The 56,147-nt window shown below is 57.2% G+C and carries 57 protein-coding genes (2 of these 57 running past the window's edge); 16 read left to right on the top strand and 41 right to left on the bottom strand.

Translation table 11 applies throughout. The features are described from left to right. The 7 genes from ABFX35_RS23560 to gmk form a co-directional block, all read right to left on the bottom strand. A protein-coding gene (locus tag ABFX35_RS23560) for an AsmA family protein (RefSeq protein WP_346083172.1) crosses the window boundary here: on the bottom strand, positions 1-871 show its 5' portion. The gene continues 791 nt to the left of window position 1, outside the view; only the first 871 of its 1,662 coding nucleotides appear in the window; the start codon lies at positions 869-871; its stop codon lies beyond the left edge, outside the window. Between the two features lie 153 nt (positions 872-1,024). Further along, complete coding sequence (locus tag ABFX35_RS23555; RefSeq protein ID WP_346083170.1) at positions 1,025-2,419, bottom strand: nucleobase:cation symporter-2 family protein; 1,395 nt, start codon at positions 2,417-2,419, stop codon at positions 1,025-1,027. 106 nt (positions 2,420-2,525) lie between these two features. Continuing rightward, positions 2,526-4,607, bottom strand: coding sequence for an ATP-dependent DNA helicase RecG (recG, locus tag ABFX35_RS23550; protein WP_346083180.1), 2,082 nt, complete (start codon positions 4,605-4,607; stop codon positions 2,526-2,528). After that, a complete protein-coding gene (gene trmH, locus ABFX35_RS23545) occupies positions 4,604-5,302 on the bottom strand; it encodes a tRNA (guanosine(18)-2'-O)-methyltransferase TrmH (protein WP_279024647.1) in 699 nt (232 codons plus the stop codon). Before trmH ends, recG begins: the two co-directional genes overlap by 4 nt. 5 nt (positions 5,303-5,307) lie before the next feature. Continuing rightward, a complete protein-coding gene (gene spoT / locus ABFX35_RS23540) occupies positions 5,308-7,413 on the bottom strand; it encodes a bifunctional GTP diphosphokinase/guanosine-3',5'-bis pyrophosphate 3'-pyrophosphohydrolase (protein ID WP_279024645.1) in 2,106 nt (701 codons plus the stop codon). Between the two features lie 21 nt (positions 7,414-7,434). After that, positions 7,435-7,710 (bottom strand): DNA-directed RNA polymerase subunit omega, encoded by a 276-nt coding sequence (gene rpoZ, locus ABFX35_RS23535; RefSeq protein WP_095846553.1) that lies wholly within the window; start codon positions 7,708-7,710, stop codon positions 7,435-7,437. Positions 7,711-7,764: 54 nt separating this feature from the next. Then, entirely contained in the window at positions 7,765-8,388 is a 624-nt protein-coding gene (gene gmk, locus ABFX35_RS23530; RefSeq protein ID WP_346083167.1) for a guanylate kinase, read from the bottom strand. A 282-nt stretch (positions 8,389-8,670) separates the two neighbouring features. Here gmk and ligB point away from each other — a divergent pair, with 282 nt between their 5' ends. Further along, positions 8,671-10,428 carry an NAD-dependent DNA ligase LigB gene (gene ligB, locus ABFX35_RS23525; protein WP_346083166.1) on the top strand — a complete coding sequence of 586 codons (1,758 nt, stop codon included), beginning with the start codon at positions 8,671-8,673 and terminating at the stop codon, positions 10,426-10,428. Here the strand turns inward: ligB and ABFX35_RS23520 are convergent. Continuing rightward, positions 10,403-11,020, bottom strand: a complete 618-nt coding sequence (locus ABFX35_RS23520; RefSeq protein WP_095846556.1) for a trimeric intracellular cation channel family protein — start codon at positions 11,018-11,020, stop codon at positions 10,403-10,405. The genes ligB and ABFX35_RS23520 overlap by 26 nt on opposite strands. Before the next feature lie 257 nt (positions 11,021-11,277). Here ABFX35_RS23520 and ABFX35_RS23515 point away from each other — a divergent pair, with 257 nt between their 5' ends. Further along, the gene (locus ABFX35_RS23515; protein ID WP_095846557.1) at positions 11,278-11,715 is read left to right on the top strand and encodes a DUF3574 domain-containing protein; all 438 of its coding nucleotides are present in this window, start codon (positions 11,278-11,280) and stop codon (positions 11,713-11,715) included. A gap of 35 nt (positions 11,716-11,750) precedes the next feature. Here the strand turns inward: ABFX35_RS23515 and ABFX35_RS23510 are convergent, their stop codons facing one another. The 9 genes from ABFX35_RS23510 to ABFX35_RS23470 all read right to left on the bottom strand — a co-directional run bounded on the left by ABFX35_RS23510 (position 11,751) and on the right by ABFX35_RS23470 (position 20,164). After that, complete coding sequence (locus ABFX35_RS23510; RefSeq protein ID WP_279024636.1) at positions 11,751-12,935, bottom strand: NupC/NupG family nucleoside CNT transporter; 1,185 nt, start codon at positions 12,933-12,935, stop codon at positions 11,751-11,753. A 304-nt stretch (positions 12,936-13,239) separates the two neighbouring features. Further along, a complete protein-coding gene (locus ABFX35_RS23505) occupies positions 13,240-13,833 on the bottom strand; it encodes a cupin domain-containing protein (protein WP_095846559.1) in 594 nt (197 codons plus the stop codon). A 62-nt stretch (positions 13,834-13,895) separates the two neighbouring features. After that, a complete protein-coding gene (locus ABFX35_RS23500) occupies positions 13,896-14,597 on the bottom strand; it encodes a DUF1989 domain-containing protein (protein ID WP_346083164.1) in 702 nt (233 codons plus the stop codon). Then, entirely contained in the window at positions 14,594-15,850 is a 1,257-nt protein-coding gene (locus tag ABFX35_RS23495) for a M20 family metallo-hydrolase (RefSeq protein ID WP_346083163.1), read from the bottom strand. The genes ABFX35_RS23500 and ABFX35_RS23495 overlap by 4 nt, the downstream gene beginning before the upstream one ends. Continuing rightward, positions 15,847-16,659 carry an amino acid ABC transporter ATP-binding protein gene (locus ABFX35_RS23490; protein ID WP_346083162.1) on the bottom strand — a complete coding sequence of 271 codons (813 nt, stop codon included), beginning with the start codon at positions 16,657-16,659 and terminating at the stop codon, positions 15,847-15,849. The genes ABFX35_RS23495 and ABFX35_RS23490 overlap by 4 nt, the downstream gene beginning before the upstream one ends. Then, a complete protein-coding gene (locus tag ABFX35_RS23485) occupies positions 16,631-17,302 on the bottom strand; it encodes an amino acid ABC transporter permease (protein ID WP_346083160.1) in 672 nt (223 codons plus the stop codon). The genes ABFX35_RS23490 and ABFX35_RS23485 overlap by 29 nt, the downstream gene beginning before the upstream one ends. Then, positions 17,299-17,958, bottom strand: coding sequence for an amino acid ABC transporter permease (locus ABFX35_RS23480; protein ID WP_346083159.1), 660 nt, complete (start codon positions 17,956-17,958; stop codon positions 17,299-17,301). Before ABFX35_RS23480 ends, ABFX35_RS23485 begins: the two co-directional genes overlap by 4 nt. An 11-nt stretch (positions 17,959-17,969) precedes the next feature. Next, on the bottom strand, positions 17,970-18,827 hold the full coding sequence (locus ABFX35_RS23475) for a transporter substrate-binding domain-containing protein (protein WP_279022980.1): 858 nt from the start codon (positions 18,825-18,827) through the stop codon (positions 17,970-17,972). Positions 18,828-19,132: 305 nt separating this feature from the next. Continuing rightward, the gene (locus ABFX35_RS23470; protein ID WP_346083157.1) at positions 19,133-20,164 is read right to left on the bottom strand and encodes a zinc-dependent alcohol dehydrogenase family protein; all 1,032 of its coding nucleotides are present in this window, start codon (positions 20,162-20,164) and stop codon (positions 19,133-19,135) included. A gap of 104 nt (positions 20,165-20,268) precedes the next feature. Here ABFX35_RS23470 and ABFX35_RS23465 point away from each other — a divergent pair, with 104 nt between their 5' ends. Continuing rightward, the gene (locus tag ABFX35_RS23465) at positions 20,269-21,219 is read left to right on the top strand and encodes a LysR family transcriptional regulator (RefSeq protein WP_346083156.1); all 951 of its coding nucleotides are present in this window, start codon (positions 20,269-20,271) and stop codon (positions 21,217-21,219) included. A gap of 70 nt (positions 21,220-21,289) precedes the next feature. Here the strand turns inward: ABFX35_RS23465 and ABFX35_RS23460 are convergent, their stop codons facing one another. From ABFX35_RS23460 to fabG, 4 genes are read right to left on the bottom strand one after another with little or no spacing between them, the layout of a single operon-like run. Then, the gene (locus tag ABFX35_RS23460; RefSeq protein ID WP_183096501.1) at positions 21,290-22,558 is read right to left on the bottom strand and encodes an MFS transporter; all 1,269 of its coding nucleotides are present in this window, start codon (positions 22,556-22,558) and stop codon (positions 21,290-21,292) included. 24 nt (positions 22,559-22,582) lie between these two features. Next, positions 22,583-24,055: an amidase gene (locus ABFX35_RS23455; protein WP_346083154.1), complete on the bottom strand. Its 1,473-nt coding sequence runs from the start codon at positions 24,053-24,055 to the stop codon at positions 22,583-22,585. Between the two features lie 11 nt (positions 24,056-24,066). Further along, the gene (locus ABFX35_RS23450) at positions 24,067-25,599 is read right to left on the bottom strand and encodes an APC family permease (protein WP_346083153.1); all 1,533 of its coding nucleotides are present in this window, start codon (positions 25,597-25,599) and stop codon (positions 24,067-24,069) included. A gap of 15 nt (positions 25,600-25,614) precedes the next feature. Then, positions 25,615-26,388: a 3-oxoacyl-ACP reductase FabG gene (gene fabG, locus ABFX35_RS23445; RefSeq protein ID WP_346083151.1), complete on the bottom strand. Its 774-nt coding sequence runs from the start codon at positions 26,386-26,388 to the stop codon at positions 25,615-25,617. Positions 26,389-26,561: 173 nt separating this feature from the next. Between fabG and ABFX35_RS23440 the strand changes: the two genes are divergently transcribed. The 4 genes from ABFX35_RS23440 to ABFX35_RS23425 all read left to right on the top strand — a co-directional run bounded on the left by ABFX35_RS23440 (position 26,562) and on the right by ABFX35_RS23425 (position 30,073). Next, a complete protein-coding gene (locus ABFX35_RS23440; RefSeq protein WP_346083150.1) occupies positions 26,562-26,717 on the top strand; it encodes a hypothetical protein in 156 nt (51 codons plus the stop codon). A gap of 119 nt (positions 26,718-26,836) precedes the next feature. Continuing rightward, positions 26,837-27,865 (top strand): phosphotransferase enzyme family protein, encoded by a 1,029-nt coding sequence (locus ABFX35_RS23435; protein WP_346083149.1) that lies wholly within the window; start codon positions 26,837-26,839, stop codon positions 27,863-27,865. After that, entirely contained in the window at positions 27,862-29,205 is a 1,344-nt protein-coding gene (locus tag ABFX35_RS23430) for an aspartate aminotransferase family protein (RefSeq protein ID WP_346083147.1), read from the top strand. Before ABFX35_RS23435 ends, ABFX35_RS23430 begins: the two co-directional genes overlap by 4 nt. A 103-nt stretch (positions 29,206-29,308) precedes the next feature. Further along, positions 29,309-30,073 carry a DeoR/GlpR family DNA-binding transcription regulator gene (locus ABFX35_RS23425; protein ID WP_279022964.1) on the top strand — a complete coding sequence of 255 codons (765 nt, stop codon included), beginning with the start codon at positions 29,309-29,311 and terminating at the stop codon, positions 30,071-30,073. A 61-nt stretch (positions 30,074-30,134) separates the two neighbouring features. On the opposite strand, the gene ABFX35_RS23420 is transcribed toward ABFX35_RS23425, so the two are convergent. The 4 genes from ABFX35_RS23420 to ABFX35_RS23405 form a co-directional block, all read right to left on the bottom strand. Further along, positions 30,135-31,787 carry a glucan biosynthesis protein D gene (locus ABFX35_RS23420; protein ID WP_279022962.1) on the bottom strand — a complete coding sequence of 551 codons (1,653 nt, stop codon included), beginning with the start codon at positions 31,785-31,787 and terminating at the stop codon, positions 30,135-30,137. Between the two features lie 250 nt (positions 31,788-32,037). Next, the gene (locus ABFX35_RS23415) at positions 32,038-32,259 is read right to left on the bottom strand and encodes a hypothetical protein (protein WP_346083145.1); all 222 of its coding nucleotides are present in this window, start codon (positions 32,257-32,259) and stop codon (positions 32,038-32,040) included. Positions 32,260-32,285: 26 nt separating this feature from the next. Then, positions 32,286-32,603 (bottom strand): peptidoglycan-binding domain-containing protein, encoded by a 318-nt coding sequence (locus ABFX35_RS23410; protein ID WP_346083143.1) that lies wholly within the window; start codon positions 32,601-32,603, stop codon positions 32,286-32,288. A gap of 209 nt (positions 32,604-32,812) precedes the next feature. Continuing rightward, positions 32,813-33,676, bottom strand: coding sequence for a YicC/YloC family endoribonuclease (locus ABFX35_RS23405; RefSeq protein WP_279022957.1), 864 nt, complete (start codon positions 33,674-33,676; stop codon positions 32,813-32,815). A gap of 131 nt (positions 33,677-33,807) precedes the next feature. On the opposite strand from ABFX35_RS23405, the gene rph reads away from it, so the two are divergent. Continuing rightward, complete coding sequence (gene rph, locus ABFX35_RS23400; protein ID WP_095846586.1) at positions 33,808-34,524, top strand: ribonuclease PH; 717 nt, start codon at positions 33,808-33,810, stop codon at positions 34,522-34,524. Positions 34,525-34,608: 84 nt separating this feature from the next. Next, on the top strand, positions 34,609-35,250 hold the full coding sequence (gene pyrE, locus ABFX35_RS23395) for an orotate phosphoribosyltransferase (RefSeq protein WP_095846587.1): 642 nt from the start codon (positions 34,609-34,611) through the stop codon (positions 35,248-35,250). Positions 35,251-35,282: 32 nt separating this feature from the next. Here the strand turns inward: pyrE and slmA are convergent, their stop codons facing one another. The 3 genes from slmA to coaBC all read right to left on the bottom strand — a co-directional run bounded on the left by slmA (position 35,283) and on the right by coaBC (position 37,781). Further along, entirely contained in the window at positions 35,283-35,879 is a 597-nt protein-coding gene (gene slmA / locus ABFX35_RS23390) for a nucleoid occlusion factor SlmA (RefSeq protein WP_095846588.1), read from the bottom strand. Positions 35,880-36,127: 248 nt separating this feature from the next. Further along, complete coding sequence (gene dut / locus ABFX35_RS23385; RefSeq protein ID WP_095846589.1) at positions 36,128-36,586, bottom strand: dUTP diphosphatase; 459 nt, start codon at positions 36,584-36,586, stop codon at positions 36,128-36,130. Then, positions 36,564-37,781, bottom strand: a complete 1,218-nt coding sequence (gene coaBC, locus ABFX35_RS23380) for a bifunctional phosphopantothenoylcysteine decarboxylase/phosphopantothenate--cysteine ligase CoaBC (RefSeq protein ID WP_346083179.1) — start codon at positions 37,779-37,781, stop codon at positions 36,564-36,566. Before coaBC ends, dut begins: the two co-directional genes overlap by 23 nt. Positions 37,782-37,950: 169 nt before the next feature. Between coaBC and radC the strand changes: the two genes are divergently transcribed. From radC to mutM, 4 genes are all read left to right on the top strand, one after another. Then, complete coding sequence (gene radC / locus ABFX35_RS23375) at positions 37,951-38,634, top strand: RadC family protein (RefSeq protein ID WP_346083178.1); 684 nt, start codon at positions 37,951-37,953, stop codon at positions 38,632-38,634. 263 nt (positions 38,635-38,897) lie between these two features. Continuing rightward, positions 38,898-39,134, top strand: coding sequence for a 50S ribosomal protein L28 (rpmB, locus tag ABFX35_RS23370; RefSeq protein WP_095846592.1), 237 nt, complete (start codon positions 38,898-38,900; stop codon positions 39,132-39,134). A gap of 11 nt (positions 39,135-39,145) precedes the next feature. Next, a complete protein-coding gene (gene rpmG / locus ABFX35_RS23365) occupies positions 39,146-39,313 on the top strand; it encodes a 50S ribosomal protein L33 (protein WP_004392084.1) in 168 nt (55 codons plus the stop codon). 114 nt (positions 39,314-39,427) lie between these two features. Further along, a complete protein-coding gene (gene mutM, locus ABFX35_RS23360; RefSeq protein WP_346083136.1) occupies positions 39,428-40,237 on the top strand; it encodes a bifunctional DNA-formamidopyrimidine glycosylase/DNA-(apurinic or apyrimidinic site) lyase in 810 nt (269 codons plus the stop codon). Here mutM and coaD read toward each other — a convergent pair whose 3' ends face one another. Genes coaD through waaA form a run of 3 tightly spaced genes read right to left on the bottom strand, consistent with a single transcriptional unit; the run spans position 40,238 to position 42,778 of the window. Continuing rightward, entirely contained in the window at positions 40,238-40,723 is a 486-nt protein-coding gene (gene coaD / locus ABFX35_RS23355) for a pantetheine-phosphate adenylyltransferase (RefSeq protein WP_121553445.1), read from the bottom strand. It abuts the gene before it with no gap. A gap of 3 nt (positions 40,724-40,726) precedes the next feature. Then, complete coding sequence (locus ABFX35_RS23350; RefSeq protein ID WP_346083133.1) at positions 40,727-41,500, bottom strand: glycosyltransferase family 2 protein; 774 nt, start codon at positions 41,498-41,500, stop codon at positions 40,727-40,729. After that, positions 41,501-42,778, bottom strand: coding sequence for a lipid IV(A) 3-deoxy-D-manno-octulosonic acid transferase (gene waaA, locus ABFX35_RS23345; protein WP_346083131.1), 1,278 nt, complete (start codon positions 42,776-42,778; stop codon positions 41,501-41,503). Between the two features lie 124 nt (positions 42,779-42,902). Between waaA and ABFX35_RS23340 the strand changes: the two genes are divergently transcribed. After that, entirely contained in the window at positions 42,903-43,913 is a 1,011-nt protein-coding gene (locus ABFX35_RS23340) for a glycosyltransferase family 9 protein (protein ID WP_279022947.1), read from the top strand. Between the two features lie 31 nt (positions 43,914-43,944). Here ABFX35_RS23340 and ABFX35_RS23335 read toward each other — a convergent pair whose 3' ends face one another. Genes ABFX35_RS23335 through rfaQ form a run of 3 tightly spaced genes read right to left on the bottom strand, consistent with a single transcriptional unit; the run spans position 43,945 to position 47,254 of the window. After that, the gene (locus ABFX35_RS23335; protein ID WP_346083129.1) at positions 43,945-45,045 is read right to left on the bottom strand and encodes a glycosyltransferase; all 1,101 of its coding nucleotides are present in this window, start codon (positions 45,043-45,045) and stop codon (positions 43,945-43,947) included. Between the two features lie 2 nt (positions 45,046-45,047). Further along, positions 45,048-46,175: a glycosyltransferase family 4 protein gene (locus ABFX35_RS23330; protein ID WP_279022943.1), complete on the bottom strand. Its 1,128-nt coding sequence runs from the start codon at positions 46,173-46,175 to the stop codon at positions 45,048-45,050. Next, complete coding sequence (gene rfaQ / locus ABFX35_RS23325; RefSeq protein WP_121553487.1) at positions 46,172-47,254, bottom strand: putative lipopolysaccharide heptosyltransferase III; 1,083 nt, start codon at positions 47,252-47,254, stop codon at positions 46,172-46,174. The genes ABFX35_RS23330 and rfaQ overlap by 4 nt, the downstream gene beginning before the upstream one ends. Positions 47,255-47,464: 210 nt before the next feature. Here rfaQ and ABFX35_RS23320 point away from each other — a divergent pair, with 210 nt between their 5' ends. After that, positions 47,465-48,421, top strand: coding sequence for a polysaccharide deacetylase family protein (locus tag ABFX35_RS23320; RefSeq protein ID WP_346083127.1), 957 nt, complete (start codon positions 47,465-47,467; stop codon positions 48,419-48,421). 6 nt (positions 48,422-48,427) lie between these two features. Next, positions 48,428-49,513, top strand: coding sequence for a glycosyltransferase family 9 protein (locus tag ABFX35_RS23315; RefSeq protein WP_279022939.1), 1,086 nt, complete (start codon positions 48,428-48,430; stop codon positions 49,511-49,513). 68 nt (positions 49,514-49,581) lie between these two features. Here the strand turns inward: ABFX35_RS23315 and ABFX35_RS23310 are convergent, their stop codons facing one another. The 7 genes from ABFX35_RS23310 to ABFX35_RS23280 form a co-directional block, all read right to left on the bottom strand. Further along, positions 49,582-50,823 carry an O-antigen ligase family protein gene (locus tag ABFX35_RS23310; protein ID WP_346083125.1) on the bottom strand — a complete coding sequence of 414 codons (1,242 nt, stop codon included), beginning with the start codon at positions 50,821-50,823 and terminating at the stop codon, positions 49,582-49,584. Between the two features lie 9 nt (positions 50,824-50,832). Beyond that, complete coding sequence (locus ABFX35_RS23305) at positions 50,833-51,852, bottom strand: glycosyltransferase family 8 protein (RefSeq protein ID WP_346083123.1); 1,020 nt, start codon at positions 51,850-51,852, stop codon at positions 50,833-50,835. Then, positions 51,842-52,762, bottom strand: a complete 921-nt coding sequence (locus tag ABFX35_RS23300) for a glycosyltransferase family 2 protein (protein ID WP_346083121.1) — start codon at positions 52,760-52,762, stop codon at positions 51,842-51,844. The genes ABFX35_RS23305 and ABFX35_RS23300 overlap by 11 nt, the downstream gene beginning before the upstream one ends. A 28-nt stretch (positions 52,763-52,790) precedes the next feature. Then, positions 52,791-53,762 carry a lipopolysaccharide heptosyltransferase RfaC gene (rfaC, locus tag ABFX35_RS23295; protein WP_121553436.1) on the bottom strand — a complete coding sequence of 324 codons (972 nt, stop codon included), beginning with the start codon at positions 53,760-53,762 and terminating at the stop codon, positions 52,791-52,793. 2 nt (positions 53,763-53,764) lie between these two features. Next, complete coding sequence (rfaF, locus tag ABFX35_RS23290; protein ID WP_346083120.1) at positions 53,765-54,811, bottom strand: ADP-heptose--LPS heptosyltransferase RfaF; 1,047 nt, start codon at positions 54,809-54,811, stop codon at positions 53,765-53,767. 17 nt (positions 54,812-54,828) lie between these two features. Continuing rightward, positions 54,829-55,767: an ADP-glyceromanno-heptose 6-epimerase gene (gene rfaD / locus ABFX35_RS23285; protein WP_346083119.1), complete on the bottom strand. Its 939-nt coding sequence runs from the start codon at positions 55,765-55,767 to the stop codon at positions 54,829-54,831. Positions 55,768-56,040: 273 nt separating this feature from the next. Then, on the bottom strand, positions 56,041-56,147 hold the 3' end of the coding sequence (locus ABFX35_RS23280) for a divergent polysaccharide deacetylase family protein (RefSeq protein WP_346083118.1). Its footprint extends 838 nt past the window's final position; only the last 107 of its 945 coding nucleotides appear in the window; its start codon lies off the right edge, out of view; it ends in the stop codon at positions 56,041-56,043.

Raw genomic sequence — 56,147 nt, 5'->3', positions numbered from 1 at the left:
CTTCACTGTGCCAGTCACCCTGTGTGAAAGTGACGTTTTGCAGCGACAGATCCAGATCGTTGAACGCCCAGGCGTTGCCTTCCAGGCGCGCGTCGATCAGATCAAAGCGTTTGATTGCCACCGGCGGCAGGGCGGTAAAGCGCTGCCAGAACTGGGCCAGCGTCAGTGGCGTTTGCAGGCGCACGTTGCTCAGCCGCAGGCGCTCTACCTGCCAGCTGCCGTCGGCGGCGCGGGTGGCCATGCCGGTCAGATCGCCCTGGGCCAGATCGGCGCCGAAATCATTCAGGAATAGCTGATTTTGTTTGAGTTCGCCCTGCACCAGCACCTGCGAGGCCGGGATACCGTTGAGCGTCATGGTGCCGGCACTGAACTGGAACTGGTTGTTTTCACCAAGAATATGGCCGGGCTTGGGCTGCCACGGCGTGATGCCGGCATTGACCTTCTGTGCGCTGAGCTGCCAGGTGGCATCGTTGGACTGGAGCGCCATGTTGCTCAACTGCAATACATCGGCTTGCACCGGCAGCGCCGCCGCCTGTGATTGCACGTTGAGCGTGCCGTCACGCAGCGTCACGCTGTGAAAATAACGCGGTGCGGTAATCTGGCGCAGGCTCAGGCCAAGATCGATCTGTTCCGCCGCCAGCAGTTGCGCCTGGCCGGTTTTCGCCAGCGTCACGCCTTCGAGGCTGATTTGCCCCGGTTGGCTCCAGCTATGGGTTATTTTGGCGACCGACAGGCGATACTCGCTGTTTTCGCTGATCCAGCCGCTGAGCCGGGCTGCGGCCCAACGGGTTTGGCCGACGGTGTACAGCAGCACGACGGCCAGCACCATCAGCAGCAGCAAGGTCAGCAACAGTTTCCCGATAAATTTCATCGCCCACATCCGCGAGGTTAAAAAAGATACCCTGTTTATGCCGCAATTGGGCGGTTATCTCAAGGGCAATGGGTTGATCGGCAATAAAAAAACGGCGCAGGCGGCCGTTTTTTCGAAGTGATAAAGCCGGCGGCTATTTTTAGCCTGGCTGGATTATTCTTTTTCCGGTGGGAACAGCAAATTCAGCACGATCGCGGTGATACCGCCGGCGGCAATACCGGAAGAAAGCAGGGTTTTCAGCCAGTCAGGGGCAAACTGCAAAATCAGCGGCTGTTGGGAAACCCCTATTCCGACCGCCAGCGACAGCGCCATGATCATGATCGCGCGGCGATTAAGCTTTTCACGCGAAACAATGCGCACGCCCGAGGCGGCGATGGTGCCGAACATCACGATGGTCGCGCCGCCGAGCACTGGCTCGGGGATATGCTGCACAAAGCCGGCTACCGCCGGGAACAGGCCGAGCACGATTAACATCAGCGCCACCACAAAGCCGACGTAGCGGCTGGCAACCCCGGTCAACTGGATCACGCCATTGTTCTGGCCGAAGCAGGAGTTGGGGAAGGTATTGAATACGGCGGACAGCATGGAGTTCAGGCCGTTGGCCAGCACCCCGCCTTTCAGGCGCTTCATGTACAGCGGGCCAGTGACCGGTTGTTCCGACACGTCCGAGGTGGCGGTGATATCGCCGATGGTTTCCAGCGAGGTGACCATAAAGATCAGCATCAGCGGCAGCAGCAGGTTCCAGTCAAACCCCAGGCCGTAGTAAAGCGGGGTGGGGATGGTAATCGGCGCACTGTTGGCCACCGGTTGGCTTTCCGGCAGCATATCCAACGCCCAGGCCAGCAGGTAGCCCACGGCCATGGCGATCACCAGCGAAGCCACGCGCAGGTACGGGTTGCGCTGGCGGTTGAGCAGGATAATCACCAGCAGCACGGCGCCGGCCAGCAACAGGTTTTTGGGGGCGCCGAAGCTGTGATCGTTCATCGCGGCATAGCCGCCGCCGACGGAAGTCAGGCCAACCTGAATCAGCGACAGGCCGATGATCATCACCACAATGCCGGAAACCAGCGGCGTAATGATGCGGCGCGCCAGGTGCAGCACCCGCGAGAGCACGATCTCGGTGCAGGAGGCCACCATCAGCGTACCAAACAGCGCCGCCATCATGGTCGGCACATCCGCGCCGCCGTTTTTCAGCGCCAGGCCGCCCATGATCAGCGGCGACACGAAGTTAAAGCTGGTGCCCTGAATGGAAAGCAGGCCGGAACCCACCGGCCCCCAGGTTTTGATCTGCAGAATAGAAGCCAACCCGGAAGCAAAGAGCGACATGCTGATAATATGCTGGGTATCCTGCGCCGGCAGGCCGAGCGCCTGGCAAATCAACAGGGCTGGCGTAATCACGGCGACAAACATCGCCAGCAGGTGCTGGCCGGCGGCAAACAGCGTTTGCGGCAGCGGCGGCCGGTCTTTCAGGCGGTAAATCAGTTCACTTTTGCGGGGCTGGGCTGCTGTGGCTACGGCCACATCCTGTTCGGCAGATTGCATCGTCATGGTGTTGTGCTTTCCAGAAAATGGAAAAGAGGGCATTTTAATCCGCCGCCGCGCAAAAGCAAACGGTTGCGTTCAAAGGACCGCATTTCCTGGGGTTTTTTATCGATCAGGCGTTTGAATAGCGGGCTTTTTCTGGCAGCCAGCGCTCGATCAGCGCCCTGGCATGTTCGGGGTAATGTTGGTGGATATGGCGCGCCACGCGCTGCACTTCCGGGATCAGTGCTTGATCGCGCAGCAAATCGGCCACCTTGAATTCAGCGCTGCCGGTCTGGCGGGTGCCGAGCAGTTCGCCGGGGCCGCGGATTTCCAGATCGCGTTGGGCGATGATAAAGCCATCGTTGCTGTCGCGCAGCACCTGCAGGCGCTTTTGCGCTGTTTTGCTCAGCGGGGTTTTGTACAGCAACACGCAGTGGGATGCCACTGCGCCGCGGCCGACGCGGCCGCGCAGCTGATGCAACTGCGCCAACCCCAGCCGCTCCGGGTTTTCAATAATCATCAGGCTAGCGTTCGGCACGTCGACGCCCACTTCGATCACTGTGGTGGCCACCAGCAACTGCAATTCGCCCTGCTTGAATGCCTGCATCACTGCCTGTTTTTCCTGCGGCTTCATGCGCCCGTGCACCAGCGCCACGTTAAGCTCCGGCAGGGCGGCCTTCAGTTCTTCCCAGGTGGCTTCCGCCGCCTGGGCCTCAAGCAGTTCGGATTCTTCTATCAGGGTACAGACCCAGTAGGCCTGCCGGCTTTCCTCCAGGCAGGCGCTACGCACCCGCTGGATAATGTCGGCGCGCCGCGTATCGGGGATAGCGACGGTGGTCACCGGCGTACGGCCCGGCGGCAGCTCGTCGATCACCGAGGTGTCCAGATCGGCATAGGCGGTCATGGCCAGCGTGCGTGGGATGGGCGTGGCGGTCATGATCAACTGGTGGGCATGGTAGCCTTGCTCTTCGCCTTTCTCCCACAGGGCAAGGCGCTGGTGCACGCCAAAGCGGTGCTGTTCATCAATAATCACCAATGCCAGCCCGTTAAACTGCACCTGCTCCTGGAAGATGGCATGGGTGCCGACAACCATCGAGACTTCGCCGCTGGCGATGGCGTCCTGTTGCGCAATACGCGCTTTGCCTTTTTGCTTGCCGGCCAGCCAGCCCACCTTGATCCCCAGCGGTTCGAACCATTGGCGGAAGTTATTGGCATGCTGTTCGGCCAACAGCTCGGTGGGCGCCATCAGCGCCACCTGTTTGCCGTGGGCGATGGCGCGCAGCGCCGCCAACGCGGCGACCAACGTTTTACCGGAGCCGACGTCGCCCTGCACCAGGCGCATCATCGGGAAAGGGTTTTGCATATCGGCTTCGATCTCGGCAACCACCCGTTGCTGCGCCCCGGTGGGCGAGAACGGCAACTGGGCCAGGAAGCGCGTTTTCAACTGGTCGTCCGGCAGCAGCGGCTGCGCCTGGTAGCGCTGCGCGCCGGCACGCACCGCCAGCATGCTCAGGTTGTGCGCCAGCAGTTCTTCCAGAATCAGGCGCCGTTGCGCCGGGTGTTTACCCTGTTCCAGATCGGCCAGCTGGATATCCGGCGGCGGGCGGTGCAGGGTATGCAGCGCCTGCGGCAGGCTTATCAGGCCGGCGCTCAGTTCCGGCGGCAACAGTTCAGCGATCGGGCAGGTATCAAGCAGCGCCAGCGCCTGGTCGGTCAGTTTGCGCAAGGTGGCCTGGCGCACGCCTTCGGTGGTTGGGTAAACCGGCGTCAGTGATTCCTGCAGCTCGACGTCGCTGTGATCCCCCTGAATGCGGTATTCCGGGTGGATGATTTCAGCGCCGTGGTTGCCGCGTTTGATTTCACCGTAGGCGGTAACGTGTCGGCCGGCCGCCAGGCTGTTTTTCATCGCCGCGTTGAAATTGAAAAAGCGCATGGTAAGAATGCCGGTGCCGTCGCTGATTTGGCAGGTCAGCATGCGGCGGCGGCCAAAGCTGATGTCGCTGCGTAGCACTTCACCTTCAACGGTGGCGAAAATACCGGGCAGCAGATCGTTGATGGGGTATAAGCGGGTGCGGTCTTCGTAGCGCAACGGCAGGTGCAACAGCAGATCCTGGATGGTTTCCAGCCCGATTTTGGCCAGTTTGCCTGCCTGGCTGGCTCCTACCCCGGAAAGCGAGGTGAGCGGAACGGCGTCCAGCAGGCGGCCTTTCATCTGCGCACCGCCGTTGCCTGCATGGTTGCCCACCATGCGTCGTCGGCAATCACCTGGCCCTGTTCGTCAATGTGCGGGCGCGGCAGCCCTTTGCGTTTGGCCACGTTGGCCAGCACCGGGTAACCACCTTCAAACAGCAGGCGCTGCTGCTCTTCCTTATCCAACATACAGTGATCGCGTCGATACATGCCGGCGTTCTGCCGCTGGCGCTGCGCTTCGTAGAGGATCAGGGCCGCGGCGACGGAAACGTTAAGCGATTGCACCATACCGATCATCGGAATAATGATATCGCGATCGGCCAGGGCTAACGCTTCTGGCGTGATGCCGGTTTTTTCTTGCCCCAGCAGGATGCAGGTTGGCCGGGTGTAGTCGATTTCCCGGAAGTCCACGGCGCGCGGGGAGAGGTGAGTGGCCAGGATTTGCATGTCCTGGCCCTTCAGATGCGCGACGGCATCACCAATTGACGGGTGTGTTTTGACACTGACCCAGCTATTGCTGCCTGCGGCGGAAGACACCATGGTACGCATCCGTGCGGCTGGCCACACGGCATGCACCTGCGGCACGCCGACGGCGTCGGCGGTGCGGATAATGGCGGCGACGTTATGCGGTTTGTGCACCTGTTCCATGCAGACGGATAAATCCGGCTGCCGGGTCGATAACATTTCACAAATCCGCGCATAGCGTTCAGGACTCATAAGCGCTAATTTCGGTTACGGTTGACTTTAATCACATCCGGCATAATACGGATTTTACGCATAATGTTTGCCAAATGGACGCGATCGCGGGTGGTCAAGCGGATAAACACGCTGTATACCCGGCCGTCTTTCTCTTCGGTATTCAGGCTTTGAATATTGGATTCGGCCGCATTGATGGCCGCCGTCAGGTTGGCCAGCGCGCCCTGATGGTTGAGCATATCCACTTTAATTTCGGCAATGAATTCCTGCTCGGTTTGCTTATCCCATTCGACCGCCATGAATTTTTCCGGTTCCTTTTGGTAACCGCGGATATTGCGGCAGGATTCATGGTGGATAACCAGCCCTTTCCCTGGGCTGACGTGGGCGATGATCGGATCGCCGGGAATCGGCCGGCAGCATTTGGCGAAGGTGATCAACACGCCGTCTGCGCCTTTGATCGCCAGGTTGCGCACGCCGGAAGCCGCACCCAGGCTGGACTGTTCGCCCTGCAGGTTTTTCGCCACCACCACGCTCATGGCATTGCCCAGGCCAATTTCCGCCAGCAGATCGTCAAAGCTTGCCAGCTTCATACGATCCAGCTCATGCTGGATATTGGCCGGCGGAATTTCCGCCAGCTTGCGGCTGCCGCCCAGCGCGTGGCTCAAGAGACGGCGGCCAAGGCCCACCGAATCGTCGCGCTTGAGGTTTTTCAACATCTGGCGGATTTTGGCGCGCGCTTTCGAGCTGACGACAAAGTTCAGCCAGGCGGCGTTGGGCCGCGCGCCGGGCGCGGTGATAATTTCCACTGCTTGCCCGCTGCTTAGTGCCTGCGAAAGAGGGTAAGGCTGGCGGTCTACGCGCGCGCCCACACAGGCGTGGCCGATGTCGGTGTGCACCGCGTAGGCAAAATCGACCGGCGTTGCGCCCGCCGGCAGTTCGACGATGCGCCCTTCCGGCGTGAAGACGTAAATTTCATCCGGGAACAGATCGGATTTTACGCTCTCAATAAATTCAAACGAGCTGCCGGCGCTTTGCTGCAGCTCCAGCAGGCTTTGCATCCAGCGCTGGGCGCGGATTTGCGCGGTGGTGCCGGTTTCGCCCTGTTCTTTATACGCCCAGTGCGCGGCAACCCCCATTTCGGCCATCTGATCCATGTCTTCGGTACGGATCTGTATCTCGACCGGCACGCCGTGTGGCCCAATCAGCGAGGTGTGCAGCGACTGGTAGCCGTTCGCCTTGGGGATGGCGATATAGTCTTTAACCCGGCCCGGGCGCGGTTTGTACAGGCTGTGTGCCTGGCCCAGCACGCGGTAGCAGGTATCCACGTCTTTGACGATCACCCGGAAGGCATAAATATCCATAATCGAATGGAAACGCTGCTCTTTCAGGTGCATTTTGCAATAAATGGAATAGAGGTGCTTTTCCCGCCCGCTGACGCGGCAGGGGATACCCGCTTCGGTCAGGCGCCCTTCGATCTCAGAAAGAATCTTCTGGATCATTTCCTTACGGTTACCGCGCGCGGCTTTCACCACTTCTTTAATGACGCGGTAGCGGTTTGGATAAAGGGCTTCAAAACCCAGCTCTTCCAGCTCGGTTTTCAGGTGATGGATGCCCAGGCGGTGGGCCAACGGGCTATAGATTTCCAGGGTTTCACGCGCGATACGGCGCCGTTTATCGGGCCGCAGCGAACCGAGGGTGCGCATGTTATGCGTACGGTCGGCCAGTTTGATGAGCACCACGCGGATGTCTTGCACCATCGCCATGATCATCTTGCGGAAGTTTTCCGCCTGCGCTTCTTTCTTATCCTGGAATTTCAGCTTGTCGAGCTTGGAGACGCCTTCAACCAGTTCGGCGACGCTTTTGCCAAACAGCTGTTCCATGTCCTGATAGGTGGCCGGCGTGTCTTCAATGACATCGTGCAACAGCGCGGCCATCAGCGTCTCATGATCAAGACGCATCTCCGCCAGAATGCATGCCACCGCGACGGGGTGGGTGATGTAGGGCTCACCGCTGGAACGTGTCTGGCCCTCGTGAGCATCACGTGCAACGAGGTATGCCTGTTTGAGGCGCTTAATCTGGTCCTCAGGCAGGTAACGTTGAATCAGCAGATTCAGGCTTTCAAACAGGTACAAAGCAGACTCGCAGTCTAAATATTAACGACGGCCTTCAGCAATGGCAGTTACCGCTTGGATCTCTGCGGCTTCTTGCTCTTGCTGTTCCTGGCGCTCACGGACATCAAGGATCTGATTGTTGATCAGGCCTTCTTCGATTTCGCGCAGGGCGATAACGGTGTACTTGTCATTCTCTTCAGGAACCAGCGCTTCTTTGCCGCCAACCTGGATTTGACGTGCCCGACGAGCAGCGACCAACACCAGGTCAAAACGGTTACCAATTTTCTCTACAGCGTCTTGAACAGTTACGCGTGCCATATTTGTGCTACTCCACAGGTGACGAAAAGACTGGGCATGATACTGAAACTGCCGTCAGTCTGCCAATAGTTTGCTGATTAAAGCGTCATGCCGCAGTACTTGCCGGCTTAAACGCAGGCGTTCGGCGCGAATGATGGTCTTCAGATCCGACAAGGCCAGATCGAAATCATCATTGACGATGAGGTAATCGTATTCCGCATAGTGGGTCATTTCGGCAACGGCCTGCGCCATGCGTTTTGCGATCACGTCTTCGGAATCTTGCCCGCGCCCACGCAGGCGGCGGCCAAGCTCTTCCTTTGAGGGCGGCAGAATGAAGATGCTGCGCGCCCGCGGCATTTTGGCGCGAATTTGCTGCGCGCCCTGCCAGTCAATATCCAGAAACACATCCACGCCGGTTGACAGCACCTGTTCAATGGCGGCGCGTGACGTGCCGTAATAGTTGCCGAACACTTCGGCGTGCTCAAGAAACGCATCCTGCGCGATCATTTGCTGGAATTCGTCTTTTGAAACGAAAAAGTAATGTTCGCCGTCGTTTTCACCCGGGCGCCTGGCGCGCGTGGTGTGAGAGACAGACACCTGGGTGTCGTACAACGGTTGCGTTTTTAACAAAGCCTGAATCAGGCTTGATTTCCCTGCGCCGCTGGGAGCAGAGACAATATAAAGCGTGCCTTGAGCCATGATGATGTTCGTTGATAGCGGTTGATGTGCCAATGACAGCGGATGCTTATTTTCTCCGCACAGTATACACGGCTAAAGCGCCTGATGCAGTGCTACCTCGCATTTTGCTTGCCGCTTTGTGCAAAAAAATAGGCGCAAAAACCCATTTTGCGCAGATTATCGCGAAATATCCGATGGTTTTTGTAAGCCACCAGCGTTTATGAGGACGGTTGCGCAGCTTGCGCTTTTCCCTCTCGCCGGCCGGGCGGTTTAGCGCTTTACTGTGGCAACAGGGAGGTGCCAATGATACAGCGGGGGTTTTATCTGGCCTGGCGCATCGGGGTTGGCGTGGCGATATGCAGTAGCGCGGCGGCGCAAACCTGCCCGGCCTGGCCGCCGGAACGCCTGCGCCAGGAAAGTGCGGCGCTGCAACAGCGGCTTGAGCAGTGGGATCTGGCCTATTACCAGCGCGGCGATAGCGCCATCGACGATGATCTCTATGACGGCCTGCGGCAGACGCTGGCGGTTTGGCTACGGTGTGCGGGGCAGGCCGCCGGCGGTGAGGCGCTGCCACTATTGCCGGGCGGGAAGGTCGCGCATCCGGTGGCTCACACCGGCCTGCGCAAATTGCCCGATGCCCGTGCCGTTGGGGCGTGGATAAGCGGCCGCAGCGATTTATGGGTGCAGCCGAAGGTAGACGGCGTGGCCGTTACGCTGGTTTATCGGCAGGGGAAGCTGGCGCAGGCGATTAGCCGCGGCAATGGGCTGCAGGGGGAAGACTGGCTGGAAAAGGTGAAAGCCATCCCCTCGGTTCCGCAACGGCTACATAACGCGCCGGCAAGGCTGGTGCTGCAAGGGGAGATTTTCCTGCAGGTGAACGATCATCACCAGCTTAGCCAGGGGGGCATCAACGCGCGTGCCAAAGTGGCGGGTATGCTGATGCGCAACCCGGTATCGCCGGCTCTGGCGCAGCTTGGCGTGTTTATCTGGGCGTGGCCAGACGGCCCGGCAGCGATGGATGTGCGCCTGCGGCAGCTAGCGGAGTGGGGCTTTCCGCTGGCCCTGCGGTATTCGCAACCGGTCACGGCCTTAGCGGCAGTTGAAAAATGGCGCAGGCATTGGCAGCAGGCACCTTTGCCGTTCGTGACCGATGGGATTGTGATCCATCAGGGGCATGCCCCGCCGGGGCGCTATTGGCAAAATAAACCGGCAGAGTGGGCGGTTGCCTGGAAATATCCACCGTTACGCCAGATTGCGCAGGTTAACGGCGTCGCCTTTTCCATCGGGCGCACGGGCAATGTTAGCGCCGTGTTGCAGCTGGCGCCGGTTCGGATGGATGATAAATGGATCCGGCGGGTGAGCGTCGGGCCGCTTTCGCGCTGGCGCCAGTGGGATGTCGTGCCTGGCGATCAGGTCGCCGTCAGCCTGATGGGGCATGGCATACCGCACCTTGATGCGGTGGTGTGGCGGGTGGCCGAACGGCCGGTCATCTCGGCACCCGATCCCAAGCGGTACCATGCGTTAAGCTGTTTTAGCCGGCAACCGGGCTGCCAACAGCAGTTCTTGGCCCGTTTGGTATGGTTGAGCAGCGCCAACGGGCTGGATATCAACGGGGTTAGCGGCGCTAACTGGCAGGCGCTGATGAACCACGGCCTGGTGCATCACCTGCTGGACTGGCTGGTGCTCACGCCGGAACAGTTGGCTGCGGTTCCCGGTATTGGCAAGGTGCGGGCCGGGGAGATTCATCGGCGTTTCCAACAAACCCGCCAACGGCCGTTTGCCCACTGGTTGGTTGCGCTGGGGGTGCCATTATCCCGGGTTCAAGCCGCAGGCGTGACGGATTGGCACCATCTGCAACAGCTGTCGGTTGATCAATGGCGTGAAGTGGCGGGAATCGGCGCGAAAAGAGCGCGTTTGCTGCAGGCGTATATTCAACACCCTGAATTGGCCGCCATGGCTGATGTGCTGGGCGTGCAGGGGATCGCGGGTTTTTACCCACGGCCAGCCGGAGAGCTAACCCTCTCCCGGCCGGGCGTTAGTTTTCCGGATGCTGGTAGTTAAACACCGGCAGGCCCAGGCGGAAGCGCAGGGCTAGCAGGCGGGCGCTCAGGCCGGCGATAAGCGTGATAAGAACAACGACATTATGCGTCAGCGCAAAGTGTTGCAGGCCGATGTACAGCCACGCGGCGGCAAAGGAAATGCCGGCATACACTTCTTTCTGGAAAACCAAGGGGATACGGTTGCAGAACATATCGCGCAGCACGCCGCCAAAAACGCCGGTTATCACGGCGGCGATGGCCGCGATAAGTGCGCTGTGGCCCATGTCCAGCGCCACTTGGGCGCCGATAATGGAAAAGACGATAAGCCCGATCGCATCCAGCACCAAAAACAGGCGGCGCAGGTGGCGCATCAACGGCGCCAGCCAAGTGGTAAGAATGGCGGCAATGGCGACAATGACGATATATTCCGGGTGCTTCACCCAACTTAATGGGTAGTGGCCCAACAGGATGTCGCGCACTGAACCACCGCCGATGGCGGTGGCCGAAGCAATAAAAATAACGCCGAACAGGTCCATTTGCCGCCGCCCAGCGGCAAGCGCGCCGGTCATGGCTTCTGCGGTAATGCCGATGATATAAAGGATGCTCAGTAACATCAGGGTGTTGTCTGTTGGGGTAAAAGGTTTTGTGCCATGCAGGGTAATTGGCCCGGGGCGATGCGACTATTGATTTTTTCTAACGATATGTCTTTCGGATTAGATTATTTTATTATTATGGCGCCGGAATGGCTTTGTAAATGGTGATACTGGTGTGCATGGTTATATTGAATCATTACTTATTTTGCTTTTGATGGGTGATGGCGGGTTTTTCCCCGCGCCAGAGGCGCAGGAATTTGTTGGATTAAGGAATAGAGATGAAAACACCTTACATGGCGGCGTTTATCGCGGCTTCCCTTCTGTTTTTAAACGGGTGTGCCGCACCCACGGCGCAACGCGCGGAGCCGAAAACGGCGATGGCCTGTAGCGTTGGCGAACCCATGATGAAAACCACGTTATTCTTTGGGCTGAATCGCCCATCGGGGCCGGTGATTAGCGCCCAGGAATGGCAGCGTTTTGTCGATCAGCAGGTTACGCCGCGTTTTAAAGAGGGCTTATCGGTGTTTGACGCCAAAGGCCAATGGCTGGGGAACGACGGCAAGCTGGCGCGTGAGAACAGCAAGGCATTAATGTTGATCCACCCAGCGGGAAAAGACACCGAAGCGAATATCGAGGCGTTACGCACCCTCTATAAACAGCAGTTTGCCCAGGATTCGGTGATGCGTGAGGATGCGCAGGTCTGCGTCGCATTTTAAATATGCCCCGGCCGGTGCGGCGGCCGGGGTCATGCTTACAGCACCAGCCCGGCGATGGCGGCTGAAAGTAGGCTCACCAGCGTTGAACCGTAAACCAGCTTGAGGCCAAAGCGGGAAACCACGTTGCCCTGTTGTTCGTTAAGGCCTTTGATCGCGCCGGCAATGATGCCGATAGACGCAAAGTTGGCAAACGACACCAGGAACACCGACAGGATACCCACGCCACGCGGGCTCATTTCCGCCGCGATTTTTTTCAGCTCGATCATGGCGACAAATTCATTGGCCACCAGCTTGGTAGCCATAATACTGCCGGCGTGCAATGCATCTTGCGCCGGGATGCCGACCAGCCACGCCAGCGGATAGAACACATAGCCGAGCATCTGCTGGAAGCTGATGCCGAAGATGCCGGAGAAAATCGCGTTTACGGCGGCGATCAGCGCAATAAAGCCAATCAGCATCGCCGTAATAATCATCGCAATCTTGAAACCGGCCAGGATATATTCCCCCAGCATCTCGAAAAAGCTCTGATCCTCATGCAGCTTATTGAGCTTTAACTCTGGTTCATCGTCTACCTGGTAGGGGTTGATGATGGAAAGAATGACGAATGTGCTGAACATATTCAGGATCAGCGCGGCGACCACGTATTTTGCGTCAATCATCGCCATATAGGCGCCGACGATCGACATGGAAACCGTGGACATGGCGGTCGCGGCCATGGTGTACATGCGGCGTGGGGAGATATCGCCAATGATGCCCTTATAGGCGATAAAATTCTCCGATTGCCCCAGCGCCAGCGTGCTGACCGCGTTAAACGATTCCAGCTTGCCCATGCCGTTTACTTTGGCCAGCAGGGTGCCGATAACGCGAATAATCAGCGGCAGAATACGGAAGTGCTGCAAAATACCAATCAGCACGGAAATAAAGATGATGGGGCACAGAACGCCGAGGAAAATAAACGACATGCCTTCTTTGCTCATGCCCCCGAAAACGAAGTTTGAGCCTTCGGCGGCGAAGGTCAGCAGCAGCTCAAAGAAGCCGGCGACGTGTTTAATCACGCTAAGCCCGCTGGCCGCATGCAGAAAGAAATAGGCCAGCGCCCCTTCAATCACTAACAGTTGAATAATATAGCGTGGGCGGATTTTTTTGCGGTCATTGCTGACCAGTAATGCCAATGCGAAGATAACCACCAGGGCGAGAAGAAATTGCAAAATTTGTGGCATAAAGGCTTCCGTATGAAGTGCAGGCCAGAAAAAATACATTTAGCCACAGCTTTTCCTATCTTTCAGTACATTAGGCGATAATTAGAATAAAATACTTTCGGCGCAAAGGATGGCTTATGGATTGTCGTTGCCAGATAAACACCGGCAGTATTTCATAAATCTTATTTACCTATGATGGCGGGGAGTGATGCCCGCAATACCGTTAGCCACGGCCGGTTTCCGGCTAAGCCATGTGCCTTATACAAGGCTGGCGCAGGCACGCTTGCGGCTCCAGTTGAGGGAGTACCTTGCTTCTGCCGGTGGATTAAAAGGTTACCGGCGTGTTCACCCACAGCACCCGGGCGACAACGGTCCCTGGATTACGGTAACCGTGCGGCACATGGCTGGGGAAGTAAAATGAGTCACCGGGTTCCAGGTGCCAGATGTCCTCACCCAGATGCAGTTCGAGCTCACCTTCCAATACATAGCCCATTTCCTCCCCGTGGTGCTCTATCTGGCCATCGCTCGCCACCCCGGGTTCGATGATATGGATGTTGCCTTGCAGCAGCCCGCCTTTATGGTGGTAGGTCAGGTTCTCTAACTCGATACCGCCTTTTTTATTGCGCTGCAGGAAATGTTTGCGCCGGCGCTGTTGTGGTTTCATCACCGGTGCCTCGGCCACCCAGTCTTCCGCCATCAGATCGGCGATGCTGGTTTCCAGCGCGCTGGCCAGCCGGTGCAGCATTGCCAATGATGGGCTGGCTGCTTCGTTTTCCAGCTTCGAGAGCAGGCTTTCCGAACACTTCACCTTTTGCGCCAATTGCTTGAGCGTCATTTCCTGTGCAAGACGCGCGTGGCGCAAGCGCATTCCCAAACTGGTAAAAGAGGCGGAGGGTTTAGGCTCGTTGTTTTTTTTCATGTCGTGCTTTCAGCCAATGAGTCAATGAAATGCCCGCCGGCAGGCGGGCTTGGAACGCCCCGTTAAGCCATTACTTTAAATTGAATTTCTTTGGGTGAACAGCCATTGATTGGCACGATGTCTTGTGGGCAGGCAGACATCACCACCACGCAATCCAGCTCGGCGCGGATTTCAACATAGTCGCCCGGTTTACTGACGGTGGGCAACCAGGAAATCGTGTAGTCAGGGTTCACCGGCGTATTCATCCACAGGTTTAGCGGCTGGGGGACTTCGCGGGCGCGTAAGCCAATGGCGTTAAGCGCCATGCGCATGTTGTCGGCGCAGCTGTCATGGTATTCCGTAATGCCCATATTGGTGTAGCGGAACAGATCACAGGCGGCGATCAGGGTGTCGTGCACTCCCGGCGAGGTATCGCTCAACAGGGTGCCGATGGGGCGGCGTTGGTTGGTGACCAGCGCATCCCCCGGTTTGGGGATGATTTTATCGATAAAGGCACGGGTATGCTCCATCGAGGCGAATTCGCTCAGATCATCGCTGTTGAACAGCCAGGTGTCGCATACCTGGCTACCGGGGGTATTAATGATTTGGATCACCTGGCCTTTTTTCAGGCGCACCGCCCGGCCGCAGCGCGGTGGGATGGTATACAGCTCGCCGGGTACCGGCGTGCCGTCAGCGGAGATCGGGGTAGTGGCGGTGGCGTTCAGCCCCAGCGCATTGCCGTTGTCTTTGTCGCAGCAGGCTGGATATTGCGTGGTGGTGGTCATGCATAAACTCCTTTGGTGGAACGGGCAAGCTCGGTGAGTGCACAGGCCAGCGCGCTGGCTCCGACGCTAAGCGAGCGGGGATCGGTATATTCATCCGGGTTGTGGCTGATGCCCTTATGGCTGGGCACAAACAGCATGCTGGTGGGGCAATGGCCCGCCAGATGCATCGCATCGTGAAAGGCGCCGGACAGTAAGCGGGTATGCGGAATGTCCAGCGCGTGGCAGACATCATCCAATAGCGTATTGAGCGGGGCGTCAAAAGCGAGCGGCGCCTTATTCAGCAGTGGCGTTATGTGTATGCGCTCGCCGGCCAGGCTGGCCATTATGGCATCAAGGTGCGCAAGCACCGCTGGGTCTGGGTGGCGAAAATCAAGGGTGAAACTCACCTGCGCCGCCACGGTGTTAATAGCGTTCGGCGCCACTTGCCAGCGGCCAAAAGTCATGCGCAGTGCTTCATCCGCCGTATCACCCATCACCTCTTCAATGTGGGCGGCCTGCGCCCGGGCCAGGCTCATGGCATCCTGACGCAAACCCATTGGTGTCGTGCCGGCGTGCGCCGACTGGCCCAGGCAGGTTACCTGATACCAGCGCACGCCTTGAATACCGCTGACGACGGCCAGCGGCAGGCCCCGTTGCTCCAGGATCGGCCCTTGTTCAATATGCAGCTCCAGGAAGCAGGCCATGGCGCGATCCGGCCGTTGCGGCAGCGTTTTGAAGCGCGCCAGGCACTTGGCCAGCGCGTCGCTGAACGGGGTGCCGTCTTCCCCGACGGCGGCCTGGTAAGCGGGCAGCAGTTCCGGCTGAACAAAGGCGCTGGAACCCATGGCGCCGGGCGCAAAGCGGCTACCTTCCTCGTTTGTCCAGATGGCGACTTCCACCGGGCGTTCGGTCACTAGCCCGGCATCGTTCATGGCCTGCAGGCAAGCCAACCCCGCCATCACGCCGTAACAGCCGTCGAAGTTGCCGCCGCAGGGTTGGGTATCAATGTGGCTGCCGGTGGTAACCGGGGGCAGCGCCGTGCGCCCAGGGCGGCGTAAAAACAGATTGGCCGCCGCATCGGTATAGATATCGCAGCCCATCTCGCGCGCCAGGCCGATAATCCATTCCCGGGCATCCAGCTCTTCTTCACTCAGGGCCTGGCGATTCACTCCGCCGCCGGGCAGGGCGCCAAAGCCAGAGAGTTGCTGCAGCAAGTGATTCAGGTGTGTGGCGTCAAGGTGCCGGGCCACCCGCAGGCCTTCATCAGAAATCATAGTTTCTCCAACTCTTCCGGTTGCAGGGGGCGGCGGAATAGCGGCGCCAGGAAGTTGCGCAGCCGTTCGCTTTTGGGCTGGGTGAATATTTGCCGCGGGGTGCCGCTCTCCACGATCCGGCCATCCGCCATAAACAGCAGGCGGGAGGATATGTGGGCGGCGAAGGCCATTTCATGCGTAACCATCACCATGGTCATGCCCTGGTTCGCCAGCGCACGGATCACGTCCAGCACTTCTTCCACCCGCTCAGGATCCAACGCCGACGTGGGCTCATCCAGAAGCAGCAGTTCCGGTTCCAGCGCCAGGGCCCGGGCGATCCCCACGCGCTGCTGTTGGCCGCCGGAGAGGTGGGCCGGCCAACTGTCGGCTTTCTGCGCCATTCCCACCCGTTGCAAAACGGCCATCGCGGTTTGTTTCGCAACCTGACGCGGCAGTTTCTTGCCCAGTACCAGCGGCGCGGCGACGTTCTCCAGCACCGTCATATGCGGCCAAAGGTTAAACTGCTGAAAGACCATCGCCAGTGGGCGCCGGACTTCTGCGATGGCGCCCGGGCTGTCGATATGGGCTGCGCCGCGCTGCGAGCCGCTGTATCCCAGAAGCTGGCCTTTGATCAAAACGTCGCCGCGATCGTAGGTTTCCAGGAAGTTCATGCAGCGCAGCGCGGTGGTCTTCCCAGAGCCGGAAGGGCCAATCAGGGTGACGATCTCCCCCGGATACACCGCCAGGTTGATATCCTGCAAAACCACGTGGTCGGCAAAGGATTTGCCTACGTGGCGCAGTTCAATGATGGGCACGGACGTTTTGGTCACGGTATCCTCCGGTTCGCAGGGTTTTGCTCAGCGCCTGCACGCCCAGGCTGACCGCCTGCGCCAACAGCCAGTAGCTGATGATGAGTAGGGTGTAGGGCAGTACATAGCTGTAGGTGTTTGCGACGATCTGGCTGGTGGTCATGGTCAGTTCAGGGACGGTGATCACGGAAGCGATGGCGCTTTCCTTGATGGTCGAAATACATTGGTTGCCCAGCAGCGGCAGGGCGAAGCGCAGGGCCTGCGGCGCCTGGATATGCCAGAAGCAACGGGTGCGGGAGATATTGTTGGCCAGCGCCGCTTCCCGCTGGCCGGGAGGGATGCTCAGCCAGGCGGCGCGAAAGATTTCCCCGAAATAGGCGCCGCTGTATAGCGTGAGGGCGAGCACCGTGGCCTGGGCTGCGCTAAGCATCAGCCCAATCGACGGCAGCCCGAAGTAAATCACGGCCAACTGCGCCAGGAACGGCGTGCCGCGAATGATCCACACATAGCCGCGCCACAGTTGAAACAGCACCGGGTTGCCGCGGCACAGAGCGTTCAGCGTAAACCCCAGGATAGCGCCGCCCAGCGCTGCGCACAGGCTAAGCCACAGCGTTACGCCTAACGCGCTCAGGTAATCCGGCAGGTATTGTATGAGTTCACTCATCGTTGTTCCCTCTGCCAACGGCGTTCCATATGCCGCCCAAGCAATGAAAGCAGGCTGGTCAACACCAGATAAACCAGCGCCGCCGCCAGATAAACCTGCAGCGGCTGATAGGTGGATGAAGCCAACTGCTGGGCGACGCGCATCAGATCCGTCAGCGCGATAACGGACACCACGGCCGAAGCCTTTATCACATCGATCAGTTCGGAAATCAGCGAAGGTAGCGTGACGCGCAGCACTTGCGGCACCTGTATACGCCAGAGGATCTGATTCTGGCTCAGGCCGCAGATAGCCGCCGCTTCCAACTGCCCGGCGCTGATGGCGGCGAAGCCGCTTTTTAGTATCTGCGACTGGTATGCCGCAGTGTTGAGCGTCAAGGCCAGCACTGCGGCAAAAAAACCGGAAATATCCAGCCCCAATTGGCCCGGCAGGTAAAAACACAGCAGTAACTGCGCCAGCACCGGCGTGCCGCGAAACAGGCTCACCCATCCCTGGGCAATAGTGTGCCAGAGCCGGTGCTGGCTGGCAGCCATGCGCCACACGCCAATGCCGACGAAAAACCCGGCCACCATCGCCACCAGGCAAAGCGTGGCGGTGGTAACGGCGCCATTAGCCAGCATGGGCAACCACGCGATGAACTGTGTGATAAAGGTCGGCATTTAACGGCGTCTCACAGGTTAGGCGCGGGCATGGCGTCTGCCGGCACAGCCATGGTGAAGCCAAACCATTTCTGTTGCAGGGCCTGCATCGTGCCGTCGCGGTTTGCTTCCGCGATGCCATCGCTGAACAGCTTCACCAGCGAGGCGCTGTCTTCATCCTTGCGCCCCACCCAGCCAAAATAGGTGGTTGGGCCGAGCATGGTCGGCAGGGTCGCGAATACCCCCGGGCGGGATTTGATTAACGGACCAAGGTTTGAGAGTGACTGGGCCACGCCGTCCAGACGTTTGGCGGCAAGATCGGCATAGGCTTCATCGAAGGCGACGTACTGTTTGATCTCTTTAATGCCCGGTTTCCCTTCCGCTTTCAGCGACTTATCGAATGCCTGCAGGATTTGCAACTGCCCGGAGCCGGTTTGCGAGCCAATGACTTTACCGCTCAGATCGGCGGTTGTACCGATAGACGCATCGTCCGCGCGTTTGAGCAGCGCCACCGTGGATTCGGCAATCGGTGTGGTAAAGGCGAAGCGGGCGATGCGCTGTTTATTCACGGTGACGGCGGTGACGACGAAATCAAATTTTTTCGCATCCAGGCCAGGGAGGATCCCCTGGAAAGGCAGATCCAGCTGCTTCACGGCCACGCCCGGCAGCCGTTTTGCCAAAATGTGGTTCATCAAATCCACGTCATAGCCAATGATTTTGCCGTTTTCGACATACTCGAATGGCGCGTAGCGCGCCTCGGTGGCGACCGTAATCACTTTGGCGTCTTTGATGCGTTGCAGCAGATCGGCGCTGTGGGCCGCGGCGGAAAAAACGCCGGCGGTTATCAGGGCAGTCCAGCACAGGGGTACGGCAAAAAGGCGTAGTTTCATGATCGGCTCTCTGAAAGTGTTTTGAATTTAAGTAAAGTTACTTGAACAAAATGATATGAGCATGAATCATGCCAACAGTGCTAACCGGCGGAATGTGCATTTAATTTGTTTTAAAAACAGAATATTACGGTGTTTTTTGTCTTGTTTGCTTTGTGCGTCTGGCGGGGATAGCGGTATAAAGTGCGGTTATGCCGCACAACGGTAATGCATGCCGCTGCACGAATTTTGTGCACATACAGGTTGCCGGGGCCAGGCTGAAGAGTGCACAAGCCGCCGGCGCTGTAACTGAGGGGGATCGCCAACCATCAGGGGGCGATGCGTATCACCACTTTGCCAAAAGGCCCGCGATCCAAATGCTGGAATGCGGCGGGAACGTCGTGAAAGCCATAAACGCGGTCTATGACAGGCCGAATGCCTTTGTGCGCAAAGGCATCCATCATTTTTTCAAATGCACGCCGGTGGCCAACGGAAATACCCTGAATAACGGCGCGCCGCAGCATCAGCGGCACGGCAGACAACGTTATCTCGGGGCCGTTCAGGAAACCAATCTGGGCGATACGGCCGCCGCCGGCCAGCGCGCTGACCGACTGGGTGAGGTTTTCCCCGCCGATGGTTTCAATAATATGCTCGGCGCCCCTGCCGCCGGTCAATGCCAGAACGGCTTGCGCCCATGCAGGCTGTTCCACGGTATTGATGGTCTCGCAATGCGCCAGCGTTTTAATGCGCGCCAACTTTTGTGTGTTGCGGGAAGTCACAATCACCCTGGCGCCGAAGGCACGGGCGATCTGCAGGGCAAACAGCGATACGCCGCCAGTGCCTTGGGTGACGACCGTTTGCCCTGCTGCGAGCCGCCCGGTTTCGATCAGGGCGAACCAGGCGGTCAGGCCGGCGATCGGTAGGGTGGCGGCTTCTTCATTCGTTAATGTGGGGGCTACCGCTACGGCGGCGTGCTCTTCCAGCAAGGCGTATTCGGCCAGCATCCCGGGCAAGGGGCCCCCCAGAGAAAGGCCGTGGCGCAGCATCTCCGCCGGCGGTTCGCCATCAATCCACTGAACCCAGAAATTACCGCATACCCGATCACCCTGTTTAAATTGCGTGACGTCACTGCCCACCGCCACCACGGTGCCCGCCATGTCCGAGGTCGGTACAAAGGGCATAGGCGGCTTTTCAGGCAGCAGTTCGCCTTCCATCACCAATTTATCGCGATAGTTCAGCGCGACGGCCGCCACTTTTACCAGCAACTGATGGTTCGCGGGGGTGGGGATGGGCACTTCAACCTGCTGCAGTTGGCCTATGCCAAATTGCTGCAATTGCCACTGTTTCATGGTGTTAGTCATGATGATACCTCCATTGTGAGCCGTATCGATCATGTTACTGGCGATGTTTTATCCTGTATCGCGATATGATGGCGCATCATTTCCGCCATAGAGTCTGTAATGCGATGAAGAATGGCCTTCACTCCCGGTTGCAGGATATCTCCGCGTTTGTTCATACCGTAGAAGCCGGCAGTTTTACCGCCGCTGCGGCGCGGATGGGGGTATCGACATCCGCGCCGGGCAAAAGCGTGGCGCGCCTGGAAGCGCGTCTGGGGATCAAACTCCTGAACCGAACAACGCGCAGCCTGAACCTGACCCAAGAGGGGCATGATTATTATCACAGCTGCCTGCGGGTGCTGGACGAGCTCAACGCGGCGGAATCCAGGCTTGCTTCGACAACTTGCCGGGTTACAGGCCGGGTGCGGATAAACTTGCCGGTGTCTTTTGGCCGGCTGCGCATTATGCCGGTGTTGAAAGCGGTGGCGAAGCAATACCCGGATCTGGAAATGGATGTCGCTTTTACCGATCGCAGAATTGATCTGGTCGAGGAGCGGGTTGATTTGGTCGTGCGGCTTGGCGATCCGGGGAACTCCGCCAGCCTGAATGCCCGCCGCCTGGGGTTCCAGCATTCGGTTATCTGCGCGGCGCCTGAATATTTGCTCACGCACGGCCTGCCGCGCTCGGTGGAGGAGCTGGGCCGTCATCGCTGCCTGGGATTCGCCAGGCAAGGGCGGGCGCTCCCCTGGCTGATGGGCCCGGCGGGGCAGGTTAAAGCTTACGATCTGCCCTATCGGCATATCATCAGTAATGGCGAAGCCTTGCTGGATGCGGCAATCAGCGGCATGGGGGTGGCCTGTTTGGCGACGTGGCTGGCGGCAGAAGCAATACATAGTGGGGAATTAAAGGTGCTCCCGGTTGCCACGCCGCCAAACGATGTCCCCATTACCGCGCTTTGGCCGTGCTCGCGCGAGCTGGCGCCAAAGGTGAGGGTAGTGGTGGATGCGCTGATGGCGGCTTTGCTGCCGGTAGCGCCGTGGGATCATTTGTTGACGGATAAAGCAGAAGATCCTTTGTGAGGATCTTCTTTGGGAGGGATAAAGGTTGTTCATACCGCCGTTGCTGGCCAGCAACCGGAGCCGGAAACGGTTAGCGTGACAGCTGCCTTGCCACCGCCGGCAACGCTTTTTTGGCGTCGCGCGGGAAACAGATTGCCGCAGCCAGGCTTATTGCCGAAACGGCAAACATATAATACGCAGGTGCAGGGGCGCCCCAACCATGCGACAACCAGGCAACAATAAACGGTGAGAAACCGCCGAAGGTCATGGTGGCCAGGTTATAGCTAATGGACAACGAGGTCACCCTGTTCTCAACCGGGAACAGTAATGTCAGCATGGTCGGCATTGTTGCGAACTGCGCCGCCAGGCATAGGCCCAGAACTGACTGCATAACGAGCATATGGCTAATTGTTGGCGAATGAATCACCCAGGTAAACAGCGGCAACACCATAACAAAATAGCCGATGGTTGAGATGAGAAAGACAAACTTCCGCCCTATTTTATCTGCCAGGATGCCGAACAGAGGGATGATAGCGGCCATCAGGCTGACGATGCAGATTTGGATCGTCAGCACGCTGGTTATCGGCATCCCCAACTGTTTGCTGGCAAAGCTCGGCATATTAATCAATAAAACGTAGAAGCCCACCGTACCGCTCACCACCAGGCAAAACCCAAGGATGATCTTTCTGAAATCCAGCCCCGTTTTATTGCCAGGCTGTTTTTTCTCGGCTTGTTGATTAATAAACTCGTCAGATTCAGAGAGATTATTTCTTATCCATAGCCCGACCGGGCAGATAACCAGGCCGACGGCGAACGCAATTCGCCAGCCCCAGCTTTCCAGGCTGTCGTTAAACACTTTGAAGATAATCATAGAGATAATTGAAGCCAGCACCACCGCCAGGCATTGGCCAAATAGCTGCCAGGAACCATAAAAAGTTTTCTTGTTATCGTCCGAACCTTCTACCAGATATGACGTTGAGCTGGCATATTCGCCACCGGTGGCAAACCCCTGGATAAGGCGCGCGATCACGATCAATATGGGGGCGGTGATACCTATCTGGTGGTAAGACGGTGTTACCACAAAAATCGTCACCGCAATAAACATCAGCCAGATAATCAATTGTAGGGCTTTCTTTCTGCCGTATTTATCCGCATAGACGCCAATGACTAGCCCCCCGATTGGCCGGGTGAAGAAGCCAACGCCGAATGTTGCCAATGAGATCAGCAGTGAGCTGTATTCGTCATGGGCTGGAAAAAACTGCTTGGCGATAACGGCAGCGAAAAAACCATAAATAAGGAAGTCATACCATTCGAGTATATTACCAATGGTACCCGCTATAATTTTCTTATGGCTGCTCATTTTCATCCCCCTCGGGTGAATAAACTAAAGTAAATAGTGAGTTAGTTCGCTTTCTTTGATCGCGTCCGGTTTGTTTTTCGCGGTCCATTGCGTGGCTTTTTCATAAGCATGAGCCAGACGAAGCACAGCCATATCACACTGGGGCTTCCCTATTATCTGGATGCCTGTTGGTAACCCTGATTCATTAAACCCGGCCGGGACATTGGCAACCGGGCAGCCAGAAAGGCTGCCTAATATCGTTACCTCCATCCAGCGGTGATACGTATCCATTGCCCGGCCTGATATTGCTTTAGGCCAATGACGATTTTTATCGAAGGGGAAGACCTGCGCGCTGGGCAATATCAGGTAGTCCACTTCCTCAAAAAGCGTAATAAGCTTCTTATAAAGCAGGGTTCTTACCGCCGAGGCTTGCATAAGTTGCATTGCGCTTAACCCTAAGCCATTTTCTATTTCCCAGATGGCTTCAGGCTTGAGCCATTTCCGTTTTTCGGGGGCGGAATAAAGAGGCTCAAGGCTGTGCGCGACGGAAGTATGCCGGAGGGTACGCCACGCATTCCACACCGTTTCAAAATCGATATCTATGGCGACCTGGTTAACTTCACAGCCGAGCGCTGAAAATGTATTTAGCGCTTTCTCACACAGGGGAAGAATACCGTCTTCGAAGGGTAAATGGCCCTGTAGATCCCCAAGCCAGCCGATCCGCTGGTGAGTACAGTCCATGGCCAGCGATTCGGTAAATTGATCGCCAGCGCCGGTAAGCGAAAGCGGCGCGCGGTCGTCCCGGCCGGCCTGCGTGGCCAACAGCAGGGCGACGTCCTTGACGCAGCGCCCCATCGGGCCTTCATACGCCATCTGGTTAATGAACAGTTCGTTGCTTTCCGTAAAGGGAACACGGCCCTGGGAGGGGCGAAAACCTATCACGTTATTGAAGGCGGCAGGGTTGCGTAAAGAGCCCATCATGTCGCTGCCATCCGCTACCGGGAGCAGATACAGCGCCAGGGCAGCGGCAGCGCCGCCGCTGCTGCCCCCGGCGGTGAGCTGATGGTTATATGCGTTGCCCGTGGCACCGAAAACCGAATTATAAGTCTGGGAGCCAAGCCCAAATTCAGGCGTGTTGGTTTTGCCGATGATGATGGCGCCGGCTTGTTTGATTCTTTCCACTATTAATGAGTCCCTGTCGGGAACATCATTTGCGAAAATTTGTGAACCCCGGGTGGTGGTAATACCTTGTGTTAATGCCAGATCTTTAACGGCAAAAGGTATGCCATGCAGCCAACCCTGATAATCCCCTTTCGCTAATGCAATATCCTTTGCTTGCGCCTCTTTAAGTAGCTGGCTTTTATCCCGCATGCTGACGATGGCATTAACGCGAGGGTTAAAAGATTCAATATGGTCGAGATAGATTTCCATGACTTCACGGCAGGATATTTCTTTATTCCTGATCAGGCGTGAAAGTTGATGGGCCTCAAGAAGAACAATACTTTTTTTATCAAACATAGCTTGGCCTTCTATTTTTCTTCATTTAATACAATGCGGCCAATAACCTGGAATTTTTTATTATCAAAAAGCTTGAACCAGGTTGCTATAGCCGCACCAATGACAAAACTGGATAACACAATCCACGGTATGGCTTTATAGAACAGGGTATTTGCCGCTGAACCTGCGGCGAAATCCATATTGGCAAAAAGCAGATAGACGACGTACACCATGCCTATCCCACCCATTAACGGTGCCAGGAACGTTTTAAACCAGTGGCTGTGTTTACGGTTTTCTGCATTCGCGTGGAAATAGAAAATCACGGCAAAGGCGCACAATGCCTGGACGATCATGATCCCCATGGTGCCGAGTATGGCCAGCAGTGTGTAAATATCCGCATAAGGGTCTTTTCCTGCCAGCAAGAAAAGAACGATGATCGTGCAGGCAATCAGAGTCTGAACCGTTGAGGCTATGTGGGGTGAACCGTGTTTGGGGTGGGTAAGGCCCAGGGTTTTACCCGATAACGGGAACAGGTTTTCCCGGCCCAGGGCATAGATATAGCGTGCGGCACAGTTGTGGAACGCCATCCCGCAAGCGAAGGAACCGGTGATCACCAAAATTTTGAATACCGCCACCGCCCATTCGCCCAGATATTGGCGCGCCGGGCCGTAGAAGATTTCCGCGGCCTTGTTGGGATCTTGCGCCAGCGCGATGGCTTTTTCTGGCCCAGTTCCGGCAATGGCCATCCAGGAGATGAATACATAGAAAAGCCCAATGCCAATCACGGCCAGCAATGTCGCCAGCGGAATGATTTTCTTTGGGTTTCTGGACTCTTCGCCATACATCGCCGAGGATTCAAACCCCACCCAGGACCAAAAGGCGAAAAACAGGCCAATGCCCGCGTTAGCACCCGGCACGCCCAGTGCAGGAGTAAAGGCGTGCAACGGGTTGATCGACTCTGGGACAAAGCCCTGCGGCCCACCACCATGCACCAACACTGCGCCGGCGACCACGGTAAGAATGATAATTTCCAGCACCAGGCAACAACCCAGCACTTTCGACGTAAGTGAAATATCAAAATAACTGAGCACGCCGTTGGCAATCAGCATGCCCAACGCAAAGACAACCCAGTGGATATGCATACCGGAAAGCCCGTGGATTAAGTCTTCGCAGAAGAAGGCGAAAATCCCAACCAGCGCGGCCTCAAACACCATATAGGTCAGTGTGACCGCAACCCCGGCCGCCATACCGATGATGCGCCCCAGCCCATGAGAGATGAAGCCATAAAATGCGCCGGTGGCGGTAATGTACTTCGCCATCTGGGCATACCCGATGGCAAACAGTGCCAGGATGATGGTCGCCACCAGGAAACCCGCTGGCGCATACTGCCCGTTACCGCTACCTACCGCGATGGGCACATTACCCAGCATGGCGGTAATCGGGGCGGCGGTCGCTACCGTCATAAACAGTACGCCGGTTAACCCCACGGCGTTTGGGCGCAGGCGCTGGATCGTCGACGTGCCGGTTGCATCTCCGGCAGGGTTAGTAATGATCTGATTACTCATGTTATTACCGCTCCGTCAGGAAATGCAGGAAGATGATTCGGGAAGGATCTGGCCGCCATCCACAATCAGCGTTTGCCCGGTGATGTACCCGGCCGCCTGAGAGGCAAAAAACAGCGCGGCGGCGGCAATGTCGTCAACGCTGCCGAGGCGCTGCAGCGGGACAGATTTCGCCATGGTGGCAATGTAGTCGTCCCCCATGCCCGCCAACCCTTCGGTGATAATGTTGCCGGGAAGAATGGCATTGACGGTGATGTTATCTTTGGCCAGTTCCAGTGCGGCAGTGCGCATGAAACCCAGTTGCGACGCCTTGCTCGAGGCATAGTGCGCCCAGCCGGGGTAGCCGGTGACAGGGCCAGTGATGGAAGAGGTAAGGATAATGCGGCCATGGCTGGCTTGTTTTAGCCACGGGATCGCTGCCTGTACGCACAGGAATGTGCCTTTGCTGTTTACCGCATGCACATCATCCCAGTCACTTTCCGTCATATCGCTCAGAGCAGCGGAAGGAAAGACGCCCGCGTTGCAGCACAGCACGGCCAAACCGCCGTGTTGTTCAGCGCAAAGCGCGACGGTCTCTTTCACCTGTTGAGCAATGCTGACGTCACAGACGTAGCCTTTTATGGTCAGCCCTTGTGCGCTGGCCCTGGTGATAGCGGCTTCCAGCTTGGCGGCATTTCGGGCGGTGATCGCAACATTGGCGCCATGGCGAGCAAAATTTAGCGCCAGCCCCAGCCCAATGCCGCTGCTGCCACCGGTGATCAGTACGCTTTTACCTTCTATATCTTCGTACATGTGTTTCTCCCCGCTTATGCCATGCCATTAATCGTCAATACATCAGTTTTTCGCCGATGCCGTCTGGAAACTGGCCTCTATTTCGACAAAGAATAATCATGTAAATGTTGAATGATCAACATTATTTTGTTGATTTTTCCACTAAATAAAATGCTTCTTTATGGTGAGCGATTGTGGTGCAGATGTTAATTGGTTATTTGATTGATATATATAATTATTATTTTGTTTTTTCTGGCGTTTTTTTAGGTGGATTTCCCTCTGTAAGCGGAGTGTGCCCTGTTACGGGGCATTTGGCTGTTGGTTTTGATGTTTTTATTTTAATTTATTGAAAATAAACACTAATATCGTGTGATTATATCGGAGGGTAAATATTTTTATCTTTAATCTTGCAAAAATGACGATGCCAACATAAAAATGTTGTACTCATGTCATTTATTGGATGCTTGCGATGCTTTATCACGATATGTACATAGAGAAAATCGGCGGGTTATTACGCGCTGCACTGCCCCGTTGGGGCGTGAGTGAAAGGTCGGAACTGTCGTTGCTCACTTTTTCGGAGAACGCCACTTTTCTGGTCACCGACGTGGCAACCAAACGCCGTTTGGTTTTGCGCGTACATCGCCCGAATTATTGCCGCCACGCGGAAATTATTTCGGAGCTGGATTGGCTGCTCTCACTGAAAACCAGCGGCGTTATCAACGTTGCGGCACCGATTCCACAGCTTAACGGTGAGCGGGTCGCGCGGCTGGAAGATGAGGCGTCCGTGACTTTTGTTGTAGCGTTTGAATTTATTGCCGGTGCTGAGCCGGATAGCGCATGCGATCTGTCTTCCTGGTATCGCAGGCTTGGGCAAATCGCCGCTCGCCTGCATCTGCACAGCCTCGGTTGGCAAAGGCCGCCGGCATTTACCCGCAAGATTTGGACGTTTGACACCATCATCGGCAAACAGGCGCTCTGGGGCGACTGGCGTAGCCAGAGCCAGTTTACACCGGAAGACATCTCGCTTTTGGAACAAACCGAGAAATTGCTCAACGCGCAGCTCGACGAATATGGTTGTTCCCCAGAGCGCTTCGGGCTGGTTCATTGTGATATGCGCCTGGCTAACCTGCTGGTGGATGGTGAGAAAATGACCGTTATCGACTTTGACGATTGCGGTATTTGTTGGTTTGGCTGGGATTTCGCGACCGCGGTGAGTTTTATTGAAGACGATCCGTTACTGGGCAATTACCAGGCCGCGTGGCTGGAGGGTTATCGCAGCGTACGCCCGCTTAGCCGGCAGGATGAGGCTATGTTACCCGTGTTAGTGATGTTGCGCCGCCTTCAGCTCAGCGCCTGGATAGCCAGCCACGCGGAGACACCCACGGCGCAGCAACTGGCTGCCAATTACCCCGCAGGGACCGTGGCGCTGGCCAGGCAATATCTGCGTGAACATGCAATGAACACAGCCCGGGCTGTGGAGCAGGAGAATCCGCAATGAAAGAAAAAAAACAAATTCTTGGCCTGAACCGCTTTGAGAAAAGCGATGGTGTAGCGCTGGATGCCGGGTTGGCCAATCAGATCGTTCGCCGTCAAAACACCCAGGGCGCTTCTTCGGTGTTGTTCTATCAGCAGCCGATTGAAATGGTCAGTGCGCGCGGCGTCTGGATGCATGACGCCGCAGGCGACAGCTATCTGGATATGTATAACAACGTGCCGAGCGTTGGCCATTGCCATCCGAAGGTGGTTGAAGCCATGTCCAGGCAGGCTGGCCTGCTCAATACCAACACCCGCTATTTGTTCCCGGTGCTGGAGCGTTATTCAGAAACCTTGCTGGCCACTTTTCCCGCGCCGCTCACTAATGTGGTGTTCACCTGTACTGGCAGCGAAAGCAATGATATTGCCCTGCGCATTGCCAGAATGGCAACCGGCAAGCAGGGGATTATCGTCACGGAGAGCGCCTATCACGGCAATACAACGGCGGTGATGGAGGTTTCGCCATCAGGGCATAAGCGGCAACAGTTGCCGCCTTATGTCCGCACCGTCCCGGCGCCTGATGCAAACACCTTGCAGCCAGGCCAGCAGGTGGCGGAGGTCTTTGCCGGAGCGGTGCAAGCGGCGATGGATTCGCTGGCCGCGGAAGGCTTTGGCTGTGCGGCCTTACTGGTGGACACCATTTTTTCAAGCGATGGCGTGTACGCCGATCCGGCCGGTTTTCTCGGTCTGGCCGTGGCACGCGTGCGCGCGGGCGGCGGCTTGTTCATTGCCGATGAGGTCCAGCCGGGTTTTGGCCGCACAGGGACGCATTACTGGTGCTTCCAGCGCCACGAATTGGTGCCAGATATCGTCACGCTGGGCAAGCCAATGGGGAATGGTTTCCCGATGGCTGCCGTTATCACACGGCCAGATCTGCTCGACAGGTTTAGCCAGGAAACCGAATACTTCAACACCTTTGGCGGTAACCCGGTGGCGGCGGCGGTTGGCCTGGCGGTGTTGCAGGTTATCCAGGAAGAAGAGTTGCTTGCCAACGCCGAGCACTGTGGTCACTATCTCCGCGCCGGGCTGCGCAGCCTTGCCGACCAATACCCGGCAATCAGCGATGTGCGTGGCGCGGGGTTGTTCAATGCGGTTGAATTCCGGCAGTTGGGCAGCAAGGAACCGGATACGGCGCTGACGCAGCGGGTGATCAATGAACTGAAAGGTGAAGGCATCTTGATTGGTGCGGCAGGTGCGTATGGCAACAGTTTGAAGATCCGGCCTCCGCTGTGTTTTAGCACCAGTAATGCAGACTTCTTTATCGATAAGTTCGCAACCGTTATGAGCCGGTGCCGGCGGCGTTAATCTGTGTGGCCGGGTGCAACAATCAGCGCTTGGCGTTTTGTTGCTCCGCCCCGCCAGATATACTGGGGCACCGGTGATGTTCTTTCAGGAGAGGTGGCAGTTAATGTCAAAAAGAAAAACAGTACGTCAGCAGAACATACTGAGTGAAATCAGTGAGTCTCCCAGCTTACGTATTGTCGATCTGGCGCGGGCTCATCAGGTTTCTACAGAAACGATTCGGCGCGATCTGGATGAACTCACTCAAAAAGGTTTGCTGAACCGCACCTATGGCGGCGCCGTGCGGGCAATGAACACCGAACCTACCGTGACAGAACGCCACCGTCTGTTTACCCAAGAGCGTGAACACATTGCCCGGGAAGCGGTACGGCATCTGAGCGATGGCAAAATGTTTATGATTGGTTCGGGGGCGACGACGGTGCACGTGGCCAGGCGTATGGCGACCGATCTGCGGGATATCACGGTGATCACCCACTCGTTCGGTGTCGCCACCGTGCTGTCGATGAACCCTACGATCAGGGTTATCGTGGCGCCGGGGGATTACATCGCTTCCGAAGGGGCCATGGTGGGCGCGCAAACACTGAACTTCCTGCACCAGTTCTCGGCAGATTATGCCATCCTCGGGGCCAGCGGCGTGACGGCTGGCGGGCCAAGCGAAGCGTTGATTGATTGCGGTATGATTTATAACACCATGATTCAACGATCAAACAAGAGCATGATTGTGGTGGATCACTCAAAATTCGATATGGTATTTCCTTCCAATTACGCCTCCTGGCAGGCTATTGATCGTATCGTTACGGACAGCCCGCCCGCGGATCACATACTCAATACCTTAAAAAAAGAAAACGTGGATATTTCCGTGTGTGAGTGAAGCGCTGCTGGTGGTTGGAAGAAGGGAATGCGGCACAGATGGCGCTCTGTGCCGCATTTTTTTATCGCATTTGGCGATCGTCTATGTATTTGCGCTTATCCGCGGCCGGCGGGAAATACTGATACAGCCAGGTTTCGCTGATGGCCTCTCCCTGGCAGCGCAGGAACATGCGCATCTCCACCGGATCGGTGGCGTCTGAGGTTGGGTACCAGTCGAACAGGATGCGGTAACCGTCGAACGGCTCTACGTACAGGATCTCGATCTGTTTCGCTTCGCCGCTGGAAAGGGTAATCACCGGTTCAATTCCCTTCGGCGCCGCGGCTTTTAAATCGCCGCCGATAAAATCAACGGCGAAACGGCGCGACCATTGCTGCGGGAAATGTTCGCCCGGCGCCCAGCCTTCCGGGAAGCTGCCCATGCCGGTGCGGGTGGCGTAGACCCGCGCCAGCGGCGTGTGCACCGGCGGCAGGCCGCTCCAGTACAGGCGATATTGGAAATTGAGGGTGTCGCCTGCCTTGACGGGGTTTTCCGGCTGCCAGAAGCAGACGATGTTATCCAGCGTCTCGCCGGTGGTGGGGATCTCCATCAGCGAAACCGAGCCTTTGCCCCAGTTGTTGCGCGGCTCCACCCACAGGCTCGGGCGTTTGTTGTACCAGCCCATCACGTCCTGATAGCTGTTGAAATCGTGATCCAACTGCAACAGGCCGAACCCTTTCGGATTGTCATCAGCAAACGCATTGAACTGGAGGCGCTGCGGGTTATTCAGCGGCCGACAGATCCATTCGCCGTTGCCGCGCCACATGGCCAGGCGATCGGAATCATGGATTTGCGGATGAATGGTATCGCACATCCGCCGTTCGTTGGTGCCGCAGCTGAACATGCTGGTCATCGGCGCCACGCCCAACTGCTGAATATCCTTGCGGGCGTACAGATGGTTTTCGATGTCCATCACCACCCGTTTGGCTTCGCAATGGATGGTGAATTTGTACGCGCCGGCGATGCTGGGGCTGTCCAGCAACGCATAGACCACAAACGTGGTGTCGCTGGCTTTCGGTGTTTCAAACCAGAAGGCGGTGAAATCCGGGAATTCCTCTTGGGCGTTGGTGTACGTATCAACCGCCAACCCGCGCGCAGACAAACCGTACTGCCCGGTCTCGTCTACCGCGCGGAAGTAGCTGGCGCCAAGGAAGGAGAGCACGTCGCGGCGAAACAGCTCGGGCGATTTAAACACTTTAAAACCGGCGAACCCCAGATCGGACTGCCCTTCCAACTGGTGGGTATCAATGCCGGCATCGTGGTAGTTGAACAGTTCCGGACGGAAGTGGATTTCCTGCGCCTGACGGGTTTTCGGATCGAGGGAGTACATCCGCACCCGGCGCTGGAACCCCATGCCGACGTGGAAGAATTGCACGTCCAGTTGGCGGTTATCGATGCCGTTCCACAGAGAGTGGCCGGCGTCGTACTGGATGCTGTTATAAGCCTGGGGCGTCAGGCTAGCCAGCGCCGTCGGCACCGGCTTCGCTGCGCCGCTCCATGGTTTTTGCGCCAGCTCGCGGGCCATATTCTGAAGTGTGGAAAAATCAAAGGCAGTGGCGCGGCCATCGGCAATGCCGTCTTGGCCCCAGGCCGAGCGGGTAAACAGAGTAGCGAGTGTGGGAGTTCCGCAGGTAGCGGCAAGGGCGAAGGAAGCTTGGATAAAACGTCTGCGGTTCATGCCAGAAAAGTATCCTTTCACGTCGATGAATTTTTCCTCGCTTGCGGTGAGGCTGCGGGGAACAGAGTACAACCAAAAGTACACACTCTATTCAATAATGGCGGTGAATTCTATTCCTATGGCGGTAAGGCGATATTATTAAGACTAGGGAGCAATCCGCTTCGAAAGGGCAAGGCCTGGCGGTTTTCAGGATGGGCAGTTGGCGTTAAGCCGCCAGTGGGAATTGAGCACCGCGCTGGCGAGAAGAGCATTAGTTTGCTGGTGGCAGCCCCATTTGCGCTATTTCGTTGGCATGATTATTGTTCAGGTTTATCTGGCACTGATCAATGTAGGACTGATAATCGTAGGAATCTTCGTCCAGTTCAGTAGCCACTGACAGGCAGAGTTCATCCCGGTAGGCTTTCCATTTTTTTTTGCGCATCCAGAAAACGGCGGCTGTATACGGGCTGTCTTCTTTGCCATTATAGTCCACGCCCTCTGCATCGAACGTGATTTGGCCTAATGCCCGCCGCTGTGTTTTGGCCGCCAGTGTGGGGCGTTGGCTTCGTTAAGCGCCTGTATAAACCAAGTATCAGTAGGCTGAATCAGGCCATTCGGTGACATGTTTAACAGGCGCTGATACCAGCGTATTGCCTCGGTGGTAGTTTTGTCGCAGCGACCATTTATGGCTAACGTTTGTCCGGTGGCCAACTGATAACCGGCATTATCAATCAACTGCTGAACCGCTTTCACTTCGTCGGGAGTGTTGGTTCCACAGGTTCCCACTGAGGAGGTAAGACGAAAAATTCGTGGGGTGTGATGATGGCGATTCAGCATCTTGTTTTCCTTTGTGTTTATCACTCCATACTGGGATATTAACCAGCGCTTGTTTGCAAAGGCAATTAATGTTTCTGCGTGAAGCACCAAGAATATAGGTGGCCTTTCGGATCGGAAACATCTTCGACCATGCTGGGTAGCAGACGTTGATAGCAACAAAAACGCCCTGAAAACAGGGCGTTGTGGCAGTCGGTGGAACAGGGTGGAAATTATTCGATATTTTGGATCTGTTCGCGCATCTGCTCAATCAGCACCTTCAGCTCAATCGCTGAGGTGGTGACCTCGGCATTAATTGATTTAGACGCCAGAGTATTCGATTCGCGGTTGAATTCCTGCATCATGAAGTCGAGGCGGCGGCCGACGGCTTCTTTCTTTTTCAGGATGTTGTGCGTTTCTTTTACGTGCGCTTCCAGGCGGTCCAGCTCTTCGGCAACGTCGATGCGTTGCGCCATCAACACCAGCTCTTGTTCCAGGCGGGTGTTTTCCAACTGAACCTGCGCTTCTTCCAGCTTGCTTACCAGACGTTCGCGCTGCCACTGCATCACGTTTGGCATCTGGGCGCGCACTTTGGCGACTTCCGCCAGCACGCCGTCCAGCCGCTGCTCAATCAGCGCTTTCAGCGCGGTGCCTTCACTTTCGCGGGCGGCGATAAAGTCATCCAGGGCACTGTCCAGCGCCTGCATCAGATCGGCGCTGATGGCATCCAGATCCTGTTCCTGGGCAGACATCACGCCCGGCCAGCGCAACACATCGATGGGATTGATTTCCCCTTCGTCGCTTTGCATTTTCACCCAGTTGGCGGCTTCCACCAGCTGTTTTGCCAGTTTCTCGTTCAGAATGAGTGAGCTTTGCGCGCTCGGATCCAGATCAAAACGCAGGTTGCATTCAACCTTGCCGCGGGTTAAACGGGCGCGGATGCGTTCGCGGATCACCGGCTCCAGGCTGCGGAACTGCTCCGGCAGGCGGATATAGGTTTCAAGATAGCGTTGGTTAACGGAACGCAGCTCCCAAGCTGCGCTGCCCCATTCACCCTTGATTTCACGCCGGGCGTAGGCTGTCATGCTGCGGATCATCGTGCGTACCCGTAAAGTCAGTTAAAGATGGCTCGATTATAGCGTTGTGCCGGCGGGCAGGATAGGCATAACGTCGTGAAGCTCGTATAATGCGCAGCCAATCATAGATGAATGAGAAGCCGGAGAAACCCATGCGCCCAGCAGGCAGAGCAGCACAACAAGTTCGCCCCCTGACATTAACCCGTCACTACACGAAACACGCTGAAGGTTCAGTGCTGGTTGAGTTTGGCGATACCAAAGTCTTGTGCACCGCCACCGTGGAAGAGGGCGTTCCCCGTTTCCTGAAAGGCCAGGGCCAGGGTTGGATCACCGCGGAATACGGCATGCTGCCGCGTTCCACCCACAGCCGTAACGCCCGCGAAGCGGCCAGGGGCAAGCAGGGCGGCCGCACGCTGGAAATCCAGCGCCTGATCGCCCGTTCACTGCGCGCCGCGGTGGATTTGAAAAAACTGGGTGAATACACCATCACCCTCGATTGCGACGTCTTGCAGGCAGACGGCGGCACCCGCACCGCATCCATTTCCGGGGCCTGCGTGGCACTGGCGGATGCGCTCAATACCCTGGTTGCCAACGGCAAGCTGAAAGCGAACCCGATGAAAGGGCTAGTGGCGGCGGTTTCCGTCGGCATCGTCGGCGGCGAAGCGGTTTGCGATCTGGAATACGTGGAAGATTCCGCGGCGGAAACCGATATGAACGTGGTGATGATGGAAGATGGCCGGATGATCGAAGTGCAGGGCACCGCAGAAGGCGAACCGTTCAGCCATGAAGAGCTGTTAGCCTTGTTGGCACTGGCCCGGGGCGGTATCGAAACCATTTTCCAGGCGCAGAAAGCCGCGCTGGCAGAGTAATTTTTAAGGCGGCTGAGAAGTCGCCTTTTTTGTGCCCGGCCTTCGGGCAGCGTACGCGTAATAATCAGACGAGGAGATGCAGTAATGAAAGCCTACCAGCGCCAGTTTATCGAGTTCGCGCTTAACAAACAGGTTTTGAAGTTCGGTGAATTCACGCTGAAATCCGGCCGCACCAGCCCGTATTTCTTTAACGCCGGCCTGTTTAATACCGGGCGCGATCTTGCGTTGTTAGGGCGTTTCTATGCTGAGGCGCTGGTGGATTCCGGCATTGATTTCGATCTGCTGTTCGGCCCGGCGTATAAGGGCATCCCGATCGCCACCACCACCGCCGTGGCATTGGCGGAGCACCACGAGCGCGACGTGCCTTACTGCTTCAACCGCAAAGAGGCCAAAACCCATGGCGAAGGCGGCAACCTGGTGGGCAGCCCGCTACAGGGCCGGGTAATGCTGGTGGACGATGTGATCACCGCCGGCACTGCTATTCGTGAATCAATGGAGATCATCAATGCCAGCGGCGCCAGCCTGGCCGGGGTGTTGATATCGCTCGATCGCCAGGAACGTGGCCTGGGCGAGATTTCCGCGATTCAGGAAGTGGAGCGCGATTATCACTGCAAAGTGATTTCCATCGTCACGCTGGAAGATCTGATTACTTACCTGGAAGAGAAGCCGCAGATGGCGGATCGCCTGGCGGCGGTGCGTGCCTATCGCCAACAGTACGGCGTGTAAAACCATTACGCCGGGCTTGGCCCGGCGTAATATTATTGCAACTGCGTTGCCAGCAGCGCCCAGCGGCCGTCAAATTCTTGCGTCGGGCGGTAGCGGAACTCCGAGCGCACATAGCGCGAAAGCATGCCCTCACAGAAAGCCAGCAGTTGGCTTGCCAGCAGCGTCTCATCGGTGATAAAGCCTTTTCCTTCCCGCAGCTTGCGCTCCTTTAATACCTGGCGAAGCTGGGCTTCTATCCGCTCAAACAACTGGTTGATGCGGCCCTGTAAGCGATCCTGTTCGAACATCAGCGCGTGGCCCGTCATAATGCGGGTCAGGCCGGGGTTGCGTTCAGCGAAGCCCAGAATCAGCAACAGAATCAGGCGCAGGCGGTTCAACGTCTCTTTCTCATCCTGCAGGATCAGGTTGATGCGCGTGATCAGACTGTCTTCAATAAACTCGATCAGGCTGTCAAACATACGTGTCTTGCTGGGAAAATGCCGATAAAGTGCGGCTTCAGAGACACCGACGTTTGCCGCGAGTTTGGCTGTGGTAATACGCTGGCTGCCATCGCTGGATTCCAGCATCTGGGCCAGTGCCTGCAATATCTCCTCGCGCCGATTCCTTTTGGTATTTTCTTTTTCTGCCATGTCAGATTAGACCCTTGCTAAAACAGCTTAGACTTCCAAACCCAGGCACCGGCCGCTGCAGGGGAACCCTGAGCAACTTATATAATTGCTTTTTACGGTGTAGGGGCTGCGGCCTGTTGGCCTGTTTTTCCGCGCTATCTGGCGTGCGGTGTTGTTATTACCGGGTAAACCCTACCGTAGGGCGCAACCCTGCGCCCTGGGGGATAGGGATTTGCAGCATTCCCTGCCTTTTGTTCACTGCTGGGCTGTCAGAGGCGGCCAGAGTGGCCGAAGCCGCCTTCGCCACGTTCACTGTCGCCAAATTCCTCGACCAGGTTGAATTCGGCCTGCACCACGGGCACGAAGACCATCTGTGCAATGCGCTCACCCGGCTGGATGGTAAAGGCCGTCTGCCCGCGGTTCCAGACGGAAACCATCAGTTGGCCCTGGTAGTCGGAATCGATCAGGCCGACCAGGTTGCCCAGCACCACGCCGTGTTTGTGGCCAAGGCCGGAGCGCGGCAGGATCACCGCCGCCAGGCTGGCGTCGGCGATGTGGATTGCCAGGCCGGTAGGCAGCAGCGTCGTGGCGCCAGGGGCCAGCTCAACGGCGTTGTCCAGACAGGCGCGAAGATCAAGACCGGCTGAACCTGGTGTGGCATAAGTCGGTAAAGGGAAATCCTGACCGATACGCGGGTCGAGAATCTTAACGTCGATTTTTTTCATCATAGCGGCTGACTATCTCGTCTATTAAACGTTGGCCAAGGAGTGCCTTATCGCTGAGCGCCAGGCGTTTGTCCCCATCGTGCCAAAAAAGGTGCAGTGCGTTGGTATCGCTGTTGAAACCGTGCCCTGCAAGCGTTACATCATTGGCGCAAATTAAATCCAGCTTTTTACGCACCAGTTTTTGCCGCGCGTATTCTTCCACATTCTGGGTTTCGGCGGCAAACCCGACGACAAACGGACGATTTTTCACCATCGCAGCGACGCCGGCGACAATGTCGGGGTTTTTTACCATTCTCAGGGTGATCTCATCACCCTGTTTTTTTATTTTTTCATCGGCAATCTGTTCGGCGCGGTAATCCGCCACTGCGGCACAGGAGATAAAAATATCTTGTGTCGCGGCCTGCGCCTGCACCGCCTGCTGCATTTCCAGCGCACTGGTGACGTCCACGCGGGTTACCTGCGGCGGCGTAGGCTGATTGACCGGCCCGGCGATCAGCGTCACCTGCGCACCGCGCGCGGCGGCGGCGCGCGCAATGGCAAACCCCATTTTGCCCGAGCTGTGGTTGCTGATGAAACGCACGGGATCCAACGCTTCACGCGTCGGGCCGGCGGTAATCATCACCTTAAGATGTTGCAAATCTTGTGGCGCAGCAAAGTAATTGTGCGCCAGCTCGACGATAGCCAGCGGATCCAGCATGCGGCCAGGGCCGACATCGCCGCAGGCCTGGCTGCCGCTGTCCGGGCCCCACAGCAACATGCCGCGCGCCTGCAGTGTTGCCAGGTTCGCCTGGGTTGCCGCTGCGCGGTACATCTGTTGGTTCATGGCCGGGGCGGCGGCGATGGGCGCATCGGTCGCCAGGCAAACGGTGGTGAGCAGATCGTTGGCCATGCCGGCGGCGACCCGCGCCAGCAGATCGGCCGTGGCCGGCGACAGAATAACCAGATCCGCCCATTTCCCAAGCTCAATGTGGCCCATTGCGGCTTCCGCCGCGGGATCGAGCAGATCGTCCGCCACCGGGAACCCGGAAACGGCCTGTAGCGTCAACGGTGTGATAAAGGCTTTTGCCGCACTGGTCATGACCACCCGCACGTCGGCGCCCCTGTCGCGCAGGCGGCGCACCAGCTCCGGGCATTTGTAGGCGGCGATGCCGCCGCTGATGCCAAGCACAATATGTTTGCCGGAAAGTCCCGTCATCATCATTGTCCGATTGAAAGCTGAAAGATGCGGCATTTTAGCATAACCGCCGGCCAGGTGAGCGCTTCGTCCGTGCCCCGCAGCAGATTGCGGACAACACCGCAATATTATCAATCACCTGTCGTGCCATCACGGCAGGTGTGGCATGCTCCAGCGTATTCAGGGAGGGACGATGAACAGCCAGGAAATCTCGCCGTGGCCAGGGAATCTGGCGCCACGGGAAAAATTATTACGCGATGGCGCAGCGGCGCTTTCGGATGCCGAACTGCTGGCCATTTTTTTACGCACCGGCTTGCCGGGCCTGCATGTTATCCGGTTGGCAGAGCAACTGCTGGCGCAGTTTGGCTCGTTGCATGGCCTTTTGGCCGCCGACTTTGCGCAGTTCAGCAGCCATAAAGGGCTGGGTGCCGCCACCTATGCCCAGTTGCAGGCGGTTTCGGAGCTGGCGTTTCGCTTTTTCTCCGGCCATCTGGCGCAGGAGAATGCCATGCTGAGCCCTAAGGTGACCCAGCACTATCTGCATAGCTTGCTGGCACACCACGAACGGGAAGTTTTTCTTGTGCTGTTTTTGGACAATCAGCACCGGGTTATTCGCCACCAGGAGATGTTTGTTGGTACTATCAGCAGCGTCGTCGTACACCCAAGAGAAATTGTGCGTGCTGCGCTGAAGGCTAATGCAGCCGCCATCATTCTGGCGCATAATCACCCCTCGGGTAAGGCAGAGCCCAGTCGTGCCGATCGTCTGATTACTGAGCAAGTGGTGAATGCATGCCGGTTATTGGAGATCCGAGTGCTCGATCATTTGGTTATCGGCCGGGGGGAATGCGCTTCTTTTGCCGAGCGCGGATGGCTTTAAGCAACTTTTTCGCGATCCTTGAGGGATCTTTAGCTGTTCGGGACTTGAGCACTTACGCTTCAGAGCGTATACTACGCCACCTTTGAGAATCTTGGGTTTGGCGTTAAGAGCCTATCTCAGCAGGTTTCTAACCTGGTGTGTGGTTTCTGACCTGATGACGAGAGTCTCCTCAGTAGGAAGTTTGCTGAGATGGGCTCTAAAGCCTGACGAGGCGGCCATACCCTATACGAAGCTCGAGCTGATTTGATTTTTGGAGAATAGACATGTCCCGAGTCTGCCAAGTTACTGGCAAGCGCCCGGTGAGCGGTAACAACCGTTCCCACGCACTGAACGCGACCAAACGCCGTTTTCTGCCTAACCTGCACTCTCACCGTTTTTGGGTTGAGGGCGAGAAGCGCTTTGTAACTCTGCGCGTATCTGCTAAAGGTATGCGTGTTATTGATAAGAAGGGTATCGAAGCGGTCCTGGCCGATCTGCGTGCCCGTGGTGAGAAGTATTAAGGAACTGAATCATGGCTAAAGGTGTTCGCGAGAAGATCAAGCTGGTTTCTTCTGCTGGTACTGGTCACTTCTATACCACTACGAAGAACAAGCGTACTAAGCCGGAAAAACTGGAACTGAAGAAATTCGATCCGGTTGTCCGTCAACACGTGATCTACAAAGAAGCTAAAATCAAGTAATTTTAGTGGATTAAGTAAAACCCGGCTTCGGCCGGGTTTTTTGTATTATAGCCAATGGGTTCCCGATGCGGGCCGCCGTGAGCCCATTGGCTATAAGATGACGGGGAGCGCAGCATGCCTGAATTACCAGAAGTTGAAACCAGCCGCCGTGGCATCGAACCTTATCTTGTCGGCCACAGTATTCAATACGCCGTGGTGCGCAATGCCCGCTTGCGCTGGCCGGTGTCGGAGCAGATCCAGGCGCTGAGCGATCGCCCGGTGCGCAGCGTGCAGCGCCGCGCCAAATATCTGCTGATCGAGCTGGATACGGGCTGGATTATCGTGCACCTGGGCATGTCGGGCAGCCTGCGGATGCTGGCGGAGGAAACCGAAGCCGGCAAGCACGATCATGTCGATCTGGTGATCAGCAACGGCATGATCCTGCGCTATACCGATCCGCGCCGTTTCGGCGCCTGGTTATGGTGTGAAGATCTGGCCGCCAGCAATGTGTTGGCTCACCTTGGGCCAGAGCCGCTGAGTGAAGCCTTCAATGGCCGTTATCTGTTTGATAAGTCGCGTAATAAACGTACGTTAATCAAACCCTGGCTAATGGATAATAAGCTGGTGGTGGGCGTGGGGAACATTTATGCCAGCGAATCCCTGTTCAGCGCCGGGATCATGCCCGATCGGCCGGCGGCCTCGCTGAGCCAGGCTGAAGCGGATCTGCTGGTGGCGACCATCAAAGCGGTGCTGTTGCGTTCGATTGAACAAGGGGGCACCACGCTGCGCGATTTCTTGCAGTCGGACGGCAAGCCCGGCTATTTTGCGCAGGAACTGCAGGTGTATGGCCGGGCAGGCGAGCCATGCCGGGCGTGCGGCGCGCCGATTGAGGCGGCGAAACACGGGCAGCGTAGCACCTTTTTTTGCCGCCGCTGCCAGCGTTAATTACTGCTCGGCGAGTTTTTTCAGTAGTGCCTGGGTGACGGCATCCGGCAGGAACGGGGCGATGTCGCCGCCGTGGCGCGCTACTTCCTTCACCAATGAAGAAGAGATAAACGACCACTCCTCGGAAGGCATCATAAAGACGCTTTCCAGCGTTGGCATCAGGTGGCGATTCATGTTCGCCAACTGCAGCTCATATTCAAAGTCGGATACCGCGCGCAGGCCGCGCACCAGGATATTGGCGTTCTGATGGGCGGCAAAATGGGCCATCAGTTCACTAAACCCCACCACTTCCACGTTTTTTAGATGCGAGGTGACTGCGGTCGCCATCGCCACACGTTCATCCAACGAAAATAACGGTTTTTTCCCCGGGCTGGCGGCAATGGCCAGCACGACGCGATCGAACATCAATGACGCACGTGTCACCAAATCCAGGTGGCCGTTGGTCATGGGATCGAACGTTCCGGGATAGATGGCTTTTCTGGTCATGATTTATTTCTCTGAATAATGGCGGTTCAGGGCCCACAGCGCGGCGTACTTGTTAAACGTATACTGCGCGTTGACGACGGCCAGCAGCAACCCCTGTTTGCCATCCAGGAACCCTGCGCGCAGTAGCCAGGTTTTGCAGAAGGTGCCCAGCGTGTGGGTCAGGATGGAAAGATACCCGCAGCGCTTACCAGCCTGATGGCGCTGAGTGGCCCACTCCTGAGCATAGTGCAATTGCTTGCGCTGGAAAGCGAAAAAATCCCGGCAGGTCAGGTGCAGCAGATCGCCATGCAGCGCGATCGCTTTCGCGCCGTTGGTGTTTAATGATTCGTGCACCAGATCGTCATTATAGCGGTAGCGTTGTCTGGCGTATAAGCGGTTGACGCGGTCCGGGTACCAGCCGCTGTGGCGCATGAAGCGGCCCAGGAACAGGTTGCGGCGGCCAAGGCTGTAAACGGCGTTGTCGTCGGGCGCCGTGAGCACCTGCTCGATGGCCTGGCGCAGCTCCGGCGTCACCCGTTCGTCGGCGTCGATCATCAAAACATAATCGCAGTTGGCGTGGCTTTGCGCCCGTTGGCGCTGTTTGCCGAAGCCCTGCCAGTCGGTATGGCTGAAGACCTGGGCGCCCAGTTCAGCCGCGAGGGTGGCCGTGCCGTCCGTGCTGCCGGAGTCCAGCACGATGATCTCATCGGCCCAGGCGACGGAACCCAGGCACTCGGCGAGCAGGCCGGCTTCGTTTTTGGCGATCATCACCACCGACAGGGTTTTACGCTGGCGCATTTATTGGCTCCGTGGCGGCAGGTGGGGCTCCAGCAATTGCAGTAGGCGCTGCAACGCCCCTTGGTTCTGATACAGCACTTCCACCGCATGCCGGCCATAATAGCGGCGGTAGTCTTCATCGGTCAGCAGAGTGCCGATTTCCCTGACCAGGGCGTCGGCGTCGGTGACGGTGATTAACCCTTCGGCTTCAGCCAGCTTGCTGCAGATATCCTTGAAATTAAAGGTATGCGGCCCCATCAACACCGGGATGGCGTGGGCGGCGGCTTCCAGCGGGTTATGCCCGCCGCGTTCCACCAGGCTGCCGCCAACGAAGGCCAGATCGGCAATGCCGTACAGCAACATCAGTTCGCCCATGGTATCGCCGATCACCACTTGCGTGCTGCCGGAAGGCACATCGCCGCTGCTGCGGGTGATGTAGCTAAAGCCGGCTTTCTGTGCCAGCTCCTTGGCGGTTTGGAAGCGCTCCGGGTGGCGCGGCACCAGGATCAGCAGCAAATCCGGGTGTTTTTCCAGCAGTTTGCCATGTGCTTCCAGCAGGATGGCTTCTTCGCCTTCATGCGTGCTGGTGGCGATCCACACCGGCCGGTGTGGCGCCCATTGGCGGCGCAGCGTCAACGCACGGGCCGCCAGCTCCGGGGTTACCGAGATATCAAACTTTAGGCTGCCGGTTATCGCCAACTGCGAGCGTTTCAGGCCCAATGCCAGAAAGCGATCGCCATCCTCCTGATTCTGTGCGGCAATCAGGGTGATACGGCGCAGCATATCGCGCACGAAGCCGCCGATTTTCTGGTAACCGGCGGCCGAGCGCGCAGAAAGCCGCGCATTGGCGATCACCAGGGGAATTTGGCGCTGATGCAGTGCATTAATCAGGTTCGGCCACAGCTCGGTTTCCATGATAATGACCAGCTTCGGGTTCACCCGATCGAGAAAGCGGCGCATTGAGCCTGGCAGATCGTAGGGCAGATAAACGTGGTGAACATCTTTGCCAAAGGCCGACTGTACCCGCTCTGAACCTGTCGGGGTCATCGTGGTCACAGTAATCGGCAAATGGGGGTAGCGGTGGCGCAGCGCGCGCACTAATGGGATCGCGGCGAGGGTTTCACCAACGGAAACAGAATGCAGCATGATACCGCCAGGCGCGACTTTCCCGGCGCAGAAGCCGTAGCGTTCGGCCCAGCGCTGGCGATAGGCTGGCGCTTTACGGCTGCGCAGTAATAAACGTAGCCAGATCAGGGGTTGGATGAGGTAGAGTAATACCTGATATAAACGCAGTAACATTCTATCAATTTCATTTATATGGGTTATTCAGAATAGTACCATATCTGTGTGGGAAAGGGCGCTACTTTGGTAATCCGGGTGTCAGTTTCAGGCAACAGGCGGGGATTTCGCCTAAAGGTTTGGCATGAAGAATATTTTAATTATTCGCCGCGATAATATTGGCGATCTTGTTTGTACGACACCGTTAATCGAAGGGCTAAAAATAGCCTATCCTGAGGCCAGGCTTTATCTGTTGATCAATAAGGTCAGCCAGGACGTGGTGAAAAACAACCCGCATCTTGAACAGGTATTTATCTATAAAAAAGCCAAACATAAAGCCAAAAATGAAACCACGCTCGGGGTGTATTGGCAGCGGCTGATGATTTTTCTGCGGCTGCGGAAAATAACCTTTGATGCGGCGATCCTGGCAAACCCGGTGCCGTGTAAATACAGCCTGCGGCTCGCCAAAATGGCGGGAGTCAAACATATTATCGGCGCCGATCTGGGTAATGGCGATATCGATCGCCCGTTCACCTCGGCTGATTTTCACGGCCAGCATCAGGTAGAGCGAACCTTCAGCTATCTTTCGGCGCTGACCGATAACCCTCCGCCGATACCCGATGTGCGGGTTTATTTAACGGATGAAGAGCGCCGGCAGGCGGCGCAAAGGGTGCAGGCACTGTTGCCCGGCGCGCAGCGGATTTTTGCCGTGCACATCAGCAGCCGCAGCCCCAAACGGCGCTGGCCGGTCGAACGCTATGCCGAAATCATCCGCCGCCTGGCGGAACACGGCGTTTCGGCGCTGATTTTCTGGTCGCCGCAGGGCACGCTGGCCCCCGATGACATCGGCGACCAAAAACGCGCCGAGCAATTGCTGGCGCAGTGCCAGGGGGCGCCGGTAGCCCTGTACCCCACGGCATCCGTGCGTGAGCTGCTGGCGGGCTTTGACCGGTGCGAAATGGTGTTATGCAGCGACGGCGGGCAAATGCACCTGGCCTCGGCGTTGAATAAAACGCAGGTGGTGCTGTTTGGCGATACCGACCAGGCCGCCTGGCACCCGTGGTCGGGGCAGTACCACATCTTGCAGACGCCTTCCGGCGATTGTATTGATGTTTCGGTGGAAGACGTCTGGCAGAAAATGCAGCCGCTGCATTAGCCGATGCCCCGGCCGGGCATCGTGCCGCCGGTTAGCGATCTTTCAGCGCCAGGTATTGGCGGCATATGGCGTCCAGGCCATAGCTCATTAAGTGTGGCCGATTAATCGGCGGCGGATCTCGGTAGATGGCCGCCATTTTTTCCGCGAGCGACTGTTCATCCAGCTCGGCCAGCGCCAGCCCCATGCCGGCTTTTTCCAGGATCTCGGCCGGCCCGCCCGGGCAGCGGGTGCTGACCACCGGCGTGCCGCACAGCAGCGCTTCCACCAGCACGTTGCCAAACCCTTCGCTGTCGGAGCTAAGCACCAGCAGCGCCGCCTGTTTGATGTACGGGAAGGGGTTGGCCTGGAAGCCAAGGAACAGCACGCGTTCGGCAATGCCCAACTGCTCTGCCAACTGCCGGGCCGCCGCGATCCGGCTGTCGCTTCCGGTGCCGATCAACACCAGCGGCGCCTGGATGCCCGACAGCGCATAGGCTTTCAGCAGGCGATCATGGCGCTTTTGCGGGTGGAAACGCCCAACGTGCACCAGATAGTCTTTCCCGGCCAGATCGCAAGGGGCGGCTGCCAGCCGTTCAATCTCGGCGATATCGAACGGGTTATTGATTACTGCCAGCCGCTTGGGCTGAATCGCCAGGTTTTGCCGCAGATCGTCCCCCACCGCCTGGGAAACGGTCACGATATTCTGCCGTTGGTAAATCCGGGCAATCTTGCGCTGTTTCAGCCAGCGGTCCAGCCCTTTACGGTGGCCAAGATAGGAAGTGGAAAGAATACCGTGGATGCAGAACCACAGGCGATCGGGCGCTAGCACGCGGCTGCGCCGGACGATGCGGTCGGTTTTATGCAGGTTGGACAACACCAAATCGTAAGCGCCATGCTGTTGTTCCTGCGCCATCACGGCGCGGTCAAGCTGCGCGGCGCGGCGTGAAAGTTCGGTCAGTTTGCGCCACGGTTTGCGGCAGCGATCGGCCACCACCTGGTAATGGATGCCTTGCGGTATCGCGTAATTGCAGACGTCGCTCAGGGATATCAGGCTGATGCTATGGCCCATATTCAGCATGCCCTGGCACAGGGTCAGCACCACCTTTTCGGCACCGCCGCCCGGCAGGCCATCGATAATCATCAGGATACGCATAATCAGTCCAGCAAGCGGTTATAAAGTGAAATCAGCTGTTGCGACAGGTGCGCCGGCGTGGCCGACATAATGCGCAGCCGCGCAGCTTCACCCATGGTTGAGCCCAGCGCCTGCGGGGGCAAGGCGTGGATGGCGTCGGTCAGTGCGTTGACGTCCAGCGCGTCGGCGACAAAGCCGTTTTGCCCCGGGGTGATGAACTCCGCACCGCCGCAGGTGGTGCTGGTGATCACCGGCAAGCCGCACGACATGGCTTCCAGAATCACGTTGGGGAACGGATCGTACAGCGTCGGCAGCAGCAAGGCGTCCGCCGCCTGATAAAACGGCAGCGTTTGTTGCTGCACGCCCATAAAGCGCACGCGCTCGCCGCAGCCCAGTGATTGCGCCAATGCCCGGTAACGTTTTTCCGCCTTGTCCTTGCCCACCACCAGTAGGTAGCTATGGGTGGGGGCGATGGCGCGGATTGCCGCCGCCAGGCCTTTGCGTTCGAAACCGGAGCCGACGAAAATCAGGCAGTGCGCCGCCTGTGGGATTTGATACTGCTGGCGCAGCTGGTGGCGTAATGCCTCGCTGGCCGGCAGAAACTTCTGGTTATCAATGGCATTGTAGATCACGGTGATTTTGTCGGCCGGCACGCCAAAATCGGCGATGATCTCTTGTTTGATCATCTCGGCGTTGCAAATCACCGCTTTTAGCTCTGGGGCGGCGTACATGGCGCGTTCGGCGCACATGACATAGCGGTGAAAGCGGTTGGAGAACAGAAATTTGCGCCGCCATTCCGGCAACAGGCGCGCGCGCTGCAGCAGCCAGCGGCGGTGCACGCCGTCGCCTGCACGATAGATATCGCAGCCCGGGATGCGCTCATGGCTTTGCACCAGATCGAACTTTTCCGCCTGCCACAGCGTGCGTGCCGCTTCGGCAAACCCGCGTTCCCGGCTGATACGGCCGAATTTCATCGGGTTGCACAAGTGGATATGCCAGTTGGGGTTGGCATCGCCCTGCCATTCACGGGTGATGACGTTCAGTTCAAGGTCTTGCTGTTCCAGCGCCTCCAGAGCGCGGGACACAAAACGTTCGGCACCGCCGTCCGGGCGGTATTTTTGGCGCACTATCGCCAAACGACATGCTTTCATAGGAGCTGGCTCCGCGCGGCGGCGATCACCGCGTCTGCAGGAATAAGGTCGAGGTAACGCTGTTCGGTGCCGGTATCAATATCATCCGGATCGGGCAGGGGGCCGTAATCGCCGGCCCAGATAACCTGGCCGATCGCCTGCCAGGGGCGCCAAAAGGTCAGTTTTGACGGGCCGAACAGTGCGATACAGGGGGTTTGCAGCGCGGCGGCCATATGCATCGGTACGGAATCCACGCCGATAAACAGGCGGGCATGGTCAATCAGCGCGGCAAGCTGGCGCAGGGTCAAACGGCCGGCCAGGGAAACCACGCCCTGGGCCGGGCAATGCGCCAAAATTTGCTCGACCATATTTCGCTCTTTGGCATCAGGCCCGGCGGTGAGCACCAGCGTGTGGCCGTCGGCCTGCAGCGCGCTGATGGTTGCCGCCATTTTTTCTTCGCTCCAACACTTGAAGAACCAGCGGGAGGTAGGCTGCACCACGATATAGTCACCGTTGACCCCTTGTTCCCGCAGCAGCAGCTCGCTGGCTTGCCAATCTTGCGGCGTGTAGCTCATGGTGACCTGCTGGCTGGTGGTGGCCAGCCCCAACGGTTGCAGCAGCGAGAGGTTCTGTTCCACGGTGTGCATGGCGCCATGCCCGTCTACCGGCACCAGTTGGGTGTGGCAGTGGCGCCAGAGGAAGCCGCGCCGTTTGGGGAAGTCAAACCCCAGGCGGATACGTGCTCCCGTCATCCGTGTGACGATGGCGCTGCGCCATTGGTCAGCCAGGTTGACGACCAGATCGTAACGCTGCGCCCGCAGTTGGCGAATCAGCCGCCATTCGTGGCCCAGATGGGCTTTGGCGCCCAGCTTTTTCCATTGGCGATCAATGGCGAACACCGTTGATAGCGCCGGGTTGCTGGCCAGCATGTCCTGCGTTTCCTTATACAACAGCACGTCGATTTTCGCCTGCGGATAGTTGGCCCGCAGGGTGTTGATCACCGGCGTGGTCAACAGCATATCGCCGTGGTGGCGTAATTTTATCAATAAGATACGTTGTATGGATGCTGCTGGAACTGGGGCTGGCGCTTTATTCATGATGGGCTCTTTCCGTATGACCAACCGTTGATTCTAAAGGACGTGATAGCATGTGGCTACTGTTGCCCGGTTTTCTTGCTGCGCCGTGAAAAAAAGCGCGCCGCAGGGTGACAAACGCCGGCCCACGTTGTCCAATGCTGGCAGCAAAGTCGTTTGCCCTGAACAAACGGGCTGCGTAACATATGCACTCTGTTGATATCAGGCTAGATATTTATGACCAAACCGGCGTTTCTCATCACGATTGATACCGAAGGCGATAACCTGTGGCAAAACCACGATCGCATTTCGACTGAAAATACGCGTTTTCTGCCGCGCTTCCAGGCGTTGTGCGAGAAATATGCGTTCAAGCCGGTTTATCTCACCAATTACGAGATGGCATCGGATGCCGGTTATGTCGAGTTTGCCCGCGATGTCATCGCGCGCGGCACCGGCGAAGTGGGCATGCACCTGCATGCCTGGAACAGCCCGCCGTTGGCGCCGTTGACCGAAGACGACTGGCGCTACAAACCGTATCTGATTGAATATCCGGCAGAGCAAATCCGTGCCAAGGTCGATCACATGACCAAGCTGCTGGAAGACGCGTTCCAGACCAAGATGCTTAGCCACCGCGCCGGGCGCTGGGCGTTTAACGAATATTATGCGCAACTGCTGTTGGAATATGGCTACCGGGTAGACTGCTCGGTCACGCCGCGCGTCAACTGGCAGTATTCGCCCGGCAACCCGCAGGGCAACGGCGGTACCGATTACCGCCACTTCCCGGCGCACGCTTATTTTATCGATCCGCAAAACATCGCCCGCCCAGGCCAGTCTGCGTTGCTGGAGGTGCCTGTCAGTATCCAGTACCGGCACTCCGGGCTGATGAACGCCCTCAAGCAAGGATACGATCGGCTGCGTGGCAAACGGCGTTCGCCTTCGGTGCACTGGCTGCGCCCGACCGGCAATAATCTGGATAAAATGAAGCGGGTGGCCGAACGTTGCCTGGCGGAAGGCAATGACTACGTTGAATTTATGCTGCATTCCTCCGAATTTATGCCGGGCGGCAGCCCGACGTTTAAAAACGCGCAGGATATCGAGGCGTTATACCGCGATTTGGAACAGCTGTTTGCCTGGCTGCAACCGCGCACGGTCGGCATGACCCTGGCCGAGTATTATCAGACCAAGAAGAGCTGAGCATAGATGAAGAAAAGCAAGATTGATTCCGTCAATCGTTTCCTGAAGGTATATACCCGGTTCTTTGGCAATATGAAGCATATTGCCGGCTTAAACGCCAAGCTTGAGTTCAGCAGCATCGTGATTTATTCCAGCACCGCGCTTGGCGATCTGATGTTTAATACGCCGGCGATCCATGCGCTGAAACAGCGTTACCCTAACGCCAGGTTCACGCTGGTATCGAGCGAGAAAAACCGCCAATTGGTGGCGGGCAGCGATTATTTCGACGAAGTTATTTATTGGGACAACAAGGTTAAGAATATTTTCAGCCTGGTTAGCCGCCTGCGCAAAATGAAGCCTGAACTGTCGGTGATCCTGCACTCCTACATTCCTTATGACGTGCTGAGCGCGGTGCTTTCCGGTAGCCATTACATCATCCGTGACAACTACAACTGTGACGGCGATTACATGAATCAGTGGGTTTATTGCCATCAGGGCAGCTATGAAGGCCACCTGATTCAGCGCAAGCTGGATTTATTGCAGGTGCTCGGCTGCGATAACCGCGATACCCATATGCGCATCCCGGTGCGGTTTAATGCGCTGCCGGCGATTACCAACAAAACCCTGATCGGCTTCCAGATGGGGGCTTCAGAAGAACAGCGTTGCTGGCCGCGGGAGAATTTTGTCGGCCTGGCGCGCAAGCTGTTTGCGCTGGGTGAGCAATACCACATCGTGCTGATTGGCAGCGGCAAGGAAAAAGAGCTGGAGCGCCAATTCCTGGCCGCGCTGTCGCCCGAAGAGCAGCAAAGGGTTACCAGCTATATTGGCAAAACCACGCTGCTGCAACTGTTGGCGATCATTGAGCAACTGGATGTGCTGATTACCGGCGATACCGGGCCGTTGCACCTGGCCGTTGCGCTGCAAACGCGCACCGTCAGCCTGTTTTACACCGCCAACCCGCGGCATACCGGGCCGTATCAGGATCCTGAGCTGCACCGGATCCTGTATATCAACCCGGATGACAAAGACAAGGCGCCGCGCGATCCGCGCTTCCCATTAAGCGTGATTGAGGTGGACCAGGTGTATGGGCTGCTACGGGAAATATTGCTTTAGCGCAGCAGGCTGAAGACGTCTCGGCGGGTAGCAGCAGGCCCCTGAATGCGATTCAGGGGCCTGTTTGTTTACGCTTTCTGGCGCAGCGCCGGCAGAGACAGCGCCATCGTCATCACCACCACCAGTGCGGTATGGCTTTGTATCAGCACCACGTCGGTGATGCCAAATACCACTATCGGCGCCATCACAAAAAAAGTGCCGCTGTTGCTGATAACGCTTTTTTTCAGTGAAAACCACAGGCCGGAGAGGTAAAAGCACAGTAGCGCCAGCAGGCCGAATATTCCCTGCAGCGAAAGGGTTTCGAGCATGTCATTATGCAGATGGTAGGCCAGATTCCGCGAGGCCTCCGGGTTGCCCCTTTCATAGCGGTTTACATATTCTTCCACTTTCTGATAGCGCAGGTCGGGGTTTTGCCCCAGGAAGCGCGGAGCGACGCTGTACCAGCCGGATTTCCAAATCGAGAAACGCGAGCCAATCGAGGTGTCGTTATTCGTGTGGTACTGTGCGATATCCGTTTGTATTTGCGCCACGCGATCCCAGGTGCCGTAAAGCACCAGCGCGGCGCCGGCGAGCATCACGGCGGCCAGCATGGCCTGTATATGCTTACTGATATGGCGGTAATAGGTGAGGAAGAAGGCGATGTATAACACCGGGGTAAATAAAATGGCGGCCCGGGTTTCGGTCATCAGCACCATGGCCATATTGATGATAAAGATCGCCAGGAACAACGCGACCGACACTTTGGACGCCTGAAAGCATTTGCGCACCAGCACGGCGGCAGCCATGCAAATAATCACGGCCACATAGGCGCCGGTGGTTGCCGCATCGGTGGTCCATTTCACGCGGGAATCTTCAAGGGTCGGGCGGGAGGCATAGCCCAGCCACAGCGCCGCAAACAGCCCAATAAACAGCATCACCACGCCGAGTTTCAAGACGTCTTTATGCAGCAATGTGCGGCATTGGTAAAAATAAAACAGCACAAAGGCGGCCAGCAGAAAGCGTTTCCCGACGGTATGGTAGTTGTCCCTGATATCCGTGAAATGGGTGTTGTGGAACAGCTCGGCCCAGATTAACTTGCTGGCGCCAAACAGCAGCAGGGAAACCAGCAGGCAAAGCAACGCCTTGTTTTCCAGCAGGCTGCGCGGGTTTTTATAGATATGCACCACGCTGTAGATCACCGCCACATAGCTGGTGAGATAAAAAATCTTCTCTGGATACCCCTTGATCGCCAAGAGCATCGCCAGGGAAGCGATCAACGCTAAAAAACAAAGATTAAAAATGATCAATGTGTTGCGTGATTCGTTCGGCACTTTGCTTCCTCATTTACCGTAGCGCAAGATGAAATAACGGATATACCAGCGTAAACCCGAAAGGTATTTCTTTTCGCGGAAAAGCCGCTTATACATTTTTTTTGCCTGCTGATCGTGCCGTGGCAAATCAAAAGGCCAGGCTGCCCAGGGCGATGTTTGGTAAATATCCGTATAAAAACGGCAGCCTCGTTGTTTATTCCACTGCTGCCAGGGTTTATCTGCACCGGCATAATGCAGGAATACCGTGTTATTTGCCGGCATCTTGGCATAGCCTTTCTCGTTATGCTCCAGCATGAAAATCGTATTGTATTTTCGATCTATAAATTTAACGTTGCCTTCCAGGACAATATTCAGCGCATCCTGATCCATATACTGGAAATGATCCCCGCGTTCCTCCAGCACCGCGAGCACCTTCTCGCTGATGGCGGCCTGCAACCAGCGTTGCACGTCGATCAGCAGCATGCCGGAGTTGAAATAACGTGTGCCGTGCAGGCCTATCTTGCCAGCCAGGCCCGCCGCCAAAGGCGCATCCTCGCTCACCACGCAGGCCACTTCCGGCGTAGCGGCTAGCTGTTGATAAATCGTGATAAACGGGTTGATGCAGACGATATCGGCGTCCAGGTAAAGAAGGGTTTCTTGCTGCTCAAGCAGATAGGGTGCCAACAGGCGGTAGTAAATGGCTTTGGTGAACAGCGCCGTGGCCGGCAGGTTGGCAAAAAGCGCCGCCGGGAGCTGGTGGGTGTGGATACCGTGATCGGTGCCGGCGACCAGCGCCTGCAGCTTGTCCGCCACGCCGGCGGTATCTTCCGAGGTGATCAGATGGAAGCGAAGTTGCGCAGATCCCGCCTGGGCGATCAGCGATTGAATGGCGATACAGGCGTGACGGATGAAGTTGCCGTCAACGCCGAAGGCGATAGGGTAGCCGTTACCCGAAGGCTGGCCTTCTCGGCCCGGATACCGGGTTTCCTTAATGCCATGCTCACTGCCGGGCGCTAACCCCAGCAGTTGGCTTATCCGGCTATTTCCCATGTCTGGCCTGTAGGTATTTTCTTTTAAAACTCAATCGTATAGCCGGATCCAGCAAGAAAGACAGCGGGCGGATGCTGTTGATGCGCGCGACAATCCGCTGGCGGTTGCGCGAATCGGGCAGCGTTTCCCCATAGCGCTGGTAAATCTTGAGCCAGTGGCAGGCGATCAGGTTGGCGTACTGCGGGCCAAAATCCCGGTCCATCTTGGCGGTGGCTTCAACCAGCAGATTGATCTTTTGCTCGTCAATCTGGCTGGAAAGGCTGTTGCCGCGTTTGAAATACAGATAGTGCCCGCGCGGCGAAAAAATAATATTCTGGCAGTGGTTCAGGATCGTCGGGAACAGGTAGGCGTCTTCATAGCACTTGAACTCGGGGAACGGATGAGCCGCCAGCAGCCCGCGCCGGATAAACTGGCCAATAAAGTGCGCCTGAAAATCTTTGTGGATCAGGAACGTTTTGATGGCTGCCTGCTGCGTCAGCGGCTTTGGCTGCAGCCCGCCCCACGTTACCGGCTGCTTGCTGTGGGGGTAGATTTCATTCAGCCCGGTCAGCAACAGATCGGGCTTGGTGGCGGCCAGATAGCGCATGATATCAGCCAGTGAGCCCGGCAAAACCTGATCGTCACCGTCAATCATGGTGACGTACTCACCGCTGCATTGCTCGATAGCGAAGTTTCGCACTTTGCCAATATTACGGAATTCAACCTGGAACACCTGTGTATGGGCGTTATCGCTGGCGAACCGCTGCAGCATTTCTGCCGTGCGATCGGTGGATGCATCGCTAATCAGGATAATTTCATAACCTTCGGCCATCCCGCCTAACGCATGTTTCAGGCTGCTCAACGCATCGTTCAGATAGGCCTCGCAGTTATGCGCGGTGAGAACAATACTGAGTATCTTCCTCGTTGCCATGGTGTGATTCCAGGTCTCTAAAACCGGTTTACAGTATCTTGTACTGCTCCAGCAGGTGATAAACCTGCTGGGCGTGAATATCCGCCATCTTATTGCCCGCATCTGGCCGGCAGGCATACTGATTTTTCCCGTACCCGCCGATCAACCCCGGATCCGTCGGGCCGAACAGCGTGATGTTTGGGCGATCGAGCGCGGCAGTCAGGTGGCTGAGGCCGGTGTCTACCGAAACCACCCCTCTGGCGCCGGCCAGCACTTCGGCAACCTGCTGCAAACTGAGCTTCGGCAGCACCTCAACGTGGGGATAACCTTCGGCCAGCCGCACCGCACGCTGGTGCTCGTGCTCTGCGCCCCAGGGCAGTTTGATTTTCAACCCGGTGGGGGCTATCAGTGCGATCAACTGGCGCCAGTTTGGCTCCGGCCAGTGTTTTTCATCCCGCGTGGTGGCGTGCAGGAACACCAGATACTGGCCCGCATCTGCCGGCGGCTGGCTGAGAAAGCGCGCCGCGATAGCGTAATCGCCCTGGGTTTGCGGTTTTTCGTAGCCCAGGCTTTTGGCGAACAGTTCACGGGTGCGCTCCACGGCGTGCTGCTGCTTGCCGATGTCATAGCGGTGGTCGTAAAACCAGCTGGCGAAGGGTTCGCGCGCGCTTTTGCAATCCTGGCCGTGCTTACTGCCCTTGGCAATGCGGGTGATCAACGCTGCGCTTTTCATCAGCCCCTGCGCGTCGATCACCGCGTCGTAGGTGCGTTGCTGCAACTGGCGTTTGAAGTCGCAGCGCTGTTGGCGCGTTTGTGCGCCAAACCAGTTTTTGCGCCACCGGCGGATGGCCACCGGGATCACGCGGTCTACCGCGGGGTGCCAACCGGGGATCTGGCTAAAGCCTTCTTCCACCACCCAGTCGAAGCGGATGCCGGGCAGCGCCTGCATCGCATCGGTCAGTGCCGGCAGCGTGTGCAGCACGTCCCCCATCGAGGAGGTTTTAACGATCAGCACATGCATGATTATTCCTCGCTGGCGGCAAGCAATGGCGTCAGCGCATCCAATACCTGCTGCGGCTGAATATCGATCAGGCTTTGATGATAGCCCTGGTCGGCATCGCCTTTGCGAATTTTGTGGTAACCGCTGATTAACCGGATCACCTTGGCCTTGTCGGACAACGGCGGCGTGAAATCCGGACTGCTCGGGCCATAGAGCGCAATCAGCGGCTTGTTGAGCGCGGCGGCAACGTGCATCAGCCCCGAGTCATTGCTGACCACCGCACGGCAGGCGGCAAGCAGGATCACCGCCTGCTCCAACTGGGTTTGCCCGGCTAAATTGAGGCAAAATTCGCGTGAGCTTTCCGCCAGCGCTGCGCGGATCTGCTCGCCGGCCGGGTGATCCTTGGCGGAGCCGAACAGGGCAATCTGGTAGCCCTGGTCGATCAACTTTTGCGCCAGATCGGCGTAGTGATAATGCGGCCAGCGCTTGGCCGGCCCGAATTCAGCGCCGGGGCAGAACCCAATCATCGGCCGCGCATCGGTGAGGTTGAACGCAGAGGTGGTTTCCGCAATCTCTTCATCGCTGACCCGCAGTTGCGGCCACAGCAGCGGCTGGGGCAAATCCCCGGCGCTGCGGATGCGTTTTTTGTCATACGCCAGCGCCACATAGCGCTGAACCATCAATGGAAAGGCAGACTTATCCAGCGTCCGGATATCATTCAGCAGGCCGTAACGCATTTCGCCACGCCAGCCGGTACGTTGCGGCACCTGGGCGAAGAACGGCACCAGCGCAGATTTAAACGAGTTGGGCAGCACATAGGCGCGATCGTAACGGTTGGCGCGCAGGCTATGGCCCAGGCGGCGGCGTTCGCCGAGCGCCAGGGCGCCGTGGCCGAGCGGCATGGCCAGCGCCTGGTTGACTTCCGGCATACGCGCCAGCAACGGGCGGCACCAGGCCGGAGCCATCACATCGATCTCTGCGGCAGGGTGTTCAGCCTTCAGGGTGCGGTAGAGGCTTTGCGACATCATCATATCGCCAACCCATGAAGGGCCAATGACCAGTATTTTCATACCGTGTATGTATTCCCTTAAGCCTGATCGGCGCGGTTTAACCAGGCCATGTAATCTTTCACCCCTTCAGCGACGGTTTTGAACGGCGCATCGTAACCCGCCGCACGCAGCTTGGTGAGATCGGCCTGGGTGTAAGCTTGGTAGCGCCCTTTCAGTTTTTCCGGGAACGGAATGTATTCCACGGCGCCGGTCTGGTGGAAATCAACCACCGCATCGGCGACGGCCTGGAAGGTTTCCGCACGGCCGGTACCACAGTTGAAGATGCCGGAGGCGCCGTTTTTCCAGAACCACAGGTTCACCGCCGCCACATCGCCGACATAGATGAAATCGCGCTTGAAGTTTTCGCTGCCGGCGAACAGTTTTGGATTTTCGCCGCTCTTGATCTGGTTGTTCAGGTGGAAAGCCACGCTGGCCATGCTGCCTTTATGGCCTTCACGCGGGCCGTAGACGTTGAAGTAACGGAAGCCGCAGATCTGCGAGTCGGCCTGCGGCAGGATCTCACGCACGTATTGATCGAACAGGAATTTGGAATAGCCGTAAACGTTCAGCGGTTGCTCGTACTTGCGCTCTTCAACGAAGTTTTCGCTGCGGCCGCCGTAAGTGGCGGCGGATGACGCATACAGGAACGGGATTTCACGTTCCAGGCAGTAGTGCAGCAGCTCTTTGGAGTACTGATAGTTGTTTTCCATCATGTACTTGCCGTCCCACTCGGTGGTGGCGGAACAGGCGCCTTCATGAAAAACGGCGTCGATATCGCCCAGATCGTCACCGGCCATGATGCTGCCGATAAAGTCTTCCTTGTCCATGTAGTCGGTGATGTCGAGATCGACCAAGTTGATGAATTTGGTGCCGTCTTTCAGGTTATCCACCACCAGGATATCGCGATACCCGTTATTATTCAGTGCTTTAACGATATTACTGCCGATCATGCCGGCGCCGCCAGTGACGATAATCATTGGGTTTACCCCTGTTAATCTGCCGGTGGTGCACAACGCCCCACGCTATATGTTGCCTATAATAGCATTTCGTATCGTTGCGAACATCGGCAGGCTCCTAATATCCCACACGTCAGGCAGTGTTTAATCGGCGCTATATTCGGATTTTCTAGGGGTAATATGGTGGGAATGGCAAGGAATGCTAACGGTGAGGAAAATCCTCGGCCGGGGCCGGCCGAGGGGCAACGGGCGCTTATCAAACGGGTGAGATGAAAGCCTACCCTGTTTCTTCGTTTAGTCTTTCTCGCCCGCCCAGCGTTGCCATTGCTGTTTGATAAACACCCCTGCCGGCGATTGCGCCAGGCTTTCGCTGATCACGCCGAGCGCGGTAGCCGCGTTCA

Origin of the sequence: Gibbsiella dentisursi (genome assembly GCF_039539505.1) — a bacterium.
Taxonomy (GTDB): domain Bacteria; phylum Pseudomonadota; class Gammaproteobacteria; order Enterobacterales; family Enterobacteriaceae; genus Gibbsiella; species Gibbsiella quercinecans.
This window is presented reverse-complemented; position numbering and strand designations above follow the sequence as displayed.

Bases quoted from the DNA above. Each gene is read 5' to 3' on its own strand.
- ABFX35_RS23555 (WP_346083170.1), bottom strand. From the start codon at position 2,419: ATGACGATGCAATCTGCCGAACAGGATGTGGCCGTAGCCACAGCAGCC.
- recG (WP_346083180.1), bottom strand. From the start codon at position 4,607: ATGAAAGGCCGCCTGCTGGACGCCGTTCCGCTCACCTCGCTTTCCGGG.
- trmH (WP_279024647.1), bottom strand. From the start codon at position 5,302: ATGAGTCCTGAACGCTATGCGCGGATTTGTGAAATGTTATCGACCCGG.
- rpoZ (WP_095846553.1), bottom strand. From the start codon at position 7,710: ATGGCACGCGTAACTGTTCAAGACGCTGTAGAGAAAATTGGTAACCGT.
- gmk (WP_346083167.1), bottom strand. From the start codon at position 8,388: ATGGCTCAAGGCACGCTTTATATTGTCTCTGCTCCCAGCGGCGCAGGG.
- ligB (WP_346083166.1), top strand. From the start codon at position 8,671: ATGATACAGCGGGGGTTTTATCTGGCCTGGCGCATCGGGGTTGGCGTG.
- ABFX35_RS23520 (WP_095846556.1), bottom strand. From the start codon at position 11,020: ATGTTACTGAGCATCCTTTATATCATCGGCATTACCGCAGAAGCCATG.
- ABFX35_RS23515 (WP_095846557.1), top strand. From the start codon at position 11,278: ATGAAAACACCTTACATGGCGGCGTTTATCGCGGCTTCCCTTCTGTTT.
- ABFX35_RS23510 (WP_279024636.1), bottom strand. From the start codon at position 12,935: ATGCCACAAATTTTGCAATTTCTTCTCGCCCTGGTGGTTATCTTCGCA.
- ABFX35_RS23505 (WP_095846559.1), bottom strand. From the start codon at position 13,833: ATGAAAAAAAACAACGAGCCTAAACCCTCCGCCTCTTTTACCAGTTTG.
- ABFX35_RS23500 (WP_346083164.1), bottom strand. From the start codon at position 14,597: ATGACCACCACCACGCAATATCCAGCCTGCTGCGACAAAGACAACGGC.
- ABFX35_RS23495 (WP_346083163.1), bottom strand. From the start codon at position 15,850: ATGATTTCTGATGAAGGCCTGCGGGTGGCCCGGCACCTTGACGCCACA.
- ABFX35_RS23485 (WP_346083160.1), bottom strand. From the start codon at position 17,302: ATGAGTGAACTCATACAATACCTGCCGGATTACCTGAGCGCGTTAGGC.
- ABFX35_RS23480 (WP_346083159.1), bottom strand. From the start codon at position 17,958: ATGCCGACCTTTATCACACAGTTCATCGCGTGGTTGCCCATGCTGGCT.
- ABFX35_RS23475 (WP_279022980.1), bottom strand. From the start codon at position 18,827: ATGAAACTACGCCTTTTTGCCGTACCCCTGTGCTGGACTGCCCTGATA.
- ABFX35_RS23470 (WP_346083157.1), bottom strand. From the start codon at position 20,164: ATGACTAACACCATGAAACAGTGGCAATTGCAGCAATTTGGCATAGGC.
- ABFX35_RS23465 (WP_346083156.1), top strand. From the start codon at position 20,269: ATGAAGAATGGCCTTCACTCCCGGTTGCAGGATATCTCCGCGTTTGTT.
- ABFX35_RS23460 (WP_183096501.1), bottom strand. From the start codon at position 22,558: ATGAGCAGCCATAAGAAAATTATAGCGGGTACCATTGGTAATATACTC.
- ABFX35_RS23455 (WP_346083154.1), bottom strand. From the start codon at position 24,055: ATGTTTGATAAAAAAAGTATTGTTCTTCTTGAGGCCCATCAACTTTCA.
- ABFX35_RS23450 (WP_346083153.1), bottom strand. From the start codon at position 25,599: ATGAGTAATCAGATCATTACTAACCCTGCCGGAGATGCAACCGGCACG.
- fabG (WP_346083151.1), bottom strand. From the start codon at position 26,388: ATGTACGAAGATATAGAAGGTAAAAGCGTACTGATCACCGGTGGCAGC.
- ABFX35_RS23435 (WP_346083149.1), top strand. From the start codon at position 26,837: ATGCTTTATCACGATATGTACATAGAGAAAATCGGCGGGTTATTACGC.
- ABFX35_RS23430 (WP_346083147.1), top strand. From the start codon at position 27,862: ATGAAAGAAAAAAAACAAATTCTTGGCCTGAACCGCTTTGAGAAAAGC.
- ABFX35_RS23425 (WP_279022964.1), top strand. From the start codon at position 29,309: ATGTCAAAAAGAAAAACAGTACGTCAGCAGAACATACTGAGTGAAATC.
- ABFX35_RS23420 (WP_279022962.1), bottom strand. From the start codon at position 31,787: ATGAACCGCAGACGTTTTATCCAAGCTTCCTTCGCCCTTGCCGCTACC.
- ABFX35_RS23410 (WP_346083143.1), bottom strand. From the start codon at position 32,603: ATGCTGAATCGCCATCATCACACCCCACGAATTTTTCGTCTTACCTCC.
- ABFX35_RS23405 (WP_279022957.1), bottom strand. From the start codon at position 33,676: ATGATCCGCAGCATGACAGCCTACGCCCGGCGTGAAATCAAGGGTGAA.
- rph (WP_095846586.1), top strand. From the start codon at position 33,808: ATGCGCCCAGCAGGCAGAGCAGCACAACAAGTTCGCCCCCTGACATTA.
- pyrE (WP_095846587.1), top strand. From the start codon at position 34,609: ATGAAAGCCTACCAGCGCCAGTTTATCGAGTTCGCGCTTAACAAACAG.
- slmA (WP_095846588.1), bottom strand. From the start codon at position 35,879: ATGGCAGAAAAAGAAAATACCAAAAGGAATCGGCGCGAGGAGATATTG.
- dut (WP_095846589.1), bottom strand. From the start codon at position 36,586: ATGATGAAAAAAATCGACGTTAAGATTCTCGACCCGCGTATCGGTCAG.
- coaBC (WP_346083179.1), bottom strand. From the start codon at position 37,781: ATGATGACGGGACTTTCCGGCAAACATATTGTGCTTGGCATCAGCGGC.
- radC (WP_346083178.1), top strand. From the start codon at position 37,951: ATGAACAGCCAGGAAATCTCGCCGTGGCCAGGGAATCTGGCGCCACGG.
- rpmB (WP_095846592.1), top strand. From the start codon at position 38,898: ATGTCCCGAGTCTGCCAAGTTACTGGCAAGCGCCCGGTGAGCGGTAAC.
- rpmG (WP_004392084.1), top strand. From the start codon at position 39,146: ATGGCTAAAGGTGTTCGCGAGAAGATCAAGCTGGTTTCTTCTGCTGGT.
- mutM (WP_346083136.1), top strand. From the start codon at position 39,428: ATGCCTGAATTACCAGAAGTTGAAACCAGCCGCCGTGGCATCGAACCT.
- coaD (WP_121553445.1), bottom strand. From the start codon at position 40,723: ATGACCAGAAAAGCCATCTATCCCGGAACGTTCGATCCCATGACCAAC.
- ABFX35_RS23350 (WP_346083133.1), bottom strand. From the start codon at position 41,500: ATGCGCCAGCGTAAAACCCTGTCGGTGGTGATGATCGCCAAAAACGAA.
- waaA (WP_346083131.1), bottom strand. From the start codon at position 42,778: ATGTTACTGCGTTTATATCAGGTATTACTCTACCTCATCCAACCCCTG.
- ABFX35_RS23340 (WP_279022947.1), top strand. From the start codon at position 42,903: ATGAAGAATATTTTAATTATTCGCCGCGATAATATTGGCGATCTTGTT.
- ABFX35_RS23335 (WP_346083129.1), bottom strand. From the start codon at position 45,045: ATGCGTATCCTGATGATTATCGATGGCCTGCCGGGCGGCGGTGCCGAA.
- ABFX35_RS23330 (WP_279022943.1), bottom strand. From the start codon at position 46,175: ATGAAAGCATGTCGTTTGGCGATAGTGCGCCAAAAATACCGCCCGGAC.
- ABFX35_RS23320 (WP_346083127.1), top strand. From the start codon at position 47,465: ATGACCAAACCGGCGTTTCTCATCACGATTGATACCGAAGGCGATAAC.
- ABFX35_RS23315 (WP_279022939.1), top strand. From the start codon at position 48,428: ATGAAGAAAAGCAAGATTGATTCCGTCAATCGTTTCCTGAAGGTATAT.
- ABFX35_RS23305 (WP_346083123.1), bottom strand. From the start codon at position 51,852: ATGGGAAATAGCCGGATAAGCCAACTGCTGGGGTTAGCGCCCGGCAGT.
- ABFX35_RS23300 (WP_346083121.1), bottom strand. From the start codon at position 52,762: ATGGCAACGAGGAAGATACTCAGTATTGTTCTCACCGCGCATAACTGC.
- rfaC (WP_121553436.1), bottom strand. From the start codon at position 53,762: ATGCATGTGCTGATCGTTAAAACCTCCTCGATGGGGGACGTGCTGCAC.
- rfaF (WP_346083120.1), bottom strand. From the start codon at position 54,811: ATGAAAATACTGGTCATTGGCCCTTCATGGGTTGGCGATATGATGATG.
- rfaD (WP_346083119.1), bottom strand. From the start codon at position 55,767: ATGATTATCGTCACTGGCGGCGCCGGCATGATCGGCAGTAATATCGTT.